Origin of the sequence: Paenibacillus camerounensis, from assembly GCF_000723885.1 — a bacterium.
GTDB classification, from domain to species: domain Bacteria; phylum Bacillota; class Bacilli; order Paenibacillales; family Paenibacillaceae; genus Paenibacillus_AQ; species Paenibacillus_AQ camerounensis.
In genome coordinates this window covers 1-42325 of sequence record NZ_CCDG010000080.1, presented here as the reverse complement: position 1 = coordinate 42325, position 42325 = coordinate 1, and the positions used below count along the sequence as shown (strand labels likewise).

Sequence of the window (42325 nt, the reverse complement as noted above, 5' to 3'; positions counted from 1 at the left end):
CATATATAAAGGATATAATATGAATAGAAAGCTGAGAAGCACAGGCAATGCACCACTTTACATTTGGGAGGAGCAGGATACAAGAATGACAACACTTAAAGGAAAAGTTGCTTTAGTTACCGGAGGAAGCAGAGGGGCAGGGCGGGGAATCGCACTGGAATTGGCAAGGGCAGGAGCTTTTGTCTATGTTACCGGCAGAAGCACAGGAATAAAGCAGGCTGGACAGCTAAGAGGAACGATAGATTCGGTCTGCAGTGAAATTGTGGAGAACGGCGGTGAAGGCTCCGCTATCCGCTGTGATCATACCCGTGATCAGGAGACAGAGGCAGCTATCCGTCAGATTGCCAATGAACAGGGCAGGCTTGATATTCTGGTCAATAATGTGTGGGGCGGCAACCGGCTTCCGATCGGCCTCGAACCGTTCTGGAAACAGCCGCCGGCCCACTGGAACAATATGTTTGAGGCAGGAGTCAGAGCACAGCTGATGACGAATTATTACGCGGTTCCCCTTATGCGCAGGACCGGAAAAAACGGCAGGCTGATTATTCATACCACCTTCTGGGACAGGGATAAATATACCGGCAATTTCTATTATGATCTGGCTAAAAATGCGCTGACCCGTATGGCCTACGGATTGTCAGTTGAGCTTGCCGCAGACGGCATTGCAGTTATTCCGCTCTCACCCGGCTGGATGCGGACTGAGCATGTGCTAGAGGAATTCGGGACGGATGAGGATCATTGGCAGGAGGTAGAGGCGCTGAAGAACACGGAGTCTACTGCTTATATTGGCCGTGCTGTTGTCGCTCTGGCAGAAGAACCGGATAGATTGCCCTTTTCGGGCATTCCTCAGCAGGTTGGTGCATTGGCTGAACGATATGGCTTCACAGATTCGGACGGGCGAAAAGTCCCGGTCTTCCGGATGGAGTAGGCGGAACAAGCCTGCCATAAACGAAACGCCCGTCTGGAATTGCGGCTGATAAGCGCGCATTCCGGACGGGCGTTATTTCTTTAAGCGAGGTGCTTCTGCTAGAGCAGAATGACTTCTTCGGCAGTATTAATTTCCGGCAGTCCGGCGAGCTTCACAAGAACCTGCTGCGGCACTGCTTTGTCTACAGTCAGCAGCATGATCGCTGCTCCGCCGACGATTTTACGGCCGACCTGCATCGATGCGATGTTGACGTCATTTTCACCCAGCAGGGTGCCGACGAGACCGATAATACCAGGTTTATCATTGTGGGAGATCAGAATCTGGTGGCCTTCCGGCGCGATATCAACCGGGAAGTTGTTCACCTGGACAATGCGTTCTCCATAGCCCTGCAGCAGCGTGCCGGCAACCAGGCGTACTTCATCAGGATCAGCCTTCAGTGTAACGGTAATCAGGTTTGTAAAGCCTTTAGTCTTAGGCGATTTCGTTACAACTACATTTACATCTCTGGTTTTGGCCAGGTGCATGGAGTTAACGATATTGACATCGCCGGCAAAATGGCGGGACAGCACGCCTTTGACAATATAGCGGGTCAGAGGCTGGGTATCCACATCGGAGAGGTCTCCGGCATATTCCACACTGATCTCTCTGATCGCACCGTGTGTAAGCTGCGTTGCGAAGCTTCCCAGCTTCTCGCCGAGCGTGAAATACGGCTGAAGCTTGTTCATCACGCTTGGAGCAACCGGCGGGATGTTGACGGCGTTGATGAACGGCTCATTGCGCAGAATGTGCAGGACCTGCTCGGAAACGTCGATGGCTACATTCTCCTGGGCTTCAACGGTCGAAGCTCCCAGATGCGGGGTGACGATGACCTTTGGATGCGACAGGAACGGATGATCAGCCTGAGGCGGCTCCTTCTCAAATACATCAAACGCTGCTCCGGCTACAATGCCGCTGTCAATGGCTTCAACCAGTGCCATTTCATCAATAACACCGCCGCGGGCACAGTTGATGATGCGCATGCCTTTTTTCATTACTTCGAACTGCGGACGGGAAATCATATGGCGTGTTTCAGGAGTCAGCGGTGTGTGTACAGTAATAAAATCAGCGCCGCGCACAATGTCGTCAACCGAAGCAAGCTTCACTTCCAGCTTCTCGGCACGGTCGGCGGTCAGGAACGGGTCATAAGCCAGAATGCTCATGCCGAACGCTTTGGCACGTTTGGCAACTTCGCTGCCGATCCGGCCCATTCCGAGTACACCCAGAGTTTTACCGCGCAGCTCAACGCCGAGGAAGGTCTTTCTGTCCCAGACCCCGTTAATCGTCTTGGCATAAGCCTGCGGAATATGGCGGGCCAGCGCCATCATCATGGCAAATGCATGCTCACAGGTTGTGATGGTATTTCCGTCTGGAGCGTTGATAACTACGACACCGCGCTGGGTGGCCGCCTCCAGCTTAATGTTGTCAACTCCGACTCCGGCACGGCCGATAACCTTCAGGTTGGTGCCGGCAGCGATTATTTTCTCGGTAACCGTTGTCTGGCTGCGGACAAGCAGACCGTCATATTCGCCGATGATAGCGACCAGTTCGTCTTCGCTCAGTCCTGTTTTCTTATCCACAATTACATCGCTTGCGTCCATCAATTGCTGAATACCCAAATCGCTGATCGGATCCGACACTAATACTTTAAACATGGTTTCTTATCCCCCTTAAAAGTAAAAAGCTAATATGCCTAAGGATGCCCGTATGAGGCAGTCCACAGTACCAGAATCAGTGAGACCAATTGGAAAACAATGCCGAAATAACGGGGTAACGCGCTGTCGCATAAAAGAAAGAGCGTGCAGATATACCGGGAAAACAGAGCATGGGCCTTTTAGACCAATTACTATGAATTTGGGTAACAAAAAAACTCCCAACCCCATACTACTGCCGTAGTAAGGGACGAGAGTTGTCGTGGTACCACCCTAATTCACTGCAACTGTTCAGAAGCAGCCTCATTGGCCGTCAAAAGGCCACACTGATAACGGAGTTGATCCGATTGCATCTACTGTTCGTTCGATACAATATCTCAGGAGCGCTAAAGAACACTGTCCGCCACCGGTTTGCACCAACCACCGGCTCTCTGAAGACCTTCAGAATCTTTGTTCCTTCATCGGTTTTGCGTGATTAATTTTTCATAATGTAACATGGTGATGCCAACTGTGTCAATAGGCTTATTCTGCTCAGGTTGTCTTGAAGTGAGCTTTATTTTTCGTTATGATGCAATAGCTGGTTCTACTCATAAAAGAACGGCAGCTGCGGTACGATTTCCTTGCCGTAATATTGCTCACGCCACTTCATAAAGTCCTGCTCCTGAACGGCGCCTGTAGAGATAAGCAGCGTGATAGAAGATTGAACATCCTTCAAGCCGAGCGAGCTGGCCGTGCCGGAATAGATCATATCATCAATCTTGGCCGAAATATCCTGCGGATCATAAGCGCCGTATATTTTGCGGTTCAGCATGATGTTAGCGACTGTCGCATTTTTGAGCAGCAGCGGCATCTTTTTCCATGCTACAAAGGATAGTGTTTTGAGTTCGCCAGTTGCCGCTGGAATTGTGCTGCTGGTTTTGGAGCCCCATTTAAGCATGGAATCATAGAAGTCTTTCTGTCCAAGCAGCCCGAACTTGATGGCACTTGCTGTGAAATTGTCATTCTTAAGCGCCTTGGCGGTTTCAGAACCGGAGCTGCCGGCGGTCACCTTGCTAGAAGCCTGAGAGAAGAGCGTCAGACTCTTGAGAATATTAAGCTGAGCCTGGGACAGCAGAGGCGAGTTGGCAAACAGGGAGTCTTTACTGACTTTTTCGTACTGTTTGTCAGCCAGAAGACCGAGGTTCTTGAGCGTTGCCGCATTGGTGCGCGCATCTGAGCTGCGGGCCAGATTATCCACTTCGCTGTTCCAATTCCGCTTGAATTCCCGATAAGGCAAAAATACGTTATGATAGAAAGCAACAAGATCCTGCTGCTGGTATGAACCGGAGAATTCCTCCACAGCCCCTTCAGTACCGGTCAGGTGGGCATATTTAGCCTCCGTCTTGTCAGCTCCAACCTTCACTCCCGTAAAAAATGCGGCAAATGCGCAGATCAGGAAAAATAGAAAACCTAGTGTGTATAACATTTGAGTGCGGGAGTTACTGCTATTCATAATTTAGTGCTCCTTCTTCTGGAAAAATGATCTTATGTAAAAACAATATAGAACAGGCAGGTTACAATGAAAAAATTCAAATTAGGCAACATCAAAATTAAAAAAGCTGATCCACAGCAGCTGACTGACAAGCTGCTTCTGCTTAATCTGTATATTACACAGGGCCTTACTTTATTTATCGGTCTGATATGGATATTATTGCAGAAAAGAAATCCCATTGACATATTAAATTTTCCTGACAGTGCGCAATTTGTGCTCTGGGGCCTTGGTTTAGCAGGAATTATGCTGGTTGTGGATTTTTTGTTAACTTATATTGCACCCCAGGACAGCATGGATGACGGAGGGATTAACGAGCTCCTGTTCGGAAACCGTCCGGTCTGGCATATCATCATTATTGCGGCAATGGTCGCAGTGTGTGAGGAACTGCTGTTCCGGGGAGCCATTCAGCACGCCTTCGGCCCTTACTGGACGAGCATTCTGTTTGCTGTAATCCATGTCCGCTATCTCCGTCATTGGCTTCCGACAGGCTGGGTGTTTCTGAGCAGCTATGGTCTGGGTTACATTTACATTCACACAGGAACCTTATGGGCACCTATACTATGCCACTTCTTAATCGACTTGTTCTCAGGTCTTGTGATCCGCTACAGGAGGGAGTCATGAGCGAGGAACTTAGCCGTGTTAAATCCCGACGCAAATCAGCAGACGACAAGTTGTCAGACCGCAAAAAACGTTCTGCAGCCGGAAAGAATCAAAAACAGACAACTGCTGTATCCCCTGAGGTCCGGCAGGAAACTGCCGCACAGCCTGCCGGCCTTTCCAGAAAAGCACGACACGGGGCAGCCGCTTCCTCTGTAAAGCGGGATAGACCAAAGCAGACAGCAACTCAGGAGTCAGAAGATACTCCATCCCGTTCCCAAAGCTATCCGTCAGAGCGCTTAAGGCTCAGCAAAATATTCGTCAACTCGCTGTATGTCCTGTTTATTCTGCTGCTTGGATTCCTCATTTGGTGGGGAATCAACGGGGCACCTGCGCTGAGGACGTTATGGTAGCCGTGTGGATTGCCGTCGCAGCCATGCTGCTGGCTACGGTTACCCTGGCTGCTGTGATGATCGTGAACGCGTTCAGGAAGAGGATTATTGCCGAGGAAATATTTCTCAGCACACTGCCTGCCGGATTTGACGGCTTCCGCATCCTTTTTATTACCGATATTCACCGGCGGCGCCTTCCCCGGGCTCTTCTGGCCCCCCTGGCAGGAAAGGTGGATGCCGTATTTCTGGGCGGTGATCTCACAGAGAAGGGCAATGCTCCGGCCAGACTGGCAGAGAATATGAAGCTTGCTGCTTCCCTGGCTCCTGCATACGCGGTTCACGGCAATCATGACTACAAGGCTAATACTGCTTTGGCTGATAACATTGTCCGCGGGAGCGGAATAAGGCTGCTCATGAACGAGAATGTCTTTATAGAACATAACAGCCAAAGACTGGTGTTGACCGGTATGGATTTCCCGAAGCAGGGAGGGAAGAAAGGATACGCTCCATTACCTGCGGCCCCCTCCAGGGGAACCCCGTATTGCCGGATCATTCTGGTGCATGATCCGCTCTGGCTCTCCGGACAGGAGGCTGTCGCTGCGGATCTTATCCTTGCCGGTCATACACATGGCGGCCAGGTTGTACTGCCTTTCGGCCTGCAGATGCATGCCGATCCGTTCTACCGTACATACAATGCAGGCATGTACAGTATTCCCAGAAATGATGGCAGCGGAGCAGAAGCCAGTCTGCTGATCAGCCGGGGCTTCGGCACCGCGCATCTTCCGCTCCGCTGGCGCAGTCCTGCAGAGATGCACGTGCTCACGCTTCGTAAAGAATCAAACATTTGATTTTATGTATAGTATTATTGTAAACGCAGAAAAGGGACCCCCGGCAATAGTGCCAGGGATCCCTTTTTCTGGAATCGGCTAAGTACTTTGTGCTTAGCGCATCTTGAGCTCAATGCTGCGCGGATCGACAAAGCTGTAGCCTTTGCCTTCAAGGGTGGTCAGCAGCGTATCCAGCGCCTCGACCGTCCACGGAAGCTCGTGCATTAGGATATTGCTGCCGGAATGCAGCTGATCCGTCACGTTTTTGACCAGTGTCTCTGTCTTGCCCGTATCCTTTTCTTTCATTTCCCAGTCTAGTGATCCTACGGACCAGGTCATATAGAGCATCCCGTTTTCGGCAGCAACCTGCTTGCCTACATCCCCGCCCGCGCCGTGCGGCGGACGGAAGAAATCCGGTGCTTCCCCGGTAATCTCTTTAACGATGCTTTGAACATCCTCGATCTGTTTTTTCACTTCTGCGTAACCCTTATCCTTAAGTACGATATGGTCCCAGCTGTGATTGCCGATGATGCCGCCGCGGTCATGCAGAAGCTCCAGCAGCTCTGGATGCTCCTTTACCCGGTAGCCATTGACAAAGAAGATGGCTTTTGCCTGGTGCTTGTCCAGTGTATCCATCAGCGCATTAATCATTTCAGCATCCTTGGGACCGTCATCAAAGCTTAGGAGGACAACCTTTTTGTCCGTACCTTCCTCATTAGGCACAATATCGTAATTTTTGTTCATATGGTACAGCAGAGGAATCTCTGTAGGAGCTGGTGCAACGGTTGCGGAAGGTGACGGTGCTGGGGACATATCCGGCGCCGCTGTGCTGCCGGCCGTTGCCTGTGCGGTTGCGGCTGGTGCAGCCGTCTGTGTGCCGGCTGGAGCCTGGGTAGCGCTGCCCTGTGTAAGTTCCCCGTTGTTATTCCCGCTGCTGCAGGCAGACAGCAGCAGTGTTGCCAGGAGCAGTACTGAAATTGCTTTACCCACTTTTTTCATCTCGCTTTCTTGTTGTTTGGCTGTATGAGCCGGAATCTTTCCGCGAACACTAAGCATGATTTTACCATACAAGGAGGTTAGAGATATGAATACTTCGTCATTTCTATGCGGAGTAGTGCTTGGTGCCGCCGCCAGTATGATTATGTCCAAAAAACGCAGCGCCATGATGTCTTCGTTCATGCATTCAGGAGGCCAGCATCAGGGGGCCGGTGAAAAGGCGCGGGACAAAATTATGGGCATGGCGATGACCGGATTCGGCAGCACAGCTGCGGAGGGACCGCATGACAAAGAACACAAAGCAGAGCATAATACCGCAGGACATAAAGATGAAGATGTCCTGAAGTCCAAAGAATCCAACCTGAATATGCTGAAGGATTTCATCCGTACAAATCCCGATGTAAAACATGAAGTGGAGCAGATCCTCAAGGATACGCATACAGTCATACCCGGTTTGTAACCGCAAGAAAGCAGCTCAGAATCATTTTGGAGATGATTCCATCTTCAGAATGATTCTTTTTTGTATTCAGACAAGCAGCAGCGTGGTAATGAATGATTAAATATATTTATTTGCGTGCATTTACTCCGCCAAAATGATAACATACTTACATAGTAACCATTTTTGGCTCATTACTCGGGACTCATCATACATTAATATTAAATGAGCTTGCAAAAGGAGGATCCTGTCATGAGAATAGAGCGATTAGGTCAAGATAAGATACGGATTTTCCTCACTTTTGACGACCTGAGCGAGCGGGGCATCCAGAAGGAAGATATGTGGCAGGAAGTTCCCAAGGTGCATGACCTTTTCACGGAAATGATGGATCAGGCGTACAGTGAACTTGGTTTTGACGCAACAGGTCCGCTTGCCGTGGAAGTGTTCGCATTGCCCGCGCAAGGTATGGTCGTTATAGTGACCCGGGGGAAATATGATCACCATCAGTACGGTGGAGCCGGGGAAGAAGAAATGCCTGAAGAGATTTACGAAATGGAAGTTACTCTCGAACAAAGCGACTCCATTGTGTATGCATTCCGCGATTTTGAGATTCTGGTTGAAGCGGCTCATGTACTCATCGGCAATATTACTTCCCAAGGAAAGCTGTATTCTTATAATAATAAATGGTATCTCTACTTCGATCCTAAGGAATACGAGGAAGCTGTGCTTACAGGACTGGTTGCAGTATTGTCGGAATTCGGGGATTCTTCCCCGGTAACTGAAGCTGTGCTGGACGAATACGGCAAGACAGTAATGGCTGAGAATGCCGTTCAGCTGCTATGCACGCATTTCAAACGCCAGGAATAAGCGGGATTAACGGGCCTGGGCAGCTGCCAGGCCTTTTTCTGCAGATTGACAGGAAGCAGAATTACAGGTGAAAGTTTGGGGGAGGAAAGCTCGGTGCTTTTGTTATCGGTTATTACGTCGGCAGTTGCACCGGGACTCGCGCTGCTGACTTTTTTCTATCTGAAAGACAAGTACGACCAGGAGCCGCTGCATATGGTTCTTAAGGTATTTCTGCTTGGCCTGCTAATCGTTTTCCCTGTCATGATCATCCAGCGTGGTCTGGTGCTCGGGCTGGGCGGCGGTGCTTATGTTGATTCGTTCCTGATCTCCGCAGGAGTTGAAGAATGCCTCAAGTGGTTTATGCTGTACCATATGATTTATAACCATACCGAATTTGACGAGCCTTATGATGGAATACTATACGCTGTAGCAATCTCGCTCGGCTTTGCAACAATTGAGAATGTAATGTATGCGTGGTACAGCCATGCTTCGCTGGGCTCCATGTTTATAAGGGCGCTGCTTCCGGTATCCGGCCATGCGATGTTCGGGGTCATTATGGGCTATCATATGGGCCGGGCCAAGTTCACCAAGGGCAAGAAACCAAGAGGGATACTGCTGGTATCCTTGCTGCTGCCCTGGCTGTGGCACGGAATATATGATTTTATCCTCGCTACAATGTCGAACTACTGGATCTGGTTCATCGTGCCGCTGATGGCGGTATTATGGTATGGCGGCATGGGAAAGGTGGCACGGGCCAACAGCCGTTCACCGTTCCGTTTTTTGAAGCGTGAGGAAGAGGTTAACCTTTAATAGAGATGGACACACTTATTCTTACCCGGAAAGTTCCGCAGAAGCTGGAATTCCTGAGAAGAGAGGAGGTGTCTTTTTTTTGCGTGTAAAGGTTCGGATTGTATGCAGACAGTGTGGAGAATCCTACATATTAAGAGGCAGCAGGGAGCAGGGGGTCATTCAGACCGGCTTTAAGCAATGTCTTTGCAGCAGCAGCACCGGCTTTGATATTGAGGAACGGGCCTAAACGAAGCCGCATTTGGAAGAAATCTCTTTTTATTGCAGGCCTGCGGGGTGCATAACTCTTCACAGTTATTGTCAAACTAACGGCAATAAGCTACTGAAAGGAGTCTTGCAGCCCTATGTACAAAAGATTAAGTGCCATAATGTTCCCGCTCACCACATTGCTGCTGGTTGGAGCGCTCGTCTGGGGATATCAGGAGAACCAGGAGAAAAATTCGATTCTCATTAAAGCGGAGAACCAGTATCAGCGTGCTTTTCATGATCTGTCCTATCATGTGGAGCGGCTTCATGGTGAGCTCGGCAATACGCTTGCTGTGAATTCCGCCTCTAACGGGATGCACCGCAAAGGTCTGGTTAACGTGTGGCGTCTGACCAGTGAAGCACAGAACGAGATCAACCAGCTGCCGCTTACACTGCTGCCGTTTAGTGAGACGGAAGAGTTTCTGTCCAAAATATCCAATTTCTCTTACAAGGCCGCTGTCCGTGATTTCACCAAGAAGCCGCTGACCGAAGGTGAGATGGCTAATCTGATGGCGCTCTACAAAAACTCAGGTGAAATCTCCAAGGATCTTCAGGAGGTTCAGGAAAAGGTTATCGGCAAAAAGCTGCGGTGGATGGATGTGGAGTCTGCGCTTGCGACCGAGGAGAAGGCTGAGGACAACACGATTATCGACGGGTTCAAAACGGTGGATAAACGCGTTGCCGCTTACCCGGAGCTGGACTGGGGACCGTCTGTGGCGAGTATATACGATAAACGGTCGGTGAAGAAGTTAGGCGGTAAGCCGGTCACAGCTGAGGACATCAGAACCAAGGCTGTGAAGCTTGCCGGTGCGGGCGGAAATGCGAAGGTGGATATCAGCGAGAACGGGAAGGATACCGAGTGGGCTTCATACACTGCTAAGGTCACCAGTCCGGAGCATAAGAAGCCGGTTACCATGAACTTCACCAAAGAAGGCGGGCTTCTAATCGGCTATAATGATAACCGGGAAGTTGGGGAAGCCACAGTCTCACTGGAGCAGGCGGTGGTGAAAGCCGGCGAGTTCCTTGCAAATAAAGGGTACCCTGGTATGAAACCGGTCAGCGCGGACAGGTATGATAATATGGGGAATATGACCTTTGTAAGCAGCCAGGACGGTGTACTGATCTATCCGGAGAAAATAACCGTGCGCGTCGGGCTGGATACGGGACAGCCTACGGGCTTCCAGGCCAGCGATTATGCCAAGGAGCATCAGGAAAAACGGCAGATTCCAAAGCCCGGTCTATCGCTTGAGAGTGTGAGAAAGAATCTGAACCCGGAATTCAGGGAGCTGTACCACCGGCTGGCCTGGATCGAAAATGAGGATGCTGTAGAACTGCTGACCTATGAATTCGGAGGCAAAATCAACGGCTCACAGTACCGGATATACCTGAACGCGGCTGACGGCAATGAGGAAGCGGTCGAAGAAGTGCGTACCTCTTCAGGGGCTCAGGATAAGCAATAAAGCATACAGAATGAAGGAGGAGCGGTTCCAACGGGAATGCTCCTTTTTCTTTTGTTTGCAGTCAGGCCGGCCGCCCGGCAATTTTTACTAACCTGCTATCAAAAGCCCGTGCTATAATCAGTAATATGCTTAATTACTAACTTGTGGCGGTGACCGGATTGTATCCCAAAATTAATGAACATCTTTACATACAGGTTGCCTCCAGTGACGGGGCAGAAGCAGAGATTGAATACAGATCCAGAATTGCGGATATCGAGGATGAAGCCATACTGATTGAAATTCCAATGCAGATCGGCAAAGCCCGCCTAAAAAAGCTGTTTATGGGCGACGAGCTCTCTGTTTATTTTCTGACTGAGGGCGGCATCAAAAATTATTTCAACACTCATGTTATCGGATTCAAAGAAGATGTAATCCGGATGATCCGGATCCGCAAGCCGGAGGCAGAGCATATCTTCAAGATTCAGCGCCGCAGCTTTCTGCGGGTAAACGCGGAGCTGGAGCTGGCCGTAAAGGATACGCTGGGCAGCCGGATACTGGTCCGCACCGACGATATCGGGGGTGGCGGAACCTCTTTTCTCAGTGACGGAAAGGTGAAATTTGCGCTGGCTGACAAGCTGAACTGCTGGATACTCCTGCCATACCGTAACGGCAGTATTGAGCATGCGAATTTTGAAGGAGAGATTGTGCGGATGAAAGAGCTGGATAACGGGCGCAATCTTGTCATGCTGAAATTCTCGGCGATTACTGATGCGGAGCGGCAAAAAATTATCCGTTACTGCTTCGAACGGCAGTTCGATTTCCGCAACCGCTGACGTTTTTTTTGTATATTTTTGCACGTTTTTCCCTTTAAGCGGTTTTGCACTGTGTTCCAAACTGTGGTATAATTTTATAAGTCGCAGGCAATGCCTGCTTTTTTCTTGATAATATCAGCAGATTCCTCGGGAATCTGCAGCCAGCCGGAACTCCGGCTGAAAGAGTGTTTGAGGAGGAATGCCCCGTTGGACAGGCAGGGTACACATACTTACGACAGAATTAACGTCGCCATCGACGGTCCTGCCGGGGCAGGCAAGAGCACTGTTGCCCGATTGGTAGCACGTAAGCTTTCTTACATTTATGTTGATACGGGTGCCATGTACCGTGCAATTACCTGGTATATGCTCCGTGAAGGCATACCGCCGGAAGATGAGAGTCAAGTGGACCGGATTGTCCGGGACATGGTCATTGAGCTCATTCCCGAGGAAGATGTGCAGAAGGTGCTGCTGGGCGGGGAAGACGTAACACCGCATATCCGCAGTCTTCAGGTCAGCGGCCAAGTGTCGCAGTACTCGAAGCTTGAGGGAGTGCGTTCCAGACTTAGTCATCTGCAGCGTCAGATGGCACTCCGCAAGGGGGTAGTCATGGACGGCCGCGACATCGGTACGACCGTGCTGCCTGATGCCGAAGTGAAGATTTTCATGACGGCAAGCGTGGAGGAGCGGGCTCTCCGGCGTTATAAAGAGCTGAAGGATACGGAAACAGTGACTCTCGAGCAGCTTGAACACGATATTGCAGCACGTGACCGTCTTGACGAAGGGCGGGAAATATCACCGCTGCGCCGTGCAGAGGATGCCATTCTTCTGGACACGACCTTTATGGATATCAATCAAGCCGTGGAAGCCATTGTCTCCCACTGCAGATCTCATGTTGACGGGGAGAGAAATCATTCATGATTTATGTCATTTGCCGTGGATTGCTTCGCTTGATTTATGCCATCCTGTTCCCGCTTAGAATTGTGGGAAAAGAAAATGTGCCAAAGGAGGGCGGGGTACTGCTCTGCGCTAACCACATCAGCCTGCTCGATCCGATGACGATCGGGATTAAGCTGGAACGTCAGGTCAAGTATATGGCCAAGGCTGAGCTGTTTGCAGTTCCTGTGCTGGGCTGGCTTATCAGGAAGCTGGGCGCTTTTCCTGTCAAACGTGGCGGCGTAAGCAAAGAATCCATAAAAACGGCCCTTAATACGCTTCGCGGCGGAAATGTTATGGGTATCTTCCCGGAAGGAACGCGCAACTCTGATACCGGGGTGGCGAAGAAGGGTGCGGCCAGCTTTGCGCTCCGCAGCGGGGCAGCAGTTGTCCCGGCCGCTATTATCGGCTCTTACAAACCTTTCCGCCGGATGACGGTTATTTACGGAAAGCCCATTGACCTGAGCGCCTTTGACGGAGCGGGAAGTGATTCGCTTGAAGAAGTTACCGATGTTATCATGGGACGGATTCATGAGATGATCAAGACCGGTAAGCCCAGCGCCAATTAAATCCGGTTACTTAAGGTTTTTACAGTTGCTTAGGGATAACGGCATAACCGCTATTTTTTGGCACATACTATCTTAATACTGTAAATGTTATACAGGTATTGATTGTTTTGAACCCTGCTCTTACGCGGGTTTAAATAAATGGGGTTTTGAATCGAGGAGGGTAATCACATGTCTGAAGAAATTAAAAATCAGGAAGCTGCGGCTAATGTTGAGAACAACGAAGCTGCAGAAGCGACAGAAGCTGTGGAAACCGCTGCACCTGTTGCCAGCAACGAAGAAGAAGTGACTAGCCAAGAAGGTTTGGAAATCATTTCTGTGAAAAAAGGCGATACCGTGAAAGGAACAATCGTCAAAATCGAAGATAACCAAGCTTATGTAAGCATTGGATATAAATACGACGGTGTGATTCCGATTCGCGAACTTTCTTCCGTACAGCTGGACAACGCAGCTGCAGCGGTTGAAGTTGGACAAGAAGTGGAATGCAAAGTAGTAAGCGTCAACGACAACAAGGAAAGCCTTGTGCTCTCCAAGCGTGCTATTGACAGCGAGAAATCATGGGAAGATCTTGAGAAGTACTTTGCTTCCCAGGAAGTGATCGAAGTTACTGTGGCTGACGTTGTCAAAGGCGGCCTCGTAGCTGATGTCGGCGCGCGCGGATTTATTCCGGCTTCCATGGTTGAACGTCACTTTGTAGAAGATTTCAGCGACTACAAAGGCCGTACACTTCGCGTTAAAGTGAAAGAACTGGACCGCGAGAACAGCAAGGTTATTCTTTCTGCCAAGGAAGTGCTGGAAGAAGAATTCGAAGCTAACAAACAGAAGATCATGTCCGAGCTGACTGAAGGACAGGTTATCGAAGGAACAGTACAACGTCTGACCCAGTTCGGCGCATTTGTTGATGTGGGCGGCGTTGACGGTCTGGTTCACGTATCCGAGATCGCTTGGAACCACGTTGAGAAGCCGTCTGACGTTGTGTCCGAAGGCGACAAGGTTACTGTTAAAGTACTTAAAGTAGATCCTGAAAAGGGTAAAATCAGCCTGAGCATCAAGGCTGCTGCTCCAGGTCCTTGGGATTCCGCTGCAGGCAAGATCAACATTGGCGATGTAGTAACAGGCGAAGTAAAACGCCTTGTAAACTTCGGCGCATTTGTTGAGCTGCTTCCAGGTGTTGAAGGTCTTGTGCACATCTCGCAGATTTCCCACAAGCACATCGGAACTCCGCATGAAGTACTTAAAGAAGGGCAAGAAGTTCAGGTTAAGGTTCTGGATTTCAATCCGTCCGAGAAGCGCGTAAGCCTCAGCATTAAGGAAACCGAAGAAGCTCCGGCTCCTACGGCTAGACCTGAACGCAGAGAAAAACAGGACAGAGCTCCAAAAGAAGTTCTGAACAATCCTAACGTATCGCTTAGCAACGAAGGCCTCAGCTTTACTCTGGCTGAGCGTTTCGGCGACAAGCTGGATAAATTCAAGGGTAACAACTAATCCCTTACATTAAGCTTTGCATCGTAGCATAAGAATGCTGCATAGGGCGACTTATGCGCTCTTATATGCGGTGTCATACCGGGTAAAGTAATCGGCGAGCCCTCACTTGGGGGTTCGCCGATTGTGTTTTAACGGTGTTAGCCAATTGAATTGTTTTTTGCTATGATGAGAGACGTAAGTAAGACAGGAGGAATGGAATATGGCAAGACCCGTTGTGGCCATTGTAGGGAGGCCTAACGTCGGCAAGTCGACGATATTTAACAGGCTGATTGGTGATAAACTGGCCATTGTAGAAGATAAACCGGGTATTACCCGTGACCGGATTTATGGAATTTCTGATTGGAACGGCAAATCCTTCAGTGTTATTGATACCGGGGGGATTGAGGTAGACGGCGAGGATTTCATCCTGAAGTCCATCCGCGTCCAGGCCGAGCTGGCGATCGAGGAAGCGGATGTAATTGTCTTTATGTGTGAGGCCAAGAGCGGACTGACAAATGCGGATGAAGAGGTAGCGCAGATTCTGTTCCGGTCAGGCAAGCCGATTGTTCTGGCCATTAATAAAGTGGACAATATGAAGCGTGCGGATGATATCTATGAATTCTACGGGCTGGGCATCGGCGATCCGATTGGTATTTCCGGCAGCCATGGTACAGGTGTCGGCGATCTGCTGGATGCTGTTGTTGAGAAGCTTCCGGACAAGACTGATGAGGAATACGACGATGATGTAATTCGTGTTGCCCTGATCGGACGGCCTAACGTAGGCAAGTCCTCACTGGTTAACGCTATTCTCGGAGAAGAGCGCGTTATTGTCAGTGATGTGGCGGGCACTACACGCGATGCAATCGATACTCCTTTTGAACGGGACGGACAGAAATATGTTCTGATTGATACAGCGGGTATGCGTAAGCGCGGAAAGGTCTATGAAAGCACGGAGAAATACAGCGTTATGCGTGCCATGCGTGCTATAGAACGGGCAGATGTAGTACTGGTTGTCATCAACGGCGAGGAAGGCATCATCGATCAGGATAAGCATATTGCCGGTTATGCCCATGATGCTGGTAAAGCTTCTATTTTTGTTGTGAACAAATGGGATGTCGTTGAGAAGGATGACAAGACCATGCAGCATTTTGAAAATACGATCCGTGATCATTTCCTGTTCATGTCGTATGCTCCGGTTGTGTTCCTGTCTGCATTAACGAAGCAGCGCCTGCAGAAACTGCTGCCGGTAGTCCAGCATGTTGCACAGCAGCATGCCCTGCGGATTACAACCCACCTGGTCAACGATGTGGTATCTGATGCCGTTGCAATCAACCCGCCGCCAACAGACAAAGGACGCCGCCTGCGCATTAACTACGTAACCCAGGTTGCCGTGAAGCCGCCGACGATTGTGGTATTCGTAAATGATCCGTCGCTGATGCATTTCTCCTATGAACGTTATCTGGAGAATAAAATCCGCGCTGCATTCAATTTCGAAGGCACACCAATCCGCCTGTTTACACGGCGTAAATCTGATAACGAAAGTTAGGGGAGAAGAGTAGTGGCGTTTGAACTTCTGGTTATCGTTGTAAGCTATTTGCTTGGCTCTGTCAGCTTCAGCGTATTGCTTGCCCGGCTGCTTAAGGGGATTGATATCCGCCAGTACGGAAGCGGCAATGCCGGTGCAACTAATACGCTGAGGGTGCTGGGGAAAGGACCGGCTATTCTGGTGCTGGTTCTGGACGTGCTGAAGGGAGTTGCCGCAGTCTGGCTTGGAACATGGGCCGGCGGCTGGGGAGGCTGGGTTGCGGTCGGCTGCGGGATCGCAGCTATTATTGGACATAACTGGCCGCTGTATTTCCACTTCCGCGGGGGCAAGGGTGTTGCTACGGCGATCGGCGTCATGGCGACACTGTTCTTCTGGCCCGCACTGGCTGCGGGCATCCTGGCCATTCTGTCTATTGTAATTACCCGTTATGTATCCCTCGGTTCCCTGATTTTTGTAGCGCTCACTCCGGTATTTCTTTTGTTTGCCGAATACACAACACCGGAGCTATGGGGCAGTCTGATAATCGCAGCCTTTGCTTTTTGGCGCCACCGCAGCAATATCATAAAGCTCTCGCAGGGAAAAGAAAATAAAATCGGCTCCAAAGCCAAGGAGGGGAATCGTGTTGTCTGATAAAGTAACTGTGCTAGTTGCAGGCAGCTGGGGAACTGCACTGGCATCTGTTCTGGCGGCTAACCACAAGGAAGTTTATCTTTGGACACGCAGGCCCGAACAAGCTGCCGAAATCAATGAGCACCACACGAATGAACACTTTTTGCCGGGGATTCGCCTGCCGGAGAACATCATTGCCACCACAGATATGGAGCTGGCTGCTGCCGGCACCAAAGCGGTGGTTATTGTCTCGCCTTCCTCCGGTATGCGTCAGGTGGCACGCAGCCTGAAGCCGTTCTGGAAGGAAGATATGCTCTGTATTCATGCCACCAAAGGTTTTGAGACAGAAACCATGAAACGGATGTCCACGGTTATTTCCGAGGAGCTGGGCTGCAAGGAAGGTGAGGTCGTTGTCCTTTCGGGACCGAGCCATGCCGAGGAGGTTGTGCGCCTCTGCCCGACTACGGTAGTTGTCGCATCGGCAGATGAGGAACGCGCTGTCGCTGCACAGGGTCTGTTCATCAATAATGATTTCCGTGTATATACTAACCGGGATCAGCTTGGTGTAGAGCTGGCGGGAGCGCTGAAGAATATCATCGCCCTTGGAGCCGGCTTATCCGATGGTCTCGGCTTCGGGGATAACGCCAAGGCAGCACTGCTAACCCGCGGGCTTGCCGAGATTTCCCGTGTCGGTGTTGAGCTTGGTGCGAACCCGCTGACCTTCTCCGGGCTTGCGGGACTCGGCGACCTTGTGGTGACGGCAACCAGCCAGCACAGCCGGAATTGGCGTGCTGGGTCGATGCTGGGGCAGGGCAAGCCGCTTGCCGAGGTACTTGAGTCCATGGGAATGGTTGTGGAGGGAATCCGGACGACGGAAGCCGCCTACGCTATTGCTGTTAACTTGGGTGTACAGATGCCGATAACGGATCAGATCTATCATGTGCTGTTTAAGGGCAGAACACCGCGCAGCGCGGTGGAAGCCCTAATGGGCCGTGACCGCAAAACGGAGATGGAGGCTATTTCGCAGGAAACCTGGGAACAGTGGCATTCCTGAGATTGTTCACCTTTTGCCGGATATTCTCATATGTTGTAGTGGGGATTGACGGAGGAGGGAAGAAGAGTGAACAGAGATTTTTCCAAGGATGCCCTGAACGCCATCAACAAAAAAACGGGCAAGAATATAACACCGGGTGCTGTTAAAAAGCTCGCAAGCACGGTGAAGCCGGGAACCACGCAAAATGAAGCCCAGCTTCGCCAATTGATCAAGCAGGTGTCAGCAATGGCAAAAGTGCCGGTCACTGAGGCTACAGTGCAGGAAATTGTCAATGCGGTCAAAAAAGGCGGCACTGGTTCCGGTACGATGGAGTCATTGATGAAAATGCTGATGAAAAAATAGCACCTTCTTTTTGTGCCTTTCAAAAGAGCAAAGGCCGGAGTCTAACTGATTCCGGTTTTTGGCTCTTTTTTTGCTGCGGATAGCACTTTGCAGGTTTCGCCGCCGGATGTTCATGCTATAATATTTGCAATTCAATATAAGCGGCAGGAGGTGGGGCGGCTATGGATCCGATGGCGAAGATGTGGTTGTCGCTGACTGCGATACTGATTATGGGCGTATCCGTATTTCTGATCACATTTGCGCGCAGCAGGACGAGGGGCCTGCTCAGAGCTATTTTGTCCATCATCGCGTTTATCATTATGCTGGTAGGCCTTCTCAGCGGAGCGGCTTCAATTATGTAAGCATTTACAACCGGGCTCAGTCAGATGTGTTTTCTGGAACAATCGGTTACCGATTACTCAGGAATGGGGCGTGCACGGATGACGGGGACAGGGATGCGGCATATACACGAGACAGCACTCATGAGGATTGCGGAAGCACTGGATTTAAGCCGGATGGAGCAGCCTCCGGTCTGGCTGCTGGGAGGGAGCTATGCGCTGCTGCTGCATAACGTGGCGCTTGGCAAGCCGCCTGCTGATATAGACCTGTACGCTGATCTGGAGGATGCAGTGCTCCTGCACCAGGCGTTAAGCTGTTATATGGCAGATGAAGGGCCTGAGGAGGACTACAGCGGCAACTGCTACTCAAGGCGCAGCCGTTATTTGGTCTGCGGGGTGAAGGTTGAACTGATCTGCGGCTTTCGGATCGGTGTGCCGCCCTTTGGTTATACGGTGGATGTACATACGCTGCTCCACTATGCCCCTGTCAGCCGGATTAACACTCGTCCCCCGGTCCGGCTGATGCCGCTTGCACATGAGCTTTTGTATAACATGCTGCGCGGTAGAATGGAACGCTGCCTCGCTATTGCCGGAAGGATGCGCAGCAGCCGGCAGCTGCACACTTTGCTGCTGGATAAGCTGGCCGGTCAGAACGGGCTTGCCCCCTCCTGCCTAGCAGAGCTGCATGGATTGCTGAGGCAGCCGCCGGAAACTGAATTCAGGAAGGAAACTGCACGATGAAGCCGCAAAATGGAATTACCGTTACGTTTCAGCCGGGTGACCGCAGGGCTGTTGTTAAGCAAGGTACATCACTTCTGGAGGCTGCGCGCAAGGCTGGTGTAGTGCTGCCGACGCGCTGCGGCGGCAAATTAGCCTGTCTAATGTGCAAGGTGACTGTAGGAGCGGATTATGCCGGAGCTGTACGCCCGCCGGAGGAGGCAGAGAGGCGCAAGCTCGGCAGCCTGCTGGAGCAGGGCATACGTCTTGGCTGCCAGACTGCGGTATGGGATGATCTGAGTGTCACTGTGCCGGAAGATCCGCTTAAGGCCGCCGTGAGGCGCAGATTGGAAGCTGCACGGCGCGGCGAAATGGACGAGCTGTGGTAGAGGGCTGGCGGATCTAATCCGTACGGCCTGAGCAAAGAATGTACCGCCTGTTGAAAGCACAGGGAGGCGATGGCTGTGGACAATTACGGACGTAAGGCCAGTATGTTATCTTCCGGCCTGCGGCAGATGGCGGCTATATTGCTGTTGTGTGCCCTGGCCGGCTGTATGTATCCGGAGAAGCAGCAACAGCCTGAGAACGCAAGCAGGGAGAGCGTCAGGCGGGTGCAGGCTGCTGTTGATGATTATCAGCGGCAGGAAGGACTGCTGCCCATTCTTAACAGCACCGCGGATACTCCGCGTTATGAGAAATTTGTGGTCGACTTGTCAAAGCTAGAGCGGCAGGGGTATCTGGATGAAATTCCGTCTGCTGCATTCGAACAGGGCGGGAATTTCTATTTTCTCCTTCTGGATGAAGAAACATCGCCCGCAGTGAAGCTGATGGATCTGGTCACTGTACAGAAGGTCAACGATGTCCAGCGGCAGGTGAACCGCTATAAGTCTGCTCACAGCGGCCGTCTTCCGGCAGGCGAAGAGCTGTATCCCGGGCTTTTTGCCGTCGATTCCAAAGCCGCCGGGACGACTTCAGTTACACTAAACAGCGTATATTCCGGTGATCTGCTGGAATTCATCATGGACGGGCAAGGCAATGTGTTTGCCGATTATGCAGCTGATATTATGACTGCTGTCCGGCAGAGCGGCTCCAGTCCCGATACAGAAGAGGATCTGCGGACTTTGCTTGAAGCAGCTTCCTATTATGTGCCTGTAAAGTCGCTGGCCTACCGTTGGATCGGCAGACAGCCCGTTCCCCAGCCCTTCGAACATCAATAAATGTGATATCCGGCCCCCTTCATCAGGGGGCTTTTATCTTCCAAATGGGTTGGATAGATATAAGCAGCCTGGCAAGTTCTATCTGTTATTTCCTGTTCATATGCTGGATGAGAAGGTTTCCGGGCATCCTGGCGCCCTTTGCGTACATGAATGCTGCTACTGCTGAAATTTCTGCATAAAATGCGCAGCTGCGGGTCATAAATCCGTTCCGGATACATATGATGATACTAGTCCAAATGCATGTCCGAGCATTCGGAGTTTAGCGCGGGGCAAGAATGTTCCGCTAAGGCAGGCTAGGCTCCCTGGCGGGCAATGCCAAAGTCCGGTGGATGTCCTGCAAGGGTCCGTTTACCGGCGGAACGCGAAGTCGATGCTCTTCAGGCATTTTTTCTTCGGAGTAATATGAGGAGGGGATCTCTTTTGGAAAAAGTGGATATTTTCAAGGACATTGCCGAGCGTACCGGCGGAGACATTTATCTTGGCGTCGTCGGCGCGGTTCGCACGGGAAAATCGACATTCATTAAACGCTTCATGGAGACGATTGTTCTGCCGAACATTACGAGCGAAGCAGACCGGGTAAGAGCTGTGGATGAACTGCCTCAGAGCGCAGCCGGCAAAACAATCATGACAACCGAGCCGAAATTTGTGCCGAACAACGCGGTGCAGATCAAGGTTGCGGAAGGCCTTGAAGTAAATGTAAGGCTGGTTGACTGTGTTGGATACGCTGTTGAGGGAGCCAAGGGTTATGAGGATGAAAACGGCCCGCGGATGATTTCTACCCCTTGGTTTGAGGAGCCGATTCCTTTCCAGGAAGCGGCAGAAATTGGCACCCGAAAGGTCATTCAGGAGCATTCCACACTGGGTGTAGTTGTCACAACTGACGGCACTATTGCTGAAATTCCGCGGCACTCGTACATTGACTCGGAAGAGCGGGTAATCGCTGAGCTGAAGGAGGTCGGCAAGCCTTTTGTGCTTGTGATCAACTCTACCCGGCCGCGCAGTGAGGAGACCCAGCAGCTCCGAGGTGAGCTGGCTGCCAAATACGACATTCCGGTCATGACGCTTAGCGCCGCTAATATGTCCGAGGATGATGTGACTGGTGTGCTGCGGGAGGTACTGTATGAATTCCCTGTTCACGAAGTCAATGTTAATCTCCCGAGCTGGGTCATGGTGCTTGGCGAGAATCACTGGCTGCGCAGCGCATATGAAAATTCTGTCCGTGATACGGTAAAAGATATCCGCCGTCTGCGGGATGTGGACCGTCTGGTGGAGCAGTTTACTGAATATGACTTCATCGACCGTGCAGGCCTCAGCGGCATGAACATGGGCCAGGGTGTGGCAGAGATTGACCTGTATGCACCGGAGGAGCTGTATGATCAGGTACTGATGGAAGTGGTCGGCGTGGAAATTCGCGGCAAAGATCATTTGCTGCAGCTGATGCAGGATTTCTCACATGCCAAGCGTGAATATGACCGCTTCTCGGAAGCGCTGGAAATGGTTAAAACGACCGGCTACGGCATAGCCGCCCCGTCACTGGCTGAAATGGCCCTGGATGAGCCGGAGCTGATCCGTCAGGGCTCCCGCTTCGGAGTCCGCCTGAAGGCGACAGCACCGTCCATTCATATGATCCGTGTAGATGTGGAATCGGAGTTCTCGCCGATCATCGGTACGGAGAAGCAGAGTGAAGAACTGGTGCGCTACCTGATGCAGGATTTCGAGAATGACCCGATTAAAATCTGGGAGTCCGATATTTTCGGCCGCTCGCTGCACTCCATCGTACGCGAAGGCATCCAGGGCAAGATTGCCATGATGCCGGACAATGCCCGCTATAAGCTGCAGGAGACGCTTGGCCGGATCATCAACGAGGGCTCGGGCGGACTTATCGCCATCATTTTATAGAATAAATATAATTAAAACGCACAGTTTAAAGAGTAAATATATATTAAAATTTTGTTCAGTCAGGAGAGCGGACATTCCGCTCTCTTTTTTGTACTCTGGTAGAAGAATCTAACATTATTAGTCTATCATTTCAGGGTGGCGGACCTATTGAAATGCTACTTTCTGCTCCTTTTTTAAGTAACGCCTTGAAATTATGGGTGGGCTGTATTACTATAAGTTTGTTGCGCTTCTAGGAAAGAGGCGCCAGTATCTAGTAATTAACGGGATTATCACGTATATTTTGCGTTGAAACGGAAAGAGTGTATGATACCGGAAATTTATCCAGGGAGGTGAGAAGACATGAATAAATCAGATTTGATCAACGTGGTTACAGAAGCAACTGAACTTCCCAAGAAGGATGCTACTAAAGCGGTAGACGCCGTTTTCGAAGCAATCACTAATGCCCTGCAGAGCGGTGACAAAGTTCAGCTGGTTGGCTTCGGTAACTTTGAAGTGCGCGAACGTTCCGCACGTAAAGGCCGCAACCCGCAGACTGGTGAAGAAATCGAAATTCCTTCCAGCAAAGTACCTGCTTTCAAACCAGGTAAAGCGCTCAAAGACGGAATCAAATAGAGATTTCTACATATCGATCCTATAGTTTTTCCGAGTCATTACGATGCCGCCCTTCAAGGCGGCATTTGTTTTTCCGAAGAGGATTCACCGGAGTCATCATACTTTTAGGAGGATCAGACATGACTGAGAAGAATAGCAGCGGGAACCCCGCACCTTCGGGCAGTGAATACATTGTGGTCAAAGCCAAAGAAAACGGTGTTCAGGTAATCGGCCTTACCCGTGGGCTGGACACGCGGTTTCACCATACGGAGAAGCTGGATAAGGGCGAGGTCCTCATTGCCCAATTTACCGACCACACCTCAGCGATGAAAATCCGCGGCAAAGCAGAAATCTGGAGCAAGCACGGACAACTTGAAAGCGAAAGCTGAAAAGCAGGCATAGCCTGCTTTTTTTCAAAATATAACTAGATATAGGCTAATGGGCATGCTCGTATAATGTCACGGCTTGGCGGACACTATGGATAAGGGGGCAGGCTATGAACCGGGGCTGGCTGATCGGAACAGTATTGCTGGTGACCGTTGCAATTCCTGTTGTGCTGCCGCAGCTGGCCGACCTGGAGCCTGCGCTGCCGCGGTACGCCGCGCAGACGCTTGGCGGAGGCGGAGCTTCGCTTGCAGAGGAGAATATCGTAGATTTGGTAAGCAGCCTGCCCTTCAGCCTGGTTATCGGGAGCGTAGGCTGGAAAAACGGTGTACTGTCTCTGGATCTGAAGGTAACCGGTAATGACCATGAGCCGGAAGAGCTATACCGGAACATGGCGCTGGCTATTTCCTTTGCCTTCGAGGATACGGATAATGTGAATCAGCTGCTGCTGCGGATTGTCGCTGAGGACAAGTGGCTGGACAGCCGCCGTCTGCTGCTGGCCGGCGATATCCGCCGCGGGGAATGGTCGCTTCAGCTGCAGCAGCTGCTGCAGAAGACAGGTAATAAGCCGTTGCCTGATGTTCTGAAGAAAGGGTTCCGTATAAGTGAAAGCGAGCTCTGGCGCAAGCAGTTCATTTATCCCTGATGTGGGTAAAAGAAACTAGGACGTCCAAGTGCGCCGCAAAAAAACATGTGATATAATAGACAAGATTGTGAACAAAGATATTGTAATAACGTCAATGGCTCCGGAGGCTGAAATGAAACCGTACCGCATACCGCAATTAGCTAAACCCTACACAGACTACGACATGATTCAGCGGCATACGGAATTGCCGCCGTTTTCAGACGGGCGCAGTCATTTGTTATATATTTTTCTGAGTTACGGGAATGCGGGCGAAGACCGTAACAAGGAGCTTTATACACTGGTTACCGGACTTGTACAGCTTGCTCTCGATACGCATGAGAGCATAGATCATGTAAGTGATGATCCGGGAGGGGACCCGATGCGTTCCCGGCAGCTCAAAGTGCTGGCCGGTGATTACTTCAGCAGCTGGTTCTATCACCTGCTGGCCAAGAGCGGCCAGATTGAGATGGTGGGCAGCTTAAGCTCTGCCATCGCCGATTTCAATGTGCTCAAGGCCCGCCTGTACAGCAAGATGAAGGAGCAGCTGCTCTCCTCGGAACAATACCTGCGGCATACGGTACAGCTCAATATGCGGCTGTTCCTTTCTTTTACACCGCTTATTGAGGGGAGTCTCACCGGCTTATGGGAAAAGCTGCTGGCCGAATTCAGCCAATGCGAAACCGTATGCGCCGAACTGCGGCGGGGCAATGATCCGGCATCGGCATCTGAGGGGTATTGCTACTGGAGAATAATGGAGAACGCTTTAGAAGAAGAGTCGGTATTGCTGCGGGATCAGGAGCTGGACCTGAAGGACTGGAAAAAGCTCAAAATGAAATATAAATGTGATACCCTGCTGACCGACAAGCTGCATCAGTCAGTTCAGTCCATTCAAGGACTCCTACAGGGTATTAAAGACGAGCATCTGATCAGTGAGCTCAGCACCCTTCTTGACCGCTTTCTCCTGCAGATGAAAATATCCGGACAAGCAGCCGTGGAGGGGTAAAGGATGACTACAGAGAAAACTTCCGCACTGGGAGATACGAACGTTAAGCCGAAAGAGCAATTTGTGCACTCTGTTTTTGAGAGTATTGCCGGCAAATATGATCTGATGAACGATATTCTGAGCTTCCGCCGCCACAAGGCCTGGCGCAAGTTCACAATGCGCAAGATGGCGATGAAGCGCGGGGATTCTGCAGTGGATCTGTGCTGCGGAACCTGTGACTGGAGCATTGCCCTGGCCGAAGCAAGCCGGACCGGCTCTGTCGTCGGCCTTGACTTCAGTGCGGGGATGCTTGAAGTCGGGCGCGGCAAGGTGGAGGCTCAAGGGCTTCAGGACCGGATTTCTCTTATACAGGGCAATGCAATGGACCTGCCCTTCGGCGACAATTCCTTTGATTACGCAACAATAGGCTTCGGGCTTCGCAATGTGCCTGATCTCGTTCAAGTGCTGAATGAAATGAAGCGTGTGGTGAAACCCGGAGGGATGGTTGTCTGTCTGGAGCTGTCCAAGCCGATGAAGCAGCCCTTTAAGGGCATTTATTATTTTTATTTCCAGCGGGTGCTTCCGCTCCTCGGCAAATTATTTGCCAAGCGGTATGAGCAGTATAAATGGCTACCCGAATCACTGGCCCTCTTCCCGGACAGAGAGCAGCTTGCGGTGATTTTCCGTGAGACCGGACTGACGAAAGTGGAATCCTTCCCCTTGACCGGAGGCATCGCAGCACTACATATTGGGTTCAAGGAGAACTGTAATGTTTAAAAAAGTTGGCGTTTTTCTGCAAATGATCAAGTTTGAACACACTGTTTTTGCTTTACCGTTCGCTTTTATGGGCGCCTTGCTCGGATCGGTCGTCATGTTCGGCGAGCTGCCGTCCTGGCCGAAGATCGGCTGGATTGTTGTCGCCATGTTCGGCGCCCGGAGCGCGGCCATGGGGCTGAACCGGCTGATTGACCGGATCAGTGATGCGAAGAATCCGCGGACATCCGGGAGAGCTATTCCTGCCGGCCTGCTGAAGGTCGGAGAAGTATCGGTCTTTATTGCTATTTCCTTCTTCTTATTATTCTGGGCTGCCTTTAAGCTGAATCCCCTGTCGGCCAAACTGCTGCCGGTTGCTGTTTTTCTGCTTGTGTTCTATTCCTTCACCAAGCGCTTCACCTGGACCTGCCATCTGATTCTCGGGCTTACCATCGCGCTTGCCCCGCTGGGCGGCTGGGTAGCGGTTACGGGAAACGTGGACTGGACCGCGATGATCTTTTATTTCACAATCGTGTTCTGGACCGCAGGATTTGATATTATCTATTCCTGCCAGGATGTCGAGTTTGACAAGCAGGAGGGGCTTTATTCGATCCCGGTGCGCTTTGGAGTTGCCCGTGCGCTGGATATTGCCAAAGGGCTTCATATTTTAACAGGCATCGGGTTCGTTTCACTGCTCTTTATGACTGATCTCAGCTGGTGGTATGTGGCGGGAATGGTTATTGCCTATATTATTCTGTTTTATGAGCATCATATCGTTTCTCCAAGTGATTTGAGCCGTCTTCAGACAGCCTTCTTCACAATGAACGGTGTGCTCAGCATCGTTGTGTTTTCTTTTACCCTGATTGACCTGGTGGTGCAGTTCAGATGACCGGACTGAAACCGAAACATTTCGTTGTTGGCATTACCGGGGCAAGCGGCGGGATATACGGTATCCGCCTGACAGAAACCCTATTGTCTATGGGATACACCGTTCATCTTGTAGTCAGCAATGCGGGCTGGCGGGTCTTTAAGGAAGAATTGGGATTTGCGGCCTCTGACCGGGAGGGCTTTCTGAACGGACAGTTCAGCGGCTATCCCGGTTCTCTGCATTATCACCCGGTTGCTGATATCGGGGCCTCCATAGCCAGCGGCTCCTTCCGGACGGAGGGAATGATTATTATGCCTTGCTCCATGGGCACACTGTCCGCGGTAGCGCATGGAGGCTCGGATAATCTGATGACACGGGCTGCTGATGTGATGCTGAAGGAAGGGCGGCCGCTTGTGCTGGTGCCCCGCGAGACCCCGCTGCATGCGATCCATCTGGAGAACATGCTGAAGCTGTCACGCCTTGGAGTGAAGCTGATTCCGGCGATGCCGGCCTTTTATTTCGGTCCGCGCAGCATGGATGATCTGGTGGACTTCATGGTCGGTAAGGTGCTTGACAGCCTTGGCATTGAACACAGTCTATTCCGCAGATGGGGGGAAGAGGAATGAAAGACCGCCGGTGTACCGTAATCGGAAAAATCAGTTATACCAACTCATGGCCGGTATTTCACAATTTTAACCCCTCTGCCCTGAAGCATCCTGCAGAGATGGTGAGTGAAGTGCCTGCCATTCTTAATCAGGGGATGTCCGGCGGTACGATTCATGTTGGTGCTCTGTCCTCCTTTGCTTATGCGGAGGCGAGCGGCCGTCTGCTGCTGCTGCCTGACCTGTCTGTAAGTGCAGACGGTCCGGTGAAGTCGATTCTGCTCTTCTCGAGAGTGCCGGCTGAGCAGATAGGTAACGGACGGATTGCGGTAACCAACACTTCGGCGACTTCGGTTAATCTGCTCAAAATTCTGATGGAGAAGGCAATCGGCGGCAGTCCTGAGTATGTCACGGCTGATCCGGATCTGGACAGTATGATGGACCAGGCGGATGCCTGTCTGCTGATCGGCGACCATGCCATCAAGGCCGCCTGGCAGGATCAGGGCTATCTGGTCACTGATCTGGGGCAGGTATGGAAGGACTGGACCGGACACAGCATGACCTTTGCCGTCTGGGCGGTCAACCGTGAGGCTGCAAGAGACAAGCCGGAGGCGGTGGCAGAGATTGCAGCGGCTCTTGTGGAGAGCAAGCAGCTGGGAGTTAACAATCTTGGGCCGATCATCCGTGAAGCCTGCTCGCGGGTCGGCGGCACAGCGGAATACTGGGACGGCTATTTCAGTAATCTATGTTATGACTTTGGAGAAAGGCAGCAGGAAGGTCTGAATCTCTATTTCCGCTATGCCTATGAGATGGGCCTGCTGCCGCAGGCAGTCACAATGGAGCTATGGGACCGCAATCTGCTGACACGGGTGAACGAATGAAGCGAATGCAAATATTTGGAATGCTGAGTAAGGACATGGATCAGATTGAAAAGGATCTGTACCGCAGTGTGCAGGGCGACGATGAGCTCCTTACGGAAACATCGCTTCATCTGCTGAAGGCCGGCGGCAAACGGCTGCGTCCGGTGTTTGTGCTAATGGGCGGCAAATTCGGAAAATATGATCTGGAGAAGCTGAAGCGGGTTGCTATTCCGCTTGAGCTTATACATAGCGCTTCGCTGGTGCACGATGACGTGATTGACGATGCTGAGCTGCGGCGCGGAGAACTCACAGTGAAGGCCAAGTGGGGCAACAAAATCGCTATGTACACCGGTGATTATATTTATGCGAAGGCACTTGTTATGGCTTCAGAGCTCAAGAATCCGCGTATTCATCATATCCTGTCCAAAGCAATGGTGGAGATGTCGGTCGGGGAGATGGAGCAGATCCGCGATTTCTTCAACAGCGGGCAGAGCGTACGGCATTACCTGCGCCGCATCCGCCGCAAAACCGCGCTGCTGATAGCAATCAGCTGTGAGCTTGGGGCACTGGCAGCCGACAGCGAGCCTGAAACAGCCCGCCTGCTGTACAATTACGGATACAATGTCGGGATGGCCTTTCAGATCCGTGATGACCTGCTGGATCTGTCAGGCACAGAGAAGCAGATCGGCAAGCCTCCGGGCAGTGATATGAGGCAGGGGAATATCACACTGCCGGTTATTTACAGCCTGGAGGACAGCCGCTTGCGCTCACCGCTGCTGGAGGAGCTTGCGCTGATCCGCAGCGGACAGGCCGGAGTCGGCCGTGCCGTCGATTTGATTCTTTCCGGCGACGGCATATCCAGGGCAGAGGAGCTGGCCTCCCGCTACATCGACAAGGCGCTGGCCGCACTGGAGCAGCTTCCAAGCAGTAAAACCAGACGTAATTTGCGCGATATTGCCTATTTTGTGACCGGACGGGCTTACTAGACTCCAGCTAGCGGGAATAATAAGCGTTCACAGATGGCAAGCTTTCTGATAATATCAGAAAATAATATGCGAAAATGGAGAGTGGCTCTATGGAAAAGACGTACCTGATGATCAAACCGGATGGTGTACAGCGCGGATTAATCGGACGTATTGTCGCCCGTCTGGAGGACAAGGGCTTCAAGCTGGCTGCTGCTAAGCTGATTACAGTTACAGAAGAGCAAGCCAAGAAGCATTATGCAGAGCACGAAGGCAAGGACTTTTTTGCGGAGCTGGTAGGCTTCATCACTTCGGGTCCGGTATTTGCGATGGTCTGGGAAGGCGATGATGTAATTGCCCTGTCCCGCCTGCTGATCGGCAAAACCAAGGTGGGGGAAGCGCTGCCGGGGACAATCCGCGGTGACTTTGCCAGCCATACTCCGCTTAACCTGATTCACGGTTCGGATTCTCCGGAAAGTGCAGAGCGGGAAATCGCCAACTTCTTTGCTCCCGATGAACTGAATGACTACAATAAAGACATCGCGGTCTGGATGTAGATCCGGGCAGGAGGCAGGGGATTATTAATGGCTGATCGTGAAGAAATTACAGCACCGGACCCGGATTACAGCGGGTTCATTCAAAACATTAAGCAGAGCACAGGAATCGACCTTGCCCAATATAAGGAAGCACAGATGAAGCGCCGTCTGACAACACTGCGGATGAAGAACGGGTATCATTCGTTCACGGACTTTTTTGCTGCAATGATGAAGGACAAGGCCTTATTCTATGAATTTTTGGACCGGATGACGATTAACGTGTCTGAGTTCTGGCGCAATCCGAACCGCTGGGAAGTGCTGCGGGACGTTATTTTACCTGAACTGCAGCAATCCGGCCGCCGGATGAAGCTGTGGAGTGCAGCCTGTTCTACAGGAGAAGAGCCGTACACGCTCGCCATGATTCTATCAGACAAGAATCTGCTGGCCCAGACCGGCATTCTCGCTACAGATATTGATGACGGGGCGCTGGCCAAAGCGAAGCAGGGGCTCTATCTGGAGCGTTCGCTTAAGGATGTGCCGAAGGATGTGGCAAACCGCTATTTTTCACCGGAAGGTCCGGTATTCAAGGTGAGTGAAACACTCAAAAAAAATATTGAATTCCGCAAGCAGAACCTGCTGCTGGACAAATTCGATGACGGCTTTGATCTGATCATCTGCCGAAATGTGATGATCTATTTCACAGAAGAAGCGAAGAACAAGCTGTATCACAAATTTTCGGCAAGCCTGCGTCCTGGAGGATATTTGTTCGTAGGCAGCACGGAGCAGATTTTTACACCGGCACAATTCGGCTTTGAATCAACGGAGACCTTCTTTTACCGTAAAAAATAGTTGTATGCACGGTCTGAGCATTCTTCCCGGAGCAAGGTATACATTACCCGCTTTTCAGTGATAATGGAAAGTAGATACCGTATGCTATGCGAAAGGTCGTTAATCCAGATGGACAAAAGCAAGGTCATTGCCGCGTACAGACGCGGGTTTCTGACCGTCCGCGAGTGCGGGCAAATTCTTGGTCTCGAGGAGCTTCAGCTGCAGAGCCTGCTTAGGCAGGAGGAAGGCAAGCAGAACGTTTCACAGGCGCAGCAGAGAATCGGAAGCTAGATTAGCAGGCTCTGAACTGTGACGCGCAGGCAGCGCCGCCTAAGCTCGAAAGAGTAGGGCGGCGCTGTTCTTGTATGGGAGGCCACCTGTGGTTTGGCCTTTATCCTTTCTTGTCAAAGCGTGTAGGCTATACTATAATGAGTCAAGAGTTTTTATAATTTAGCGGTTTACAGTTTAAAAGTGTGAAAGGGGAACGCAGCATGAGTTTACGCTACTTAACAGCGGGGGAAACGCACGGCCCCCAGCTTACAGCCATTATCGAGGGATTGCCCAGCAATCTGACACTTAATTTTGAAGAGCTTAATTTTCAGCTGCACCGCAGACAGAAGGGCTACGGCCGCGGACGCCGCATGCAGATCGAGAAGGATACGGCACAGATCGCCGGCGGAGTACGCCACGGGTATACAACAGGTGCTCCCGTAGCCCTTATAGTCGAGAACAAAGACTGGACACACTGGAAGAATATTATGAATATCGAGCCGATTCCGGGCAGTGATGAAGAGAAGCGGCGCGTAAACCGCCCGCGTCCCGGACATGCCGACCTTAACGGCGGGCTCAAGTACAACCATACGGATCTGCGTAACGTTCTGGAGCGCTCCAGCGCCCGCGAGACAGCTGCAAGAGTTGCAGTTGGGGCTGTTGCCCGCCAGCTGCTGGCTGAGTTCGGTGTGAAGATTGCCGGACAGGTCATCCGGATCGGCGAGATCGAAGCGCCTGCGAACAATCTCCCTATCGATGAACTGATTGTGAAGACGGAAGAATCATCCGTCAGAGTCGTTGATAAAGAGACGGAGCTTAAGATGGAGGCATACATAGACAAGATCAAGGAGGAAGGCGACTCCATCGGCGGTATTGTGGAATGCGTCGTGGAAGGCCTGCCTATCGGTCTCGGCAGCTATGTACAATATGACCGCAAGCTGGATGCGGCAATTGCCGGAGCGGTTATGTCGATTAACGCGTTCAAGGGTGTGGAGATCGGTATCGGGTTTGAAGCGGGTGTTCTTCGCGGCTCGCAGGTGCATGATGAAATCATGTACGATCCGTCACGCGGATATTACCGGGCCAGCAACCGGCTGGGCGGATTTGAAGGCGGGATGACCAATGGAATGCCGGTTGTTGTCCGCGGCGTTATGAAGCCGATTCCGACATTATACAAGCCGCTGCAAAGCGTTGACATTGACACCAAGGAGCCGTTCACGGCGCAGGTGGAGCGTTCGGATGCCTGTGCGGTTCCTGCAGCCTGCGTTGTACTGGAGAACGTTGTAGCCTGGGAGCTTGCCAAAGCATTCCTTGATAAATTCGGCGGGGACTCTATTGAAGAAATCAGAGCCAACTACAACAGCTACCTGGCGCAGCTGGAGAGCTACTGATTATGCGCAGCATTACTGTGGATTTGGGGGAACGCTCTTATCCGATTCTGATCGGCAGCGGATTGCTGGAGTCTATTGGTGCGCGTTGCCGGGAAGCCGGGTATCCCGTACGCAGCCCGCTGCTGGTGGTCAGTGACAGCGAGGTAGCCCCGCGGTATCTGGATGTGGTCGAAGCCTCCCTGCGCGGACAGGGCTATACTGTTGTTAGTCATGTAATACCGTCCGGTGAAGCATCCAAATCGCTGGCGGTATATGAAGAAGTAATTACTACGGCCATTCAGGCCGGACTGGACCGCAGCTCTGCTGTTCTTGCGCTTGGCGGCGGTGTTGTCGGAGATCTGGCCGGATATGTTGCCGCCACTTATATGCGGGGGATCGGCTTTGTTCAGATTCCAACGACCATACTTGCCCATGACAGCAGCGTCGGCGGCAAGGTGGCTGTTAACCATCCGCTGGCTAAGAATATGATCGGTGCTTTTTATCAGCCGTCCATGGTTCTGTATGATTTGGATACGCTGCGTACGCTGCCGCCCCGTGAGGTGGCCTCCGGATTAGCTGAAGTGGTGAAGCACGGCCTTATCCTTGATAAAGAGTTTGCTTACTGGTGCCGCGAGCACGCTTCAGAGCTGCTGGCCCTGGATGCTGGGGCGCTGGGTTATGCGCTGGAACGCGGATGCGCGATCAAGGCCCGGGTGGTCGGTTCGGATGAGCGTGAGAACGGCCTGCGGGCGATTCTCAACCTGGGTCATACGATCGGCCACGCCATTGAAGCTGTCGGCGGATACGGCGTATTCCTGCATGGAGAAGCGATTGCCGTCGGTATGGCCGGTTCGGCGCTGCTGGCGGCCAAGCTGGGCAGGGACCGCGGAATCTACGAGGATACCGTATCCATGCTGTCCGCACTCTCTCTGCCCGTAAGACTTCCGGCGGAGTACAGCGGGGATGAGCTGATGGACGCGATGATGCATGACAAGAAGTTCAAGGAAGGCAAAATGACCTTCATCGTGCCTGATTCAATCGGGGCAGTAAGCATCATTAATGATGTGCAGCAGAGTGACGTGCGTGAGGTTATCGCACAGCTTAAGAAGGAGGGGAGCCCATGGTAAACCGGGGGATTCGCGGTGCAACAACCGTAGTCAATAATGAGGAAACTGAAATTTTGCGTGAGACCGTAGTGCTGCTCAGGGAAATTGTTGAGCGTAATGATGTCATTGCCGAGGATATCTGCAGTGTCTGGATTACTGTTACGGGTGATCTGGATGCTACGTTTCCGGCACGGGCTATCCGTGAGATCGAAGGCTGGGAGCTGGTACCGCTCATGTGCTCTGTTGAGATTCCCGTAAAGGGCGGGCTGCCGAAGTGTATCCGCCTGATGGTACAGGTTAATACAGACAAGTCCCAGCGGGATATCCGTCACATCTATCTGAATGAAGCGAAGAAGCTTCGTCCAGATCTCTCACAAAGCAAGTAATTAATTTACCGCAGCGGGTTGTCAATGAACACCGTCATCATGTATAGTGTAGTTAGCCGAGAGAAGTAGAGTTTAGTTAGAGCCTAGTTGAGTATAGCAGAGATGAGTGCAGGATGTTTATCCGAGGCATTCCGTTTATTTACATATGTCCGTACGGATTATATTCTGGTAGTATTTGTACTACCCGTCTATCCTCTAATGGGCAACCATGTTATTACGGAGCAATGTCCTGATCCAGTGCGCTTTATCATATACTTGCCTACACAACCTCTACTCCGGTAGAGGTTTTTTTGTATTCCGGACTATAGATCCAACCATTCCAAGGAGGTATCCCAAATGACGAACCCTAGCGTTGAAGAAGCGGTAAAGCTGTCGCGGGAGTATAACCTGATTCCTGTAGTAAAAAGACTGCTGGCTGATATGGAGACGCCGATCCGGCTGTTTCAGCGGTTTGCCGGAGAATCCCATGCTTTCCTGCTGGAAAGTGTAGAGGGCGGCATCCAGTGGGCGCGTTATTCGTTTATCGGGAGTGACCCGTTTCTGACCATTTCGGGTAAAAAGAACGTTATCCATGTAAAAGTGGGGGGAGAGCAGAAGCGGCTCACCGGCAAACCGATCGAGGAGCTAAAAGCCCTGCTCCGCTCGTACCGCAGTCCGAAGCTGGAAGGGATGCCTCCATTTACCGGCGGTGCGATCGGATTCTTCGGATACGACCTGCTGCAATATTACGAGAAGCTGTCCCCGCACGCAGTGGATGATCTGGGGACGGATGATATCCGGTTCATGTTCTGTGACCGCATCATCGTATTCGATCATGTGAAGCAGCAGATTCTGCTGATAGGCAACCTGCATATCAAAGAAGGCGATACGGATTCCGATATCCGGGCCGCCTATGAAGCCCTGAACAACAGGCTGGAGGACTTCGCCGAGGAGCTGCAGAAGGAAGGGCCGAAGGAGAACGTCAACCGCCGCAGTATTCCTGAGGATATTGAGCTGGGCCAGATTCATTCGAACCTGACCAAAGAGCAATATATCGCGAATGTTGAGCAGGCCAAGGAGTACATCCGGGCCGGTGATATCTTCCAGGTAGTGCTGTCGCAGAGGCTGCATATTGAGACTGAGGTATCCCCGCTGCATGTCTACCGGATGCTGCGTACCCTGAACCCGTCGCCATATATGTACTATCTCAAGATGGATGAGGAAATTATCGTAGGCACCTCTCCGGAAGCGCTGGTGAAGGTGGACGGCAGCCGGGTAGCGACCCGGCCGATTGCCGGAACCAGGCCGCGGGGAGCGGATGAAGCGGAGGACCGGGCGCTGGCCCAGGAGCTGCTGGAGGACGAAAAGGAGCGGGCGGAGCATCTGATGCTCGTTGATCTGGGCCGCAATGATCTGGGCCGGGTATCCAAGTTCGGCACGGTGAAATGTGACTCCTTTATGGAGATAGAGAAATACTCCCATGTTATGCACATGGTATCGAATGTAACGGGAACACTGGACGAGAACAAGGATTTCTTCGACGCATTCCTGTCATGCCTGCCAGCAGGCACCGTCTCAGGGGCACCGAAGCTGCGGGCGATGGAGATTATCTCCGAGCTTGAACGGGAAGCGAGAGGCGCTTATGCCGGAGCTATCGGCTACCTCGGATTCTCCGGCAATATGGATTCCTGCATCACGATCCGTACCATCATCTTCCGCAAAGGCCGTGCTTACGTACAGGCCGGAGCGGGAATTGTCTGGGATTCGGTGCCTGAGAAGGAATATGAAGAGACCCTTAACAAAGCAAAGGCGATGCTAAAAGCAATCCGGATGGCAGAGGCCATGTTCCCGGCAGAGATCAGAGAGCCGCAGGTAATCAACCAGGATTACATGTACGAGTATACCCCGTAAGCGAGAGAAGCAATGAAGAATAGATGAGCCGAGCAGAGAATGCTCCATACCTAAGCGGATGCTTTCGAAGGTAGTTTTATTACGAAGAAGAGCCGAGCAGAGAATGCTCCATAAAACTTTTAGCATATGCTTCCGAAGCGAGTTTTGCCGATGCGGGATCGTGAGAAGGATATGCCTACAAAACTTTTAGGAGGACAAAGACTATGGAAGCGAGCCAGTTAATACAATCAGGAATTGCGGGATTAATTGAGGGGCGTAACCTCAGCCGGACGCAGGCCCGTGAAATTATGGGGACCATAATGGAAGGAACCGCGACGGCGGCACAGATTGGCGCTCTGTTGACTGCGCTGCGTATCAAGGGCGAGACCGTAGAGGAAATTACCGGCTTCGCGGAAGCGATGCGCGGATTCGGAACCCCGGTGCTTACAGAACGTACCCGGCTGCTGGACACCTGCGGAACAGGCGGCTCAGGTATTCACAAGTTCAACATCTCCACTGCCTCGGCGATTATCTCATCAGCAGCTTCTGTGCGTGTTGCCAAGCACGGCAACCGTTCGGCTTCAGGCAGAGCAGGCAGTGCGGATGTGCTGGAGGCGCTTGGCGTGAACATCCATCTGAATGCGGAGCAGGCCCGCCGGTGCCTGGACCGTATCGGCATCTGCTTTCTGTTTGCCCAGATTTACCATCCTTCCATGAAATACGCAGCCGCACCGCGCCGTGAGCTTGGTGTGCGGACTGTATTCAATATGCTGGGTCCGCTGACTAACCCGGCAGGCGCTGACCGGCAGCTGATGGGCATCTACGACCGGAATAAGACGGAGATTGTAGCTAACGTGCTGAAGGAGCTGGGCTCAAAGCGGGCGATGATCGTCAGCAGCCTCGACGGCCTGGATGAAATCAGCATATCGGCGCCTACCCAGGTCTCTGAACTTAAGAATGGCATTGTAACAACCTATGAGATTACTCCAGAGGCGCTCGGCCTGAGCCGGCACCCGCTGGAGGCTGTGCTGGGCGGTGACGCAGCTGATAATGCAGCTATAATTACTGCGGTGCTGCAGGGAGCGCTCACGCCGTACCGTGACATTGTTCTTGCCAATGCCGGTGCCTGTATCTATGTTGCCGGTCTGGCAGACAGCCTCGGTGAAGGGGTAGCGCAGGCGCGGCAGATGATCGATTCCGGTAAAGCACTGCTCAAGCTGGAGCAGCTCAAAGCTATGACAAAGGAGCTTGACTATGTATCTTGATAAAATTGTCGCCACCAAAATAAAAGAGGTTGAAGCGCTCAGCCGGATGTTCTCTACAGATACAGCGGAAGAGGTTATTGCCGGGCTTCCGGCCACCAAAGGCTTCCGGGAAGCGCTGGTAAAGCGCCGGAACCGTCATATGGGACTGATTGCCGAAGTAAAGAAGGCTTCACCCTCCAAAGGGCTGATCCGCGCGGATTTTGACCCGGAAGCTATCGCCCGCGGATATGAAGCAGGCGGGGCTGATTGCCTGTCGGTATTGACTGACCAGGACTATTTCCAGGGCAGTAACGCATTCCTGCAGCAGGTAAGAGAAGCGGTGGATCTTCCGCTGCTGCGCAAGGACTTTATCATTGATGAACGCCAGATTTATGAGGCGAGGATTCTGGGAGCGGATGCCATCCTGCTGATTGCAGCCATTCTGACTGCAGAGCAATTGGCTTCTTATACTGAATTGGCAGCCTCACTCGGAATGGATGTGCTGATTGAGGTGCATGACCGGAGTGAACTGGAGCTGGTGATTGGCACAGGGCAAATAGAACACCCAAATGTGCTGCTCGGCATCAACAACCGCAATCTGCGCACCTTTGAGACACGGCTGGCTACAACTGCCGAGCTGGCGGCTCTGGTTCCGACCGGAGTGCCTGTGATTAGCGAAAGCGGAATAGCCGGTCCTGCTGATATTGATTATTTAAGCACAAGCGGCGCTATCGGCGTGCTGGTCGGGGAATATCTGATGCGGCAGGATAACGTGGAAGAAGCCGTACACGGGCTGCTTGGACCGCTCACTGCCGGAAAGGATCGTGCCCTGCATGGCTGAAGCGGAGGTAAAAATCTGTGGACTTCAGGACGTTGAAGTGCTAAAATCTATGAAGTCATTACCAATTGATTATATCGGCTTTGTATTTGCGCCCAGCCGCCGCAGAGTCACTGCAGCCCAGGCTGCTCTGCTTGTTGCAGAGCTGGCCGGCTGGGAGACGGGCAAGGCTCCCGGCGCGGCCGGAGTCTTCGTAAATCCGGGGCTTGTTGAGCTGCAGGAGCTGCTTGCAGCTGTACCGCTGGATGTGATCCAGCTGCACGGACAGGAAGGACCGGAGTTTTGCCGTGAGGTCAAGCAGGCTTTTCCGCACATTCAGGTCTGGAAAGCTATTTCAGTAGGCGGTTCCGAGGCACATACCGTTGTGAACAGCTATGCGGGAACTGTTGATGCCTTACTGCTGGACACTTATGATCCCCAGAGCAGCGGAGGCTCCGGACGTACGTTTGACTGGGGGCAGATTCCTCTGTTCCGGCAGGCGGCGGCTAAGCTTGGACTGCCTTTATTTATCGCCGGCGGACTTCATCCCGACAATGTGGGTGAACTTCTTACAGACTACCAGCCTGACGGAGTAGATATCTCCAGCGGTGTCGAGACTAATGGTGTTAAAGATATTATCAAAATGACTTCCTTTGTGGAAAGGGTGAAGCAATCATGATACAAGTACCGGACAAGTACGGGCGTTTTGGTTCTTTCGGAGGCCGCTTCGTTCCTGAAACCCTGATGAATGCACTGATTGAGCTGGAGGAGTCCTATGCGAAGTATTCGGCGGACCCGGCCTTTCAGGAGGAAATAGACTATCTGCTGAAGCAGTATTCCGGGCGTGAGACCCCTTTGTATTATGCAGAACGGCTTAGTAAGCAGCTGGGTGAGGCCAAAATCTATCTGAAGCGCGAGGATTTGAACCATACCGGGGCACATAAGATCAACAATGCTATCGGGCAGGGCATTCTGGCTAAAAGAATGGGCAAAACCAAGGTTATTGCCGAGACAGGCGCCGGCCAGCATGGTGTGGCAACCGCAACAGTAGCGGCACTTCTGGGTCTGGAATGCAAAGTGTTCATGGGCGAAGAGGATACCCGCCGCCAGGCGCTTAATGTATTCCGCATGAAGCTGCTCGGCGCAGAGGTTATTCCGGTGACTTCCGGTTCCCGGACGCTCAAGGATGCCGGGAATGAAGCGCTGCGCTACTGGGTCAGTAATGTCGAGGATACCTTCTATATTCTTGGTTCGGCAGTCGGCCCGCACCCTTATCCGATGATGGTCCGCAATTTCCAGCGGATCATCGGCGATGAGACACGGCGCCAGATTCTGGAGGCCGAAGGCCGGCTGCCGGATCTGCTGGTTGCCGCTGTCGGCGGCGGCAGCAATGCTATCGGCATGTTCTACCCGTTCATGGAAGATGAGAGTGTCGGCATGATCGGCGTTGAGGCTGCCGGCAAAGGTGTCGATACCCCGTTCCACGCAGCAACAATGAGTAAAGGCAGCCATGGTGTATTCCAGGGCTCCATGAGTTATCTGCTGCAGGATGAATACGGCCAGGTTATCGAAGCGCATTCCATCTCTGCCGGACTGGATTATCCGGGAGTAGGACCTGAGCACTCTTATCTGAAGGATATCGAGCGGGCCAAGTATGTCCCTGTTACGGACAAGGAAGCGCTAGATGCCCTTAAGCTGCTGTGTGTAACGGAGGGAATTATTCCTGCACTGGAATCGGCTCATGCCATCGCGCATGTGGTCAAGATTGCTCCCGGGCTCACTAAAGATGATATTGTGGTCATCTGCCTCTCGGGGCGCGGGGACAAGGATGTCGAGTCAATTATGGCCTATACGGAAGGAAGTGAGCTGTAATGACAACGGAAACGACCAACAGAATGGATCTGACCTTCCGTAAGCTCAAAGCTGAAGGCGCAACTGCCCTGATTCCTTTCCTTACCGTAGGCGACCCGGATCTTACAACTACACTTGATATTATTGCTGAGCTGGAAGCAGCCGGCGCGGATATTCTTGAACTAGGGGTTCCTTATTCCGATCCGCTGGCAGACGGCCCGGTCATTCAGCGGGCTTCGTCAAGGGCGCTGCGCGGAAAGGTCCATCTGCGGACCTGTATGGAAACCGCACTCAAGGCCCGGCAGAACGGCAGTAAGCTGCCGTTCATCCTGTTCACATACTACAATCCTGTGCTGCAGATGGGTCTGGATACCTTCTTTGCTGAGCTGGATGCCCATGAAATCAGCGGGCTGATTATTCCAGACCTGCCTGTAGAGGAGTCTGAGGAGATGCGTATTCGCAGCCGTGAGGCAGGCGTGAATCTCATACCGCTGGTAGCACCGACCTCCAGTGAACGGATTGAACGGATCGTATCGGGTGCGAGCGGCTTTGTCTACTGTGTATCCTCGCTGGGAGTAACGGGAGAGCGATCCACTTTTCACAGCGGTGTAGATGAATTTATTGCCTCCGTCCGCCGGGTAACGGATCTCCCGGTAGCCGTTGGCTTCGGGATTTCAACCAGCGAGCAGGTAGAGCGCTTCTCGCAGATCTGTGACGGTGTAGTTGTGGGCAGTGCGATTGTCCGTAAAGTGGAAGAGGTTATTCCGCTGCTGGATGACCCTGCCACAAGAAGTGACGGGCTGTTGCAAATTCGTGAATTTGTGGCACAATTAAAATCATAACGGTCAGCCTGACCTTAAAAATGCTATAAAAATGCACGGAGAGCGAGGAATACAGATGAATCCGAAACCGAATATCGTTAATCTTCCTGTTTACAAGCCGGGAAAACCAATTGAAGAGGTGAAAAAGGAGCTTGGACTGGATGATGTCATCAAGCTGGCATCCAATGAAAATCCTTACGGGGCTTCACCGAGCGCCAAAGCCGCAATCATCGCCGATCTGGACAATTTGTTCCTGTATCCCGACGGCTCAGCTGCCGAATTGACAGCTGCTTTGGCCGGGCATCTCGGTGTGCAGAGCGAGAACATCATCTTTGGCTGCGGCTCAGACGAGATTATCGCCTTGATCTGCCGTGCTTTTTTCCTGCCGGGGGACGAGACCATTATGGCCGATCAGACCTTCTCCGTATACAAGAGCAATGCTGATATTGAAGGTGCCGTATCGATAGAAGTACCTCTGGCGGATGGAACTCATGATCTGAACGGTATGCTTGCACGAATTACAGATAAGACCAAGGTCATCTGGATCTGTAACCCGAATAACCCTACCGGTACCATCGTTGCGCATGAGGCACTGGTGACCTTCCTGAATGCAGTACCTTCCGGGGTTATGGTTGTACTGGACGAAGCCTACTTTGAGTATGTGACTGACCCGGACTACTCGGATGGAATCAAGCTGCTGGAGCAGTATCCGAATCTTGTCGTGCTGCGGACCTTCTCCAAGATCTATGGTCTGGCTGCCCTCCGCATCGGATACGGTGTGGCCAGTCCGCAGATCATTAACCTGATCAACAAGGTGCGTGAGCCTTTCAATACGTCCCGTCTGGCACAGGCAGGTGCACTTGCAGCGCTGGCGGATCAGGATTATGTGGCTGAATGCCGCCGGCTTAACAGTGAAGGTATTGTACAGTTGCAGACTGAGTTCCGGCGCCTGGGCCTGCATGCATTCCCGGCTAACGGTAATTTCATCATGGTGGATGTACGCAAGCCGGCTCTTGAGGTATTCGACGCCTTGCTGCGTCTGGGCATTATTGTTCGTGCGGGCCACCGTCTGTACCCGACCTACATCCGTGTAACGGTAGGCTCAGCTGAGCAGAACAAGGCATTTATTACTGCACTTGAGCAGACGCTGTCTGAGCAGGAGGTACGGGCGTAACCGTATATGTTCATAGACGAAACAATAGAAGGCAGGTAGTACTTAGACATGACGACAAAAATAGCAATCTTCGGTGTCGGTCTGATTGGAGGCTCACTGGCCCTTTGCTTCAAAGGCAAGGAGGGCCTGACCGTCGTCGGCCATGCCCACCGTCCTGAATCCGCGGTAAAATATGTTAACAGAGGCGTGGTCGATCAGGCGACACTGTCTGTTGAAGAAGCGGCGCTTGACGCCGATTATATTTTCCTCTGTGTGCCGGTAGGCATGCTGGAGGGTTATCTGCAGCAACTGAGTAAGCTCCCGCTCAAGCCCGGCTGCATCATTACGGATGTAGGCAGCACCAAGGCCAGTATCGCAGCCTGTGCGGTATCCCTGGATATTCCCGGCGTCCATTTCATCGGCGGCCATCCAATGGCGGGTTCAGAGCGTTCTGGTGTGGAAGCCGCCTCATCGCTGCTGTTCGAGAATGCTTATTACGTGCTGACTCCGCCGCCCGGAGTGCCGGAGGAAGCTTACGAGGCACTGAAATCCCTGTTATTACATACGAGAGCACAGATTGTCCGGCTTGATCCGGAGCGTCATGATGAAATTGTCGGAGCAATCAGCCATCTGCCGCATATTATCGCAGTAGCTCTTGTTAATCAGGTTCATGCCTATGATTCAGAGGATTCGCTGTACAGTACACTTGCTGCCGGCGGATTCCGTGATATTACCCGGATTGCCTCCAGTGATCCGATTATCTGGCGTGACATCCTGCTGAATAACCGTTCAGTGATGCTGCGTCTTCTAAAGGACTGGAATGAGGAGGTCTCCTCCTTCATTCAGATGCTGGAGAGCTCGGACGGTACCGGAATAGAGGAAGCCTTCCATGAAGCGAACGGATTCCGCAGCCAGCTGCCGGAACGGCGCAAAGGAATGATTGCTCCGCTGTTTGATCTGCATATCGATGTTCCCGATCATCCTGGAATTATCGGCCGGATCGCAACCGAGCTGGGGGATCAGGGCATTAACTTAAGCAACGTGCAGATCATTGAGAGCCGTGAGGATGTACCCGGGATTATGCGCCTGTCATTCCGCCAGGAGCACGATATGGAGCGGGCCAAGCTGCTTCTGCAGCATAACGATTATACGGTATACGTATAGACGGCAGCCCGTATAGCATCAGTCACAGAGAGGCAATACTCAGGTCAGGCAGTCAATCAAAAACAGCGCGAGCC

The 42325-nt window shown here is 52.0% G+C and carries 48 protein-coding genes and 1 other annotated feature; of the genes, 45 read left to right on the top strand and 3 right to left on the bottom strand.

Annotated features, from left to right (window positions below):
* Window positions 1-85: 85 nt before the first annotated feature.
* The gene (locus BN3772_RS26330; RefSeq protein WP_042203310.1) at window positions 86-928 is read left to right on the top strand and encodes an SDR family NAD(P)-dependent oxidoreductase; all 843 of its coding nucleotides are present in this window, start codon (window positions 86-88) and stop codon (window positions 926-928) included.
* A 98-nt stretch (window positions 929-1026) separates the two neighbouring features.
* On the opposite strand, the gene serA is transcribed toward BN3772_RS26330, so the two are convergent.
* Window positions 1027-2619 carry a phosphoglycerate dehydrogenase gene (gene serA / locus BN3772_RS26325; protein ID WP_042203309.1) on the bottom strand — a complete coding sequence of 531 codons (1593 nt, stop codon included), beginning with the start codon at window positions 2617-2619 and terminating at the stop codon, window positions 1027-1029.
* 240 nt (window positions 2620-2859) lie between these two features.
* Window positions 2860-3087: a binding site (T-box leader), on the bottom strand.
* Window positions 3088-3199: 112 nt separating this feature from the next.
* Complete coding sequence (locus BN3772_RS26320; protein ID WP_042203308.1) at window positions 3200-4108, bottom strand: hypothetical protein; 909 nt, start codon at window positions 4106-4108, stop codon at window positions 3200-3202.
* Between the two features lie 66 nt (window positions 4109-4174).
* On the opposite strand from BN3772_RS26320, the gene BN3772_RS26315 reads away from it, so the two are divergent.
* Genes BN3772_RS26315 through BN3772_RS26305 form a run of 3 tightly spaced genes read left to right on the top strand, consistent with a single transcriptional unit; the run spans window position 4175 to window position 5984 of the window.
* Window positions 4175-4768, top strand: coding sequence for a CPBP family intramembrane glutamic endopeptidase (locus BN3772_RS26315; protein WP_042178271.1), 594 nt, complete (start codon window positions 4175-4177; stop codon window positions 4766-4768).
* Entirely contained in the window at window positions 4765-5157 is a 393-nt protein-coding gene (locus BN3772_RS26310) for a hypothetical protein (RefSeq protein WP_052380707.1), read from the top strand. Before BN3772_RS26315 ends, BN3772_RS26310 begins: the two co-directional genes overlap by 4 nt.
* Entirely contained in the window at window positions 5115-5984 is an 870-nt protein-coding gene (locus BN3772_RS26305; protein ID WP_167336698.1) for a metallophosphoesterase, read from the top strand. The genes BN3772_RS26310 and BN3772_RS26305 overlap by 43 nt, the downstream gene beginning before the upstream one ends.
* Window positions 5985-6077: 93 nt before the next feature.
* On the opposite strand, the gene BN3772_RS26300 is transcribed toward BN3772_RS26305, so the two are convergent.
* Window positions 6078-6962 carry a polysaccharide deacetylase family protein gene (locus BN3772_RS26300; RefSeq protein WP_425280467.1) on the bottom strand — a complete coding sequence of 295 codons (885 nt, stop codon included), beginning with the start codon at window positions 6960-6962 and terminating at the stop codon, window positions 6078-6080.
* 85 nt (window positions 6963-7047) lie between these two features.
* Between BN3772_RS26300 and BN3772_RS26295 the strand changes: the two genes are divergently transcribed.
* From BN3772_RS26295 to BN3772_RS26095, 41 genes are all read left to right on the top strand, one after another.
* On the top strand, window positions 7048-7419 hold the full coding sequence (locus tag BN3772_RS26295) for a hypothetical protein (protein WP_042203306.1): 372 nt from the start codon (window positions 7048-7050) through the stop codon (window positions 7417-7419).
* Between the two features lie 228 nt (window positions 7420-7647).
* Complete coding sequence (locus BN3772_RS26290) at window positions 7648-8262, top strand: genetic competence negative regulator (protein ID WP_042203305.1); 615 nt, start codon at window positions 7648-7650, stop codon at window positions 8260-8262.
* Between the two features lie 93 nt (window positions 8263-8355).
* Complete coding sequence (gene prsW / locus BN3772_RS26285) at window positions 8356-9051, top strand: glutamic-type intramembrane protease PrsW (RefSeq protein WP_042178260.1); 696 nt, start codon at window positions 8356-8358, stop codon at window positions 9049-9051.
* A 79-nt stretch (window positions 9052-9130) separates the two neighbouring features.
* Window positions 9131-9277 carry a hypothetical protein gene (locus tag BN3772_RS30970; RefSeq protein ID WP_167336697.1) on the top strand — a complete coding sequence of 49 codons (147 nt, stop codon included), beginning with the start codon at window positions 9131-9133 and terminating at the stop codon, window positions 9275-9277.
* A 115-nt stretch (window positions 9278-9392) separates the two neighbouring features.
* Window positions 9393-10754, top strand: a complete 1362-nt coding sequence (ypeB, locus tag BN3772_RS26280) for a germination protein YpeB (RefSeq protein ID WP_042203304.1) — start codon at window positions 9393-9395, stop codon at window positions 10752-10754.
* A 158-nt stretch (window positions 10755-10912) separates the two neighbouring features.
* Entirely contained in the window at window positions 10913-11566 is a 654-nt protein-coding gene (locus tag BN3772_RS26275; protein ID WP_209443709.1) for a flagellar brake protein, read from the top strand.
* Window positions 11567-11752: 186 nt separating this feature from the next.
* Window positions 11753-12463 carry a (d)CMP kinase gene (cmk, locus tag BN3772_RS26270; protein ID WP_042178252.1) on the top strand — a complete coding sequence of 237 codons (711 nt, stop codon included), beginning with the start codon at window positions 11753-11755 and terminating at the stop codon, window positions 12461-12463.
* Window positions 12460-13047 carry a lysophospholipid acyltransferase family protein gene (locus BN3772_RS26265; protein WP_042178249.1) on the top strand — a complete coding sequence of 196 codons (588 nt, stop codon included), beginning with the start codon at window positions 12460-12462 and terminating at the stop codon, window positions 13045-13047. Before cmk ends, BN3772_RS26265 begins: the two co-directional genes overlap by 4 nt.
* Window positions 13048-13215: 168 nt before the next feature.
* Window positions 13216-14529 carry a 30S ribosomal protein S1 gene (gene rpsA, locus BN3772_RS26260; protein ID WP_244444845.1) on the top strand — a complete coding sequence of 438 codons (1314 nt, stop codon included), beginning with the start codon at window positions 13216-13218 and terminating at the stop codon, window positions 14527-14529.
* A gap of 199 nt (window positions 14530-14728) precedes the next feature.
* A complete protein-coding gene (gene der / locus BN3772_RS26255) occupies window positions 14729-16054 on the top strand; it encodes a ribosome biogenesis GTPase Der (RefSeq protein WP_042203302.1) in 1326 nt (441 codons plus the stop codon).
* A gap of 12 nt (window positions 16055-16066) precedes the next feature.
* A complete protein-coding gene (gene plsY, locus BN3772_RS26250) occupies window positions 16067-16684 on the top strand; it encodes a glycerol-3-phosphate 1-O-acyltransferase PlsY (RefSeq protein ID WP_042203301.1) in 618 nt (205 codons plus the stop codon).
* Window positions 16677-17717: an NAD(P)H-dependent glycerol-3-phosphate dehydrogenase gene (locus tag BN3772_RS26245; protein ID WP_042203299.1), complete on the top strand. Its 1041-nt coding sequence runs from the start codon at window positions 16677-16679 to the stop codon at window positions 17715-17717. The genes plsY and BN3772_RS26245 overlap by 8 nt, the downstream gene beginning before the upstream one ends.
* Before the next feature lie 66 nt (window positions 17718-17783).
* Window positions 17784-18059: a stage VI sporulation protein F gene (locus BN3772_RS26240; protein WP_042178239.1), complete on the top strand. Its 276-nt coding sequence runs from the start codon at window positions 17784-17786 to the stop codon at window positions 18057-18059.
* Between the two features lie 161 nt (window positions 18060-18220).
* On the top strand, window positions 18221-18400 hold the full coding sequence (locus BN3772_RS26235) for a DUF2768 family protein (protein WP_042203298.1): 180 nt from the start codon (window positions 18221-18223) through the stop codon (window positions 18398-18400).
* A gap of 120 nt (window positions 18401-18520) precedes the next feature.
* Entirely contained in the window at window positions 18521-19117 is a 597-nt protein-coding gene (locus BN3772_RS26230) for a hypothetical protein (RefSeq protein ID WP_042203312.1), read from the top strand.
* Complete coding sequence (locus BN3772_RS26225) at window positions 19114-19482, top strand: 2Fe-2S iron-sulfur cluster-binding protein (protein ID WP_042203297.1); 369 nt, start codon at window positions 19114-19116, stop codon at window positions 19480-19482. The genes BN3772_RS26230 and BN3772_RS26225 overlap by 4 nt, the downstream gene beginning before the upstream one ends.
* Window positions 19483-19557: 75 nt before the next feature.
* A complete protein-coding gene (locus tag BN3772_RS26220; protein WP_425280466.1) occupies window positions 19558-20310 on the top strand; it encodes a DUF3939 domain-containing protein in 753 nt (250 codons plus the stop codon).
* A gap of 420 nt (window positions 20311-20730) precedes the next feature.
* On the top strand, window positions 20731-22209 hold the full coding sequence (spoIVA, locus tag BN3772_RS26210) for a stage IV sporulation protein A (RefSeq protein WP_042178231.1): 1479 nt from the start codon (window positions 20731-20733) through the stop codon (window positions 22207-22209).
* A 339-nt stretch (window positions 22210-22548) separates the two neighbouring features.
* Window positions 22549-22821 (top strand): HU family DNA-binding protein, encoded by a 273-nt coding sequence (locus tag BN3772_RS26205; RefSeq protein WP_042178229.1) that lies wholly within the window; start codon window positions 22549-22551, stop codon window positions 22819-22821.
* A 119-nt stretch (window positions 22822-22940) separates the two neighbouring features.
* Window positions 22941-23189: a trp RNA-binding attenuation protein MtrB gene (mtrB, locus tag BN3772_RS26200; RefSeq protein ID WP_042178227.1), complete on the top strand. Its 249-nt coding sequence runs from the start codon at window positions 22941-22943 to the stop codon at window positions 23187-23189.
* 107 nt (window positions 23190-23296) lie between these two features.
* Window positions 23297-23830 carry a hypothetical protein gene (locus BN3772_RS26195; protein ID WP_042203295.1) on the top strand — a complete coding sequence of 178 codons (534 nt, stop codon included), beginning with the start codon at window positions 23297-23299 and terminating at the stop codon, window positions 23828-23830.
* 112 nt (window positions 23831-23942) lie between these two features.
* A complete protein-coding gene (locus BN3772_RS26190; protein ID WP_042203293.1) occupies window positions 23943-24812 on the top strand; it encodes a heptaprenyl diphosphate synthase component 1 in 870 nt (289 codons plus the stop codon).
* Between the two features lie 3 nt (window positions 24813-24815).
* Complete coding sequence (locus tag BN3772_RS26185) at window positions 24816-25568, top strand: demethylmenaquinone methyltransferase (protein ID WP_042178219.1); 753 nt, start codon at window positions 24816-24818, stop codon at window positions 25566-25568.
* The gene (locus tag BN3772_RS26180) at window positions 25561-26433 is read left to right on the top strand and encodes a UbiA-like polyprenyltransferase (protein WP_042178216.1); all 873 of its coding nucleotides are present in this window, start codon (window positions 25561-25563) and stop codon (window positions 26431-26433) included. Before BN3772_RS26185 ends, BN3772_RS26180 begins: the two co-directional genes overlap by 8 nt.
* Window positions 26430-27038 (top strand): UbiX family flavin prenyltransferase, encoded by a 609-nt coding sequence (locus tag BN3772_RS26175; protein ID WP_042203292.1) that lies wholly within the window; start codon window positions 26430-26432, stop codon window positions 27036-27038. Before BN3772_RS26180 ends, BN3772_RS26175 begins: the two co-directional genes overlap by 4 nt.
* Window positions 27035-27895 carry a menaquinone biosynthesis protein gene (locus tag BN3772_RS26170; protein ID WP_042203290.1) on the top strand — a complete coding sequence of 287 codons (861 nt, stop codon included), beginning with the start codon at window positions 27035-27037 and terminating at the stop codon, window positions 27893-27895. The genes BN3772_RS26175 and BN3772_RS26170 overlap by 4 nt, the downstream gene beginning before the upstream one ends.
* A complete protein-coding gene (locus tag BN3772_RS26165; protein ID WP_042203289.1) occupies window positions 27892-28860 on the top strand; it encodes a polyprenyl synthetase family protein in 969 nt (322 codons plus the stop codon). Before BN3772_RS26170 ends, BN3772_RS26165 begins: the two co-directional genes overlap by 4 nt.
* 89 nt (window positions 28861-28949) lie before the next feature.
* Window positions 28950-29393 carry a nucleoside-diphosphate kinase gene (gene ndk / locus BN3772_RS26160; protein ID WP_042203288.1) on the top strand — a complete coding sequence of 148 codons (444 nt, stop codon included), beginning with the start codon at window positions 28950-28952 and terminating at the stop codon, window positions 29391-29393.
* Between the two features lie 27 nt (window positions 29394-29420).
* Window positions 29421-30221, top strand: coding sequence for a CheR family methyltransferase (locus BN3772_RS26155; RefSeq protein WP_042203287.1), 801 nt, complete (start codon window positions 29421-29423; stop codon window positions 30219-30221).
* A 108-nt stretch (window positions 30222-30329) separates the two neighbouring features.
* Window positions 30330-30491 (top strand): hypothetical protein, encoded by a 162-nt coding sequence (locus BN3772_RS30965; protein WP_167336696.1) that lies wholly within the window; start codon window positions 30330-30332, stop codon window positions 30489-30491.
* A 200-nt stretch (window positions 30492-30691) separates the two neighbouring features.
* Window positions 30692-31861 (top strand): chorismate synthase, encoded by a 1170-nt coding sequence (gene aroC, locus BN3772_RS26145; protein WP_042203285.1) that lies wholly within the window; start codon window positions 30692-30694, stop codon window positions 31859-31861.
* 2 nt (window positions 31862-31863) lie between these two features.
* The gene (gene aroB / locus BN3772_RS26140) at window positions 31864-32967 is read left to right on the top strand and encodes a 3-dehydroquinate synthase (protein ID WP_042203284.1); all 1104 of its coding nucleotides are present in this window, start codon (window positions 31864-31866) and stop codon (window positions 32965-32967) included.
* Complete coding sequence (gene aroH / locus BN3772_RS26135; RefSeq protein WP_042178198.1) at window positions 32961-33332, top strand: chorismate mutase; 372 nt, start codon at window positions 32961-32963, stop codon at window positions 33330-33332. Before aroB ends, aroH begins: the two co-directional genes overlap by 7 nt.
* A gap of 336 nt (window positions 33333-33668) precedes the next feature.
* Complete coding sequence (gene trpE, locus BN3772_RS26130; RefSeq protein WP_042203283.1) at window positions 33669-35222, top strand: anthranilate synthase component I; 1554 nt, start codon at window positions 33669-33671, stop codon at window positions 35220-35222.
* A gap of 203 nt (window positions 35223-35425) precedes the next feature.
* Window positions 35426-36466: an anthranilate phosphoribosyltransferase gene (trpD, locus tag BN3772_RS26125; protein WP_042203282.1), complete on the top strand. Its 1041-nt coding sequence runs from the start codon at window positions 35426-35428 to the stop codon at window positions 36464-36466.
* On the top strand, window positions 36456-37286 hold the full coding sequence (trpC, locus tag BN3772_RS26120; RefSeq protein ID WP_042203281.1) for an indole-3-glycerol phosphate synthase TrpC: 831 nt from the start codon (window positions 36456-36458) through the stop codon (window positions 37284-37286). Before trpD ends, trpC begins: the two co-directional genes overlap by 11 nt.
* Window positions 37279-37941, top strand: coding sequence for a phosphoribosylanthranilate isomerase (locus tag BN3772_RS26115; RefSeq protein WP_042203280.1), 663 nt, complete (start codon window positions 37279-37281; stop codon window positions 37939-37941). The genes trpC and BN3772_RS26115 overlap by 8 nt, the downstream gene beginning before the upstream one ends.
* A complete protein-coding gene (gene trpB, locus BN3772_RS26110) occupies window positions 37938-39134 on the top strand; it encodes a tryptophan synthase subunit beta (protein ID WP_042203279.1) in 1197 nt (398 codons plus the stop codon). The genes BN3772_RS26115 and trpB overlap by 4 nt, the downstream gene beginning before the upstream one ends.
* Window positions 39134-39955 carry a tryptophan synthase subunit alpha gene (trpA, locus tag BN3772_RS26105; RefSeq protein WP_042203278.1) on the top strand — a complete coding sequence of 274 codons (822 nt, stop codon included), beginning with the start codon at window positions 39134-39136 and terminating at the stop codon, window positions 39953-39955. Before trpB ends, trpA begins: the two co-directional genes overlap by 1 nt.
* Before the next feature lie 55 nt (window positions 39956-40010).
* Complete coding sequence (gene hisC / locus BN3772_RS26100) at window positions 40011-41108, top strand: histidinol-phosphate transaminase (RefSeq protein WP_042203277.1); 1098 nt, start codon at window positions 40011-40013, stop codon at window positions 41106-41108.
* A 48-nt stretch (window positions 41109-41156) separates the two neighbouring features.
* Complete coding sequence (locus BN3772_RS26095) at window positions 41157-42251, top strand: prephenate dehydrogenase (protein WP_042203276.1); 1095 nt, start codon at window positions 41157-41159, stop codon at window positions 42249-42251.
* Window positions 42252-42325 lie beyond the last annotated feature (74 nt).

Coding starts and splice junctions, on each gene's coding strand:
- der (WP_042203302.1), top strand. CDS start 14,729: ATGGCAAGACCCGTTGTGGCCATTGTAGGGAGGCCTAACGTCGGCAAG.
- BN3772_RS26115 (WP_042203280.1), top strand. CDS start 37,279: ATGGCTGAAGCGGAGGTAAAAATCTGTGGACTTCAGGACGTTGAAGTG.
- BN3772_RS26180 (WP_042178216.1), top strand. CDS start 25,561: ATGTTTAAAAAAGTTGGCGTTTTTCTGCAAATGATCAAGTTTGAACAC.
- BN3772_RS26165 (WP_042203289.1), top strand. CDS start 27,892: ATGAAGCGAATGCAAATATTTGGAATGCTGAGTAAGGACATGGATCAG.
- aroC (WP_042203285.1), top strand. CDS start 30,692: ATGAGTTTACGCTACTTAACAGCGGGGGAAACGCACGGCCCCCAGCTT.
- BN3772_RS26300 (WP_425280467.1), bottom strand. CDS start 6,962: ATGAAAAAAGTGGGTAAAGCAATTTCAGTACTGCTCCTGGCAACACTG.
- aroB (WP_042203284.1), top strand. CDS start 31,864: ATGCGCAGCATTACTGTGGATTTGGGGGAACGCTCTTATCCGATTCTG.
- BN3772_RS30965 (WP_167336696.1), top strand. CDS start 30,330: ATGGACAAAAGCAAGGTCATTGCCGCGTACAGACGCGGGTTTCTGACC.
- trpC (WP_042203281.1), top strand. CDS start 36,456: ATGTATCTTGATAAAATTGTCGCCACCAAAATAAAAGAGGTTGAAGCG.
- BN3772_RS26320 (WP_042203308.1), bottom strand. CDS start 4,108: ATGAATAGCAGTAACTCCCGCACTCAAATGTTATACACACTAGGTTTT.
- hisC (WP_042203277.1), top strand. CDS start 40,011: ATGAATCCGAAACCGAATATCGTTAATCTTCCTGTTTACAAGCCGGGA.
- BN3772_RS26195 (WP_042203295.1), top strand. CDS start 23,297: ATGAACCGGGGCTGGCTGATCGGAACAGTATTGCTGGTGACCGTTGCA.
- BN3772_RS26310 (WP_052380707.1), top strand. CDS start 4,765: ATGAGCGAGGAACTTAGCCGTGTTAAATCCCGACGCAAATCAGCAGAC.
- BN3772_RS26315 (WP_042178271.1), top strand. CDS start 4,175: ATGAAAAAATTCAAATTAGGCAACATCAAAATTAAAAAAGCTGATCCA.
- mtrB (WP_042178227.1), top strand. CDS start 22,941: ATGACTGAGAAGAATAGCAGCGGGAACCCCGCACCTTCGGGCAGTGAA.
- ypeB (WP_042203304.1), top strand. CDS start 9,393: ATGTACAAAAGATTAAGTGCCATAATGTTCCCGCTCACCACATTGCTG.
- BN3772_RS26265 (WP_042178249.1), top strand. CDS start 12,460: ATGATTTATGTCATTTGCCGTGGATTGCTTCGCTTGATTTATGCCATC.
- BN3772_RS26295 (WP_042203306.1), top strand. CDS start 7,048: ATGAATACTTCGTCATTTCTATGCGGAGTAGTGCTTGGTGCCGCCGCC.
- BN3772_RS26230 (WP_042203312.1), top strand. CDS start 18,521: ATGAGGATTGCGGAAGCACTGGATTTAAGCCGGATGGAGCAGCCTCCG.
- BN3772_RS26330 (WP_042203310.1), top strand. CDS start 86: ATGACAACACTTAAAGGAAAAGTTGCTTTAGTTACCGGAGGAAGCAGA.
- trpB (WP_042203279.1), top strand. CDS start 37,938: ATGATACAAGTACCGGACAAGTACGGGCGTTTTGGTTCTTTCGGAGGC.
- aroH (WP_042178198.1), top strand. CDS start 32,961: ATGGTAAACCGGGGGATTCGCGGTGCAACAACCGTAGTCAATAATGAG.
- trpE (WP_042203283.1), top strand. CDS start 33,669: ATGACGAACCCTAGCGTTGAAGAAGCGGTAAAGCTGTCGCGGGAGTAT.
- serA (WP_042203309.1), bottom strand. CDS start 2,619: ATGTTTAAAGTATTAGTGTCGGATCCGATCAGCGATTTGGGTATTCAG.
- BN3772_RS26205 (WP_042178229.1), top strand. CDS start 22,549: ATGAATAAATCAGATTTGATCAACGTGGTTACAGAAGCAACTGAACTT.
- BN3772_RS26235 (WP_042203298.1), top strand. CDS start 18,221: ATGGATCCGATGGCGAAGATGTGGTTGTCGCTGACTGCGATACTGATT.
- BN3772_RS26170 (WP_042203290.1), top strand. CDS start 27,035: ATGAAAGACCGCCGGTGTACCGTAATCGGAAAAATCAGTTATACCAAC.
- ndk (WP_042203288.1), top strand. CDS start 28,950: ATGGAAAAGACGTACCTGATGATCAAACCGGATGGTGTACAGCGCGGA.
- BN3772_RS26225 (WP_042203297.1), top strand. CDS start 19,114: ATGAAGCCGCAAAATGGAATTACCGTTACGTTTCAGCCGGGTGACCGC.
- BN3772_RS26175 (WP_042203292.1), top strand. CDS start 26,430: ATGACCGGACTGAAACCGAAACATTTCGTTGTTGGCATTACCGGGGCA.
- BN3772_RS26095 (WP_042203276.1), top strand. CDS start 41,157: ATGACGACAAAAATAGCAATCTTCGGTGTCGGTCTGATTGGAGGCTCA.
- rpsA (WP_244444845.1), top strand. CDS start 13,216: ATGTCTGAAGAAATTAAAAATCAGGAAGCTGCGGCTAATGTTGAGAAC.
- trpA (WP_042203278.1), top strand. CDS start 39,134: ATGACAACGGAAACGACCAACAGAATGGATCTGACCTTCCGTAAGCTC.
- BN3772_RS26155 (WP_042203287.1), top strand. CDS start 29,421: ATGGCTGATCGTGAAGAAATTACAGCACCGGACCCGGATTACAGCGGG.
- BN3772_RS26185 (WP_042178219.1), top strand. CDS start 24,816: ATGACTACAGAGAAAACTTCCGCACTGGGAGATACGAACGTTAAGCCG.
- BN3772_RS26190 (WP_042203293.1), top strand. CDS start 23,943: ATGAAACCGTACCGCATACCGCAATTAGCTAAACCCTACACAGACTAC.
- BN3772_RS26290 (WP_042203305.1), top strand. CDS start 7,648: ATGAGAATAGAGCGATTAGGTCAAGATAAGATACGGATTTTCCTCACT.
- trpD (WP_042203282.1), top strand. CDS start 35,426: ATGGAAGCGAGCCAGTTAATACAATCAGGAATTGCGGGATTAATTGAG.